Origin of the sequence: Streptomyces canus 299MFChir4.1, assembly GCF_000383615.1 — a bacterium.
Classification (GTDB): Bacteria; Actinomycetota; Actinomycetes; order Streptomycetales; family Streptomycetaceae; genus Streptomyces; species Streptomyces canus_C.
The window spans coordinates 574,814-630,399 of the sequence record NZ_KB911583.1 but is presented as its reverse complement, the minus strand read 5'-3'; the positions used below and the strand labels follow the sequence as shown (position 1 = coordinate 630,399).

Genomic DNA, 55,586 nt, shown 5'->3' with positions numbered 1-55,586 from the left:
GCTGCGCTCCACCCGTACCGCGAAGCTGCGTGCCGACAGCGCCCGGCTCACCAACACGGCTTACACCGGCCTTCAGTTGATCGAGACGATGAAGGCGACCGGCGGCGAGGACGGCTACTTCCGCAAGTGGGCGGGCCAGCACGCCACCACGCTGGAGGAGCAGCAGCGGCTCGGGGTGCCGAGCGCCTGGCTGGGCGTGGTCGCGCCGATGCTGGCCACCTTCAACAGCGCGCTCATCCTGTGGATCGGCGGCATGCGGGCCATCGAGGGCGGCATCTCCGTCGGCCTGCTGGTCGCCTTCCAGGCCCTGGTCACCCGCTTCACCGCGCCGATCACCCGCCTCAACGGCGTGGCGGGCCGCATCCAGGACTTCGCGGCCGACGTGGCCCGCCTGAAGGACGTCGAGAACTTCAAGGCCGACCCCCTCTACGGCCGTCCCGGCGCCGGCGACTCGACCCGCCGCCTGCACGGCCATGTCGAGCTGCAGAACATCACCTTCGGTTACAACCCGCTCGACAAGCCGCTGCTCACCGGCTTCGACCTGACCGTGGGCCCGGGCCAGCAGGTGGCGCTGGTCGGTGGCTCGGGCAGCGGCAAGTCGACCGTGTCCCGGCTGATCTCGGGGCTCTACGCGCCCTGGGAGGGCGTGATCCGCATCGACGGACGGCGCCTGGACGACATCCCGCGCGGCGCGCTCGCCGCCTCGGTGTCCTTCGTGGACCAGGACGTCTTCCTCTTCGAGGGCTCGGTCCGCGACAACGTGGCGCTGTGGGACCCGTCGATCCCGGACGACGCCGTGGTGGACGCGCTGCGGGACGCGGCCCTGTACGACGTGGTCATGCGGCGGCCCGGCGGCATCCACAGCAGGGTCGAGCAGGACGGCCGCAACTTCTCCGGCGGTCAGCGTCAACGCCTGGAGATCGCGCGGGCGTTGGTGCGCCGGCCCAGCATCCTGGTCCTCGACGAGGTCACCAGCGCGCTGGACGCGGAGACCGAGCAGGTCGTCATGGACAACCTGCGCAAGCGCGGCTGCGCCTGTGTGGTGATCGCGCACCGGCTCAGCACCGTGCGCGACAGCGACGAGATCGTCGTGCTCCAGCACGGCACGATCGTGGAACGCGGGCGGCACGAGGAGCTGGTGGCGCGCGACGGCGCGTACGCGGCGCTGGTCAAGGAACGGTGAGATGACTACCGCATACGAAGGGGACGTGGTCCTCACCTCCCTCGGTCAGATGGGCACGCGCATCGACTGCGCGGGGTTCAACCGCATCGACCTCGAAGGGCCGCAGGTGCTGTGGCTGGTCGTGTCGGGCGCGGTGGACCTGTTCGCGGTGGACGCCGAACAGCAGGGCCACTGGCACCACCTCGGCCGCCTGGAGCCTGGCGCGCTGCTGCTCGGCCCGGTACCCGGCCCGCAACACACCTTGGTGGCACGGCCCTTGCGGGACTGCGTGATCCACCGCATCGGCCTGCGCGAACTGTACGAGCCCGCGCACACCCAGACCTGGTCGTACGACGAGTACGGCAACCCCCAGTACGTGCCGCCGACGACCAGCCCGCTGGAGTACGCCCTGGCCCTCGGTGTGGGCCGGAGTCTGTCGATCCTCTTCCAGGCGCCGATGGCCGACGAGCGGGCCGCCGCCCCGACCGATGACGACGTCTTCTGGATGCAGGTGCCGCCGGGCAGCGTGCAGTACGGCTCGCTCTACGGCGCCGAGGCGGCCGCCGACCTGCTGATGGACCCGGCGGTCTGGCAGTCCATGGTCGACCAGCAGTACCGGCTGCTCACCACGCTGGACCGCTGGATCGAGCAGTTGGAGCGCACCCACGAGACCCGGACGGCCGCCGGTATCAAGGCCGGTGAGGCGGTGCGCGCCCAGGCCGACCGGACCCTGCTGGCGTCCATCGGCAGGTCCAAGCAGCGCGCGACGGCGGCCGACGCGGACGCCAGCTACGCGGCGTGCAAGCTGGTCGCCGACGCGGCCGGGATCCCGCTCGCCGAGAACGCCCAGAGCGGCACCGAGAGCGACCGCCTCGACCCGGTCGAGCGCATCGCCCTCGCCTCCCGCGTCCGCATCAGGTCCGTACGCCTGGACGGCAGCTGGTGGCGCGACAACATCGGCCCGCTGGTGGGTCACCGGGCCCTGTCGGGCGCGCCGGTCGCGCTGCTGTGGCGGCGCGGCGGCTATGTGGCCGTCCATCCGGCGACGGGCCGTGAGACACCGATAGAGAAGGACAACGCGGAGGAGTTCGAACCGCGCGCGGTGATGTTCTACCGCCCGCTGCCCGACCGGAAGTTGAGCCCCCTCGGTCTGCTGCGGTTCAGCATGCGCGGCACCGGCGGCGATGTGACCAACCTGCTGCTCAGCGGTCTGGTCACGGTGGCGATCGGCGCGCTGGTGCCCATCGCGACCGGCAAGGTGCTCGGCGAGTTCGTGCCCAGGGCACAGACCGCTCTGATCGTGCAGGTGTGTCTGGCCGTGATGGTCAGCGGTGTGGTGACGGCGGCCTTCATGCTGCTCCAGAACCTCACGATGCTGCGCCTGGAGGGCCGTATCGAGGCGACCCTCCAGCCCGCGGTGTGGGACCGGCTGCTGAGACTGCCGACGAAGTTCTTCACCGAGCGCTCGACCGGCGAACTCGCCAGCCAGGCCATGGGGATCAGCTCGATCCGCAGGATGATGGCGGGCATCGGCCCGACGCTCGCCCAGTCGGTGACCGTCGGCGCCATGAACCTGGGCCTGCTGTTCTGGTACAGCGTGCCGATGGCGATGGCGGCGATCGGCATGCTCGTCGTCATCGCGGCCGGGTTCCTCGGCCTCGGGCTGTGGCAGGTGCGCTGGCAGCGGCGGCTGGTCGTGCTGAGCAACAAGCTGAACAACCAGGCGTTCCAGACGCTGCGCGGTCTGCCCAAGCTGCGGGTGGCGGCGGCGGAGAACTACGCGTACGCGGCGTGGGCCTCGGAGTTCGCCCGCAGCCGCGAGCTCCAGCAGAAGGTCGGCCGGATCAAGAACCTCACCTCGGTGATGGGCTCGGTCTACCTCCCGCTGTGCACCCTGCTGATGTTCATGCTGCTCGCGGGTCCGGCGCGCGGCTCGATGTCGGCGGCGGAGTTCCTCACCTTCAACACCTCGGTGACGATGCTGCTGACCGCGGTCACCCAGCTCACCGGCGCCTTCGTCTCGGCGGTGGCCGCGCTCCCGCTGTTCGAGGAGATCAAGCCGGTCCTGGAGGCACAGCCGGAGGTGCGCACGGCGAGCACCCGGCCGGGACTCCTCACCGGGGCGATGGAGGCCCGCAGGCTCTCGTTCCGCTACTCCGACGACGGCCCCCTGATCCTGGACGACGTGTCCTTCGAGATCCGGCCGGGCGAGTTCGTGGCGATCGTCGGCCCGAGTGGCTGCGGCAAGTCGACCCTGCTCAGGCTGCTGATCGGCTTCGACCGGCCGGTCTCCGGGAGTGTCCTGTACGACGGCCAGGACCTGGCCGCCCTCGACCAGTCGGCGGTGCGCCGGCAGTGCGGTGTCGTCCTCCAGCACGCGCAGCCCTTCACGGGCTCCATCCTGGACGTCATCTGCGGCACCGAGCCCTACACGCCCGAGGAGGCGATGGCGGCGGCCGCGATGGCGGGGCTCGCGGAGGACATCCAGCGGATGCCGATGGGGCTGCACACCATCGTCTCGGGCAGCGGGGCGATCTCCGGCGGCCAGCGTCAACGGCTGATGATCGCCCAGGCGTTGATCCGCCGGCCGCGGATCCTCTTCTTCGACGAGGCGACCAGCGCCCTGGACAACGACACCCAGCGCACGGTCATCGAGTCCACCAAGGCCCTCAACGCCACCCGGATCGTCATCGCCCACCGGCTGTCCACGGTGCTGGACGCCGACCGTGTGATCGTGATGGAGAACGGCAAGGTCGCCCAGCAGGGGCCGCCCGCGCAGCTTCTCGCGGACACGGGCGGGCGGCTGCACGAGCTGGTGCGGCGGCAGATGGCGTGAGGGGTCAGTCCATGCCGGGGACCGGCGCCCCCGAGGGCACTCCCGCGTCGACGTACGCCTGGTAGAGCTCCTTCCACTGGGGCCCGTCCCGGCGCTCGCCGCGGGCCCGTGCGTCGAGGCCGGTCAGGCACACCTCCCACCCGGCGCCGTTGCGGGCGGCGGTGTCGGCGGCGGTCAGGACGTTGGTGAGCGTGAAGCGCGTCCGCTTCCCGTCCAGCGGCTCCAGGTCGAAGTGCAGCTCGTCGCCGCCCCATTCGAAGGACAGATGCCGGGGTTCGTCGACGGCGAGGACCCGGCCCGTGGAGTCCTCCATGTGGGGGTCGCCGCTGAACTTGATGGTGCCCCCGGGACGCAGCTCGATCTCGGCGCGGGACGGGAACCAGTGGGCGAGTTCATCGGCGTCGGTCACGAGCTGCCAGACGCGGGCGACGGGGTGGTCGTAGGTGCGGCTGAAGCGGACGGCGGGGCGTCCGTCGTCCAGGGTCAGGTAGGTGCCGGTGAGGTCTGCGGCCATGGTGGATCAGTCCTTCGGGGCGGGCTTCTCTGAGGTGTCCGGCGCCGTCTCGTCGAGGCGGTCGCCGAGCGCGTCCAGGCTCGTGTTCCAGAGTGTGCGGTAGGGGGCCAGCCAGGCGTCCAGCTCGGCGATCGGGCCCGGGTCCAGGGCGTAGACGCGCCGCTGCGCGTCCTGCCGTACCCGGACCAGGCCCGCTTCCCTGAGCACCTTCAGATGCTTCGAGGTGCCCGGCTGGCTCAGTCCGCACGCCTCCACGATCTCCCCGACCGGCCGGGGCCGCTCCAGGAGCAGCGCGACGATGGCCCGCCGGTGCGGGTCGGCGAGGGCGGTCCAGAGCAGGGCGTCGGACATGAATCAAATATGCCTCGACAGTTATATGCTGGTCAAGACATACAGCCGGGGACCGTCCGGGCATCCACCCCTCTAGCGAAACGTTGCCGTTTCGCTCGGCGTGGTCTAGTCTCGACGCGTACGAAACCGTTTCGTTTATGAACCGGACGTGTCCGGCCGACTTTCCCTGGAGTTGTTCCCATGTCCCAGAACACACTGACCGAGAGCGGGCGGGAGGGTGCCGTCGCGGCACCGGCCGACGCCTCGGCCAAGCGGTGGTGGATCCTCGCCGTCATCGCACTCGCCCAGTTGATGGTGGTCCTCGACGCCACCATCGTGAACATCGCCCTCCCCTCGGCCCAGGCCGACCTCGGCTTCTCCGACGGCAACCGGCAGTGGATCGTCACGGCCTACGCGCTGGCGTTCGCCTCCCTGCTGCTGCTCGGCGGCCGGATCGCCGACCTCTTCGGCCGCAAGACGGCCTTCCTCGTCGGGGTCGTCGGCTTCGCGGCCGTCTCCGCGCTCGGCGGTGCCGCCACCAACTTCGAGATGCTGGTCACCGCCCGCGCTCTGCAGGGCGCCTTCGGCGCGCTCCTCGCACCGGCCGCGCTCTCCCTGCTCAACACGACGTTCACCGACGCCCGCGAGCGGGCCAGGGCGTTCAGTGTGTACGGCGCCATAGCCGGCGCCGGTGGCGCGGTGGGTCTGCTGCTCGGCGGCGTCCTGACCGACGCGCTCGACTGGCGCTGGACGCTCTACGTCAACGTCGTCATCGCCGTCGTCGCCTTCGCGGGCGGCTGGATACTGCTGCACAACCACCGTGACGCCGCGAGCTCCAAGCTGGACGTGCCCGGCACCCTGCTGGTCGCCGCCGGTCTCTTCTCCCTGGTGTACGGCTTCTCCAACGCCGAGACGCACGACTGGAGCTCCCCCGAGACCTGGGGCTTCCTGATCGCGGGCGGTCTGCTGCTGACCGCCTTCGCCTGGTGGCAGACCCGCGCCGCGCACCCGCTGCTGCCGCTGCGCATCCTGCTGGACCGCAACCGGGCGGCCTCCTTCCTGGCCGTGCTGATCTCCGGCAGCGGCATCTTCGGGGTCTTCCTCTTCCTCACCTACTACCTCCAGCTGAACCTGGGCTTCAGCCCGACCAAGACCGGTGCCGCCTTCCTGCCGATGGTCGCCGCGCTGATGGTCGCGGCCCAGGTCAGCACCACGATGCTGGTCCCGCGGATCGGACCGAAGGTGGTCATCCCGGCCGGCTTCGCGGTCGCCGCGGCCGGCATGGCCTGGCTGACCGGGATCGGCGTCGGCTCCAGCTACGTGTCCCATGTACTGCCGCAGCTGATCGTGACCGGCTTCGGCCTCGGCCTGGTCATGCCGCCGGCCATGCAGCTCGCCACCGGCGGGGTCGCGGCCGAGGACGCGGGAGTCGCCTCCGCCACCGTCAACGCCATGCAGCAGGTGGGTGGTTCGATCGGGACGGCGCTGCTGAACACGCTGGCCGCGAGCGCCGCCACGGACTACCTGGTCGGCAAGGACCCGACGAACAAGCTGGTCCAGGCCCACGCGACCATCGAGAGCTACACCACCGCCTTCTGGTGGTCGGCGGGCCTCTTCGCCGTCGGCGCGCTGATCGTCTTCCTGCTCTTCCAGCGCGGGGTGCCGGAGCAGGACGCGGACGCCGCACCCGTCATCCACATGTAGCAGCCGCCGCAGGAGCCGCCGGTACCGGAGGGCCGCCGTCCGCAGGGAGACGGCGGCCCTCCTCTCTGTCCACTGCCACCGCTGTCCGCAGCGCGTTCCCACGTACTGTCGACACGCGGTGGCCGAGAGTGACGCCCTGTCAGATCGCCTGACGTTGGAAGGGGTTCCTCGTGGGTACCCACAGAGCCATGCGGATAGGCGTGGTGGATGTGGGTTCGAACACGGTGCGACTGGTGGTGGCGGACGCCGAGGACGGGGTGCCATTGCCGGTGCACACCGCGAAGTGGCGGCTGAGACTCGCCGATCATGTGCGGCCGGGCGGCCCGGTGCCCGAGAAGGCCGTGGAACAGTTGGTGGAGGCGGTGGAAGGCGCGAGCCGGACCGCCGCGAGATGGGGCGCGGCAGGGCCGCTGGCCTTCGCGACCGCGGTGGTGCGCTCCGCGCCGAACCGCCAGGAGGTGCTGCGCACCGTGCGCACCCGGACCGGCATCGGGCTGTACACCCTGCCGGGCGAGGTGGAGGCGGAGCTCACGTTCCTGGGGGCCCGGCGCTGGATGGGCTGGCGTGCGGGGCCGCTCGCGCTGTTCGACATCGGTGGCGGATCGCTCGAAGTGGCCTTCGGACGCGGGCGGTTGCCTGACTACGTCGCCTCGCTGCCGCTGGGCGCGGGACGGCTCACCCACGAGTTCTTCGAGGGGGAGGACCCACCGCCCCCGGAGGCGATCCGGGCACTGCGCCGCAAGGTCCGCCACCAACTGCGGGACGTGGCGTCACGGATCCGCTGGGAGGGACCGCGCACCGCGGTGGCCACCTCACGCACCTTCGAGCAGTTGGGGCGGCTGTGCGGGACCCCGCCCGGGCGGCGCGGACCCTTCGTGGAACGCCGGATGCACCGCGCCGACCTGCGGGAGGCCGCCGAGCGCCTGGCCGCCCTCCCGGCCGCGCGGCGCGCCGAGCTGCCCGGCATCTCCGCCCCGCGCGCCGCACAGAGCCTGGCAGGTGCCGTGGTGGGGCACACGGCGATGAAAATCACCGGGATCAGAAGCGTCACCATCTGCCCCTGGGCGATCCGCGAGGGGGTTCTGCTGCGGCACATCGAGGACGGCCCCTCCTGGTGGGCCGAGATCGCCCGCCGCAACGAGGAGAGCGCCGTTCCCCCCGAGCCGGTGCCCCTGCGTATCGCGACCGCCACCACCTGAACGAGGAAGAAGGGAAGACGACCGTGCCGGAGAAGAAGCGGAACCCCGACACCGCCCTGGACGAGGTCCTGCACGAGGCCGAGGACGCCGAGAAGCGCGTCCGGGACTCCGACGAGGAGCGCGCACACACGGGCGAGGCCGGGGACGCGACCACCCCCAATCAGCACGCCCAGGAGGAATCCGCCGGAGAGTGACCCCTGCCCGGTCCCGGGCGGGCGGAGAGCGACCCTGGACCGGTCCCGGGCGGGCGGGGGGTGATCCGCCGACGCCCGGGTACTCGGGGCCCATGCCTCAGGACCCTCGAGAACCACAGCTGCCGCAGGCCCGGGGCCCGGTCTCCGCCGCAGTCCAGGAATATCTGCTCGGCGCCGGACCACTGCCGCCTGACGAGACCGTCGCCAGGGCGGACGTGTACGGCGACGACCTCCAGCTGGCCCTCTACATCTGCTACGAACTGCACTACCGCGGCTTCGCGGGCGTCTCCAGCGACCTTGAGTGGGACCCCGGCCTGCTGCGCACCAGGGCCGCCCTGGAACACCGCTTCCTCTCCGCCCTGCGCACGGACACCCCGGGCCACGACAGCGTCGAGGACGCGCTCGCCGGGCTCCTCGTGGAGCCGGTCGACGGCACGGGAGTCAGTCACTTCCTGAGCAAGGAGGGCGAGCTGTGGCACGTGCGCGAGTACGCGGCCCAGCGCTCGCTCTATCACCTCAAGGAGGCCGACCCGCACGCATGGGTGCTGCCGCGGCTGTGGGGCAGGGCAAAGGCGGGCATGGCCGCGGTGGAGTTCGACGAGTTCGGCGGCGGCCGCGCCGACCGCGTCCACGCCCTACTCTTCGCGAACCTGATGACGGACCTGGGCCTGGACACGACGTACGGGCACTACCTGGACGCGGCCTGCGCGGAGATGCTCGCGACGGTGAACCTCATGTCCCTGCTGGGCCTGCACCGCAGCCTGCGAGGAGCCCTCGTGGGCCATTTCGCGGCGGTGGAGATCACCTCCTCCCCCGGCTCCCGGCGACTGGCCGAGGCGATGCGCCACACCGGCGCGGGAGCGGCCGCCGAGCACTTCTACGACGAGCACGTCGAGGCCGACGCCGTCCATGAACAGGTCGTACGCCACGAGGTGATCGGCGGCCTGCTGGCCGAGGAACCGCACCTCGCCGCCGATGTCGCCTTCGGCATCGACGTCACCGGACATGTCGAGGACCGGCTCGCCGACCGCCTGCTGCGCGACTGGGCGCAGGGACGCTCGTCCCTCCGCACTCCCCTGCCTTCCGAAATCCACCATATTTCCTGAATGTCGGGGTACTGGAGCAAGGTGAGATCACTGAACCCCCCACTGGTCCTCCCCGGCGTCTACGGCCCTCAGGAGGACACCGCGCTGCTGGCCGGAGCCCTGTCCGAAGAACCGCTGCCGCCCGGCGCGGACGTCCTGGACGTGGGCACCGGGACGGGTGCGCTCGCTCTCCAGGCGGCACACCGGGGCAGCCGGGTGACCGCGGTCGACGTGTCGTGGCGCGCGGTGTGCACGGCCCGGGCGAACGCCTGGCTGACCGGTGCGTCCATCCGCGTCCGTCGCGGAAACCTCTTCCACCCCGTGCGGGGTCAGTCGTTCGACCTCATTCTGAGCAATCCGCCGTATGTGCCGGCGCCGACGGGCGTCCGGCCGCCCCGCGGAAAGGCCCGGGCCTGGGACGCGGGCCACGACGGGCGTTTCGTGCTGGACCGCGTCTGCCGGGAGGCTCCCGCCCTGCTGCGTCCCGGCGGAGTGCTGCTGATCGTGCACTCCGAACTGAGCGACTCCGGACGGACGGTGGGGCATCTGCGCGAGGCCGGCCTCAAAGCCGCCGTGACCCGCCGTCACCGCATCGCGTTCGGGCCGGTGCTGCGCACGCGGAAGGACTGGCTGCGGGAGCGCGGTCTGCTCTCCGCCGCCGACGAGAAGGAAGAGCTGGTGGTCGTCCGTGCCGAACTCCCCCTCTGACTCCGGCCAGCCGTGCCGCATCCGGGTCCAGCACCGCGGCCCGCTGCTCGTGGAGGGCCCTGTGGAAGTGGAGCTGGAGGACGGCTCCACGGTCGCCTCCGACCGCTTCCGGGTGGCCCTGTGCACCTGTCGGCGCAGTCGTCGCTACCCGTGGTGCGACACCAGCCACCGGGAACGGACCCGTTCATAGACCGCGCGCGACCGGGCTGCGGCGCCGCTTCCCACCGCAAGCAGTGACCGAAGGTCCGGCGGACGGCCCCACTCCGTCCGCCGGCCCTCGGTGCGGGATCACGGGGGTTCCGTGAGAGGGGCGGCACTCCCCAACTGCGGGCCCCTCGGGCAGATCACGGGCACCACGCGACCCCGGTCCCTCAGAACGCGAAGAGACTCCCGTAGGAGCTCTTCACGCACTCGTTGGCGAAGGTCCGTTCGTAGGAGACGCGCTGGCCCCGCCAGACGCCGTCGACCGTGACCACCACGGGGTGGTACTCCCTGGTGCACAGGGCGTCGGAACCGGCTCCGAGAGCGTCGAAGTCCCCTCCGGCCGCGCGCAGTTCGGCGCAGGCCGGAGCCGCGGCCGGATGGGTGCCCGAGGAGGTCGGGGCACAGGTCAGGGTCACGGCACGTTCCGGGGTGACGGTGGCGGCGCTCTCGCCGTGGCCGAGGGTGAGCACGAGGGCCGACGGAGCGTAGAGGCCCGAGGCGGCGGCCGGTTCGGCGAGAGCGGCTCCGGTCAGGGGTCCGCAGACGGCGGTGGCCGTGAGGCCGAGGGTCGCTGCCCAGCGCGCGGTGTTCCGCATTGTGTGCATCCTTCCGCTGGATTCGAGGGTGTGCCCTCCGACTCGGTCGGTGGCGGAGCGGCGACGGTGAGTCTGCCGACTCCTGGCTCCGACTTCACATCGACCCCACAGCTTTCAGTAACCTTGCGTGTTGAATCAGTGGCGTGAAGTCACATCATCCGAACAGCTGAGCCCTTTGACTGGGCGGTTCTTGATCGCCCGATCCGGCCGTATGGCCTGAACACCCCGCCTCGGCAATAGGCCTGAAACATTCCGCTTCAGCCGTCAGCGCACACCTTCACGACCCCTTGCGTTCATGGAGCGGCGGAGTAATCGTCATTACATGATTACCGACGAACAGCGAGAGAAGCTGCGCGGCTGGTTCACCGGCCGCTTGCCCGACGACCTCTTCGAGGCCCTGGTCGAGGTGGTGGTCGACCGCGAGGAGATCACCGTGATCGGCCGCATCCCCGGCCCTCGGCTCGCCGAGGGCGTCTCGGCCGCCGAGCGGGAGGCGGCCGTGCAGGGCCGGATCCAGGAGTTCCGGGAGCGCACCCGGGAGGACCGCGTCGAGGTCGCCCGCGAGGCCGAGCACAAGTTCCGCCGCAAGGTGTCCTGGGGCGTGGAGTGCGACGGCGACCGTGCCCTGTTCACGCATGTGGCCGCGCCCGTGATGACCCGGCTGCGCCAGCCCGAGCGCCAGGTCCTGGACACCCTGATCGCCGGCGGGGTCGCCCGCAGCCGCAGCGACGCGCTCGCCTGGTGCGTCCGGCTGGTCCAGCGGCACACCGACGACTGGCTCGCAGAGCTGCGGGAGTCCCTGGAGCACGTCCAGCGGGTGCGGGAGCGGGGTCCGGACTCCGAGGGGGTGGCCGATTCCTCCGCCGGTGACCCGGAAGACGGATAGGGCATACGGTTCCCCACGCTGCCGCGGGTCTGCGCCCGTCCGTCCTGGTGCACTGCGACCCCCTGGCGGCGCGGGGCACGGCGCGAGCAGCCACATCGGACCCGCACCCGCCCGACAACCGAACCAGGCACCCCCACAGGCGCCCGGGGAGTCGTCAGTGCCGTCGACTACGTTGCGGACATGACTCACTTCGTACTGGTGGCAGGAGCAAGGCTCGGGGCATCCGCGTGGGACGAGGTCGGGGCCGAGCTGCGCGCGGCCGGGCACCAGCCCCATCCGCTGACCTTGTCGGGCCTCGCCGAGAAGCGGGGTGTCCCGGTGGGCCGGCAGACCCATGTGCGGGACATCGTCGACGAGGTCGAGCGCCTGGACCTGCGCGAGGTGGTCCTGGTCGGGCACAGCTACGCGGGCGTACCCGTGGGCCAGGCGGCCGAGCGGATAGGTGACCGGCTCGCGCGGGTGGTGTTCGTGGACTCCAGCGTGCCCGTGGACGGGGAGTCGTTCCTGTCGGGGTGGCCGAGCGACCACGTACGCGAGGAGATCGAGGAGCACGACGGCTATTGGCCGCCGGCGGGCGCGGACCACTACGCCGACCAGGGGCTGACGGACGAGCAGATCGCCCGGATCATCCAGTGCTCGTCCCCGCACCCGGGCGCGACGCTCACCGAGCCAGCGGTCCTCACCCGTCCGCTGGGCGAGCTTCCGGCGACCTACGTCAAGTGCCTGATCGACGACGAGGAACCGATGCCCGTCGTGGCCGAGCTGCTGAAGAGCGAGCAGTGGGAGCTGGTCGAGATGGACACCGGCCACTGGCCGATGTTCTCCCAGCCGGTCGAACTGGCCCGGATCCTCGCCGAAGTCGGCGCGGCCTCCTGAGCCGAGGCGAGCGCCGCCTCCTGACCTGCGCCTGCTCCCGGATATCGTCGGCGCACCCGACGAGGAGAGGCGGTTCGGACGGATGGCCAAGCACTGGGCGGACTTCCAGTACGAGATCTATCTGAGCGGGATGTCGGGCGCGGTGCCCCGGCTGCCCACCGACCTGACCCGGCTGGAGGAGCTCACGGAGCAGCGGCTCGGCCCCGGGCCGGTGGGCTATGTGGCGGGCAGTGCGGGGGACGGCAGTACGGCGCGGGCGAACCGGGCGGCGCTGGAGCGGCGCCGGATCGTCCCACGCATGCTGCGGGACGTCCACGAACGCGACCTGTCGGTGGAGGTGCTGGGCCGCCCGCTGCCCGCCCCGCTGGCCCTCGCGCCGGTCGGCGTCCTGTCGATCATGCATCCCGACGCGGAGCCGGCGGCGGCCCGGGCGGCCGCGGCGCAGGGCGTGCCGTACATCCTGTCGTCCGCCTCCAGTACACCGATGGAACAGGTCGCCGAGGCGATGGGAGACGCCGAACGCTGGTTCCAGCTGTACTGGCCGAAGGACCCGCAGGTGGCCCTGAGCTTCCTGAACCGGGCGAAGACGGCCGGGTTCACGGCCCTGGTGGTCACCCTGGACACCCCGTTGCTGTCCTGGCGGCCCCGCGATCTCGACCAGGCGTACCTGCCGTTCCTACGGGGCGTGGGCACCGCCAACTACTTCTCCGACCCGGCCTTCCAGGCGGGTCTGGCCAAGCCCGTGCACGAGGATCCCGACGCGGCCGTGCTGCACTTCGTCGGCATGTTCGCGGACCCCGGCAAGACCTGGCCCGACCTCGGGCTGCTCAGGGAGAACTGGGAAGGGCCGATCGTCCTCAAGGGCGTCCTGCACCCGGACGACGCCCGCCTCGCCGCCGACGCCGGGATGGACGGGGTCGTGGACTCCAACCACGGCGGTCGGCAGGTCGCCGGGGCCGTCGCGGCGGCCGACGCGCTGCCGCGGGTGGTGGAGGCGGTCGGCGACCGGCTGACCGTGCTCTTCGACAGCGGTGTCCGCACCGGCGACGACGTCTTCAAGGCCCTCGCGCTCGGCGCCCGCGCGGTGCTCCTCGGACGGCCCTACGTATACGGCCTCGGACTTGACGGGCAGGCGGGCGTCGAGCACGTGATCCGCTCTCTGCTCGCGGAGTTGGACCTCACGCTCGCCCTCTCGGGTCACGCGAGCCCGGCCACGGTCGGACCCGACGACCTCGTGGAGGGCCACGCCTGAGAGGAGGACCCCGCCCGAGGAGAGGGCCCGCCCGAGGAGAGCCCTCCGAGGAAGGGAGGCCTCCGTCAAGAGGCCTCCCCGCCCTCGGCGGACCTGGGACGGAACCGACCCTAGACCGGGTCCGTGAGCTGCGCGGGCCGGGCCTGCGGGGCCTCGGTCCCGGTGACCGACAGCGAGCCGGGGTTGGCGCCGGAGGCCGCGTCGGTCAGCCACCGCTGCTGGTCCGAGCGGTCGCGGACCTTGACCACGACATCGGCGCCCGGGTCCGCGCCGGTGGAGGCGAGGGCGAGTCGCTCGTCCCAGCGGGGCAGTAACTCCCCCTGCACCGTGAGGTCGTAGCGCACGTCGCCGGCCCGCTTCGCCTTGGCGTCGGCGCACGTGCCGAGGATGACCACGCCCGCGTCCGCGTGCGAGTCGAGGCACAGCTCGGGATCCGCCTCGCTGCGCAGCAGACCGTCCTCCTCGTACGACCACTGCTGGGTCCGCTCGGTCGAGCAGGCCGCGAGTTCGGTGCCCGCGCCCGCCTTCACCGCGCCCCGGATGTCGAGGCAGAGGTCGGCGGCGGCGTTGCGCAGCCGGGTCACCGCCGGTGCGGTGGGCAGCTGGGCGGTGCCCGGGGTTCCGGTGCCGGCGCCCGGGACCGTGCCGCTTCCACTGGCGCTGGTGGAGGCGGCCGGGTCGGCGCCGCCGTCGTGCGACCACAGGCCGGCGGCGAGCATGGCCGCGAGGAGACCGGCGGAGGTGAGGCCCACTCCGGTGAGCAGCGTCCGTGAGGACCGCAGGCCGCCGCTCTCCCCGGGAGCGCGGCGGCCGGGAGTCGGGATGCGGTCGAGGAGACGACGGCGTTCCGCGCCGTGCCGGCCGGCGCCTCGGCCGCGGGCCGGCGTCTGGGGCGTACGCCCGGCGCGCAGTTCGAGATAGCGGCGGGCACCCCAGCCCAGCACCGCCTCGGCGATCAGGATGCCCAAGCCGCCCTCGAAATGGCTCAGTTGTTCCGCGGCGGATCGGCAGTAGCGGCACTCCGCGAGATGCTGCTGGACATCCGGCAGCAGGGCTCCACCGCGGCGAATCGGAACATCGAGGAGGCGGTTGTAGAAGCGGCAATCCTTCGTGGGCGCGAGTTCCCGATGGGCATGTACACATCCTTCGCGGAATTTTTCACGCGCCTGTTCGAGCGCTGCCGACGCCGTGTCGGTATCCATGCCGAGGAGCGCGGCGGGCACGGCAATCGAGTCCGCCTCCACCTCGGTGTGCCACAGCAGGCAGCGGGCGAGTCCGGGAAGTGACTGGAATGACCGTTCGACGAGCTTGCGATTTTCGGGGGTCATGGACTTCGCGGCCCGCATACCGCGGCCGCCGTTCGGTTTCACCAGGTCCGGCAGAACAGCGGTCGTCCGGTCCTCGGCCGCCCACTCCTTGACCGTGTCCCGCACGGCCACGAGGGTTCTGGGGCGCAGCGCGAGGGCCGGTTCGCCGAGCGCGAGCCGGTCCAGGACCTGGTGAAAAGCGGCAGCGGCCACCATGGAGGCGGTCTCTGAGGGAGAGGCGAGGCAGATGACCGCGTAGTCGTGCGCCGGCTTCCAGTGGCGCGCCATGAGCAGCGCGACGGCCTGGGCCGCCTCACCGTCGGGGCGGCCCCTGAGCCGGGCGGCGAGATCCTCGTCGGATTCCCCGGAGGCGCCGCCGGGCGGAGGGTAAGGAGGGAGCGGTGGGTGGGGGGTTGGCACTGAGCGGGTTTCCTTCCCACAGACATGGGACTCACAGAAGTTCTCCTGCCGAAAAGGAGTGCCGAAGACGCATCCCTTTTGGGCGAGGGAGTGGGAAGCACGAATTCGCCGACGCCCCTCCGCCCCGGTTCCCCACGGGACGAATGCGACCCGGCCCTTGCCCCCCACACAGGTGGTTCACCTTTGCACAAGTCACTCACGGCCAACAAGGCACCTGGGCAACATCCACGTCAATTGAAAGATAGTCAGACAGCGTCGCAACTGCGTGCCTTCGCACCGGCTTTCGACATTTCATGCGCCCCGTGTGAAACCCGCGCACGCGCCGGAGCGCCACGCACGCTCCCCCCGCGCGGTGACCGGTAGTCCACTGGAAGCGGCCCTTCTCGGAGGCCCCGCGCGGGACGGCGGCTCTCCCGCGCGAAACCCCGGCCGCCGACCCCGTTCCTCCCGCCCTCGGTCGGCGGCCCCGGGGGCGAGGTGGTCGGCGTCCGGCCGGGGCACCCCGCTCCGGCCGCGGCTCGCTGCCCGTGCGGACGGGCGGACGGCCGGACGGCCCGACGGGGGGACGGGCGGCTCAGATCTGCCAGGAGCGCAGCCGGTCGGCCGCGCCGTACACGTCGGTCTTGCCGGAGATCAGGTCGCGGGCGAGGTCGACGAGGGCGCCGTAGGGCGGGTCGATGCCGACGCCACTGACGAACATGTAGGCCACGGCGGTGGCGCAGGCGAAGCGGGCGTTGGCCGACGGTAACGGCTTGAGCAGGGCCAGGGTGTGCAGCAGGGCGGCGGCGCGCCAGGCCGGGTCGGAGTCGACGCCGAGGCGGGGCGGGTCGACGCGGTGCCGGGCGACGGCGGCGACGAGGGCCGAGAAGTCGTTGATCGTGGGCTGGTCGGGCAGGACCTCTTCGTGCCGCTGGAGCAGCCAGGGCACGTCGATGTGAACCACGGAAGCCATCGGTCAGCCGACCCGCCCCGCACCCCTGGCGGCCGGTTCGTCCTCGGGGAAGGCGGCGGCGAACTCGTCGGCATGGGCGGAGAAGAACCGCCGGAACGCCTCCGCGCCTTCCTGCAGGGCCCGGTGCCGGGCGATGTCGGCCGCGGCGGCCTCCCGTACCAGGGCCTTCATCGACGTACCGCGCTCCTTGGCGATCTGCCGCAGGTCCTCTAGCTCGCGATCGCTGAACTCCACGTTGAGAGCTGGCATGCCTTCACGGTACCTCGCGGGTACTTACCCGTAAATACCCGCAGGTCAAGATGGTCTTTGCGCGGTACCGGAGGGTCCGAGCGCGGTGTCCGATTCCCGCCGGACAGGCACAGGGCGGGGGCCCACACTCGAAGGGGAGGAGGAAACGACATGACCGTCACCCCCGACCTGGCCACCGCCCGGGTCGCCGAGACCGACTGGGCCGCCCTCGGCGCCGAGTTGGACGTCCACGGCTGCGCGCCCACGGCACCGCTGCTGACGCCCGCCGAGTGCCGGGACCTGACGGCGCTGTACGAGAAACCGGAGCTGTTCCGGACCACGGTGGACATGGCACGCCACCGCTTCGGATCGGGCGAGTACCGCTACTTCACCCACGAGCTGCCCGCCCCGGTCGCCGCCCTGCGCGCCGCGCTCTACCCCCGTCTGCTGCCCGTCGCCCGCGACTGGGCGGCCCGTCTCGGACGCCCTGCCCCCTGGCCGGACTCCCTGGAGGAGTGGCTGGAGCGCTGTCATGCGGCCGGGCAGGACCGCTCGGCGCAGATCCTGCTGCGCTACGGCGAGGGCGACTGGAACGCGCTGCACCGGGACGTCTTCGGCGACCTCGTCTTCCCGCTCCAGGTGGTGGTGGGGCTGGACGAGTACGGCACCGACTACACCGGCGGCGAGTTCCTGATGGTCGAGCAGCGGCCCCGCGCCCAGTCCCGCGGCACGGCGACCGTGCTCCCCCGAGGCCGTGGCGTGGTCTTCACGACCCGTGAACGGCCGGTGCGTACGCAGCGCGGCTGGTCGGCCGGCGCGCTGCGGCACGGGGTGAGCGTCGTGCGCTCCGGCCGGCGGCACGCGCTCGGGATCGTGTTCCACGACGCGTCCTAGCCGCCCGCCGCCCCGGTGTGGCGTGGGTCACATTCCGGCCCGGGGATGTCACATTCCGGGGCCTCAAGGCCTCGCAGTAGTGAGCGCGCTACTGGGAGGCCACACGAGATGTCCGAGATCCCCGTTCCCGACGCCGAGGCGGCGACCGGTGTCTTCGTCGAACACCGGGAGCTGTTGTTCGGTGTCGTCTACAACATGCTGGGCAGCGTCGCCGACACCGAGGACGTGCTCCAGGACACCTGGCTGTCGTGGTCGCGCCGGGGGGCGGACGGGATCGACAACCCCCGTGCCTATCTGGTCCGGATCGCCGTCAACCACGCGCTCCAGCGGCGGGCCGTGGTCAGCCGTCGCAGGGAGACCTATGTCGGCCCCTGGCTGCCCGAGCCCCTGGTCGCCGATGAGGACGGGGCCGACGACCCCGCGCTGCGGACCGAGTCCGTGTCGCTGGCGATGCTGGTGGTCCTGGAGTCGCTGTCCCCGCTGGAACGCGCGGTGTTCGTGCTGCACGAGGTGTTCGGGTACGCCCACACCGAGATCGCCGGGATCCTGGACCGCACTCCGGCCGCCGTACGGCAGCTGGCGCACCGCGCGCGGGCCCATGTGCATGCCCGCCGTCCGCTGTACGAGGCGCACCCCCGGGTCCGCCGGGAGGCGACGGAACGTTTCGTGCGGGCCGCCCTCGGCGGGAACATCGCGGAGTTGATGGAGATCCTCGCGCCGGACGTGACGGTGTGGACGGACGGCGGCGGCAACCGCAAACCCTCGGCGCTGCGCCCGGTGCACGGCCGCGACAAGGCCGTACGGCTGCTCACCGGTTACGCGAAGCGGGGCGCGAGGCAGGGCGGGGCCGGGGCGCAGGCGCCCGCTCTGGAGCTGCGCTACCGCCGGGTCAACGGCGACGACGCGGCCGTGCTGTTCCAGGACGACGCGCCGTACGCGGTGATCGTCCTGGACCTCACGCCGGAGGGCGACCAGGTCTCGGCCCTCTTCGTCGTGAGCAATCCCGACAAGCTCACCCATGTGCAGAAGGAGGAGGCGTGACTGCCACGGAACGCCCGGCGGAGCCGGGGAAGGGCGAGCGGCTGTCCGGCTGGCTCGACGGACGGCTCGGCAGCCGCACGCTGGGCGCGAAGTACCTGCGCAAGGTCTTCCCGGACCACTGGTCCTTCCTGCTCGGCGAGATCTGCCTGTACAGCTTCGTCGTGCTGATCCTGACCGGGGTGTGGCTGACGCTGTTCTTCCACCCATCGATGAACGAGGTGACGTACCACGGCAGTTACACCCCCCTGAACGGTGTGCGCATGTCGGAGGCCTACGCCTCGACGCTGGACATCAGCTTCGACGTGCGCGGCGGGCTGCTGATCCGGCAGCTGCACCACTGGTCGGCTCTGATCTTCGTCGCCGCGATGCTCACGCACATGATGCGGCACTTCTTCACCGGGTCGTTCCGCAGGCCGCGCGAGGTCAACTGGCTGTTCGGCTGGCTGCTGCTGTTCCTGGGCCTGTTCGAGGGCCTCTTCGGCTACTCGCTGCCGGACGACCTGCTGTCGGGCACGGGCATGCGGTTCGTCTACGGCGCCACCGTGTCGATACCGGTCGTCGGGACGTATCTCGCGCTGTTCCTGTTCGGCGGCGAGTTCCCCGGCCACGACATCGTGGCCCGCTTCTACTCGCTGCACATCCTGGTGATCCCCGGCATCATGGCGGCACTCGCGGTGGCCCACCTGATCCTGGTCGTCTATCACAAGCACACCCAGTTCGCGGGCCCCGGAAAGACCGAACGCAACGTGGTCGGGACGCCGTTCTTCCCGGTGTACCTGGCGAAGGCGGGCGGCTTCTTCTTCCTGGTGTTCGGAGCACTGACCCTGATCGCGGCCGTGGCGTCCATCAACCCCGTCTGGTCGTACGGCCCCTACCGCGCCGACCAGGTCTCCACGGGTGCCCAGCCGGACTGGTATCTGGGGTTCGCGGAGGGACTGGTGCGGGTGATGCCGGGCTGGGAGGTCACCCTGTGGGGCCACACACTGATCCTCGGGGTACTGATCCCGGTCGTGGTCTTCCCGCTCCTGCTGGTCTTCATCGGGGTCTATCCGTTCCTGGAAGCCCGGTTCACCAAGGACCGGAGCGAGCACCACCTCCTGGACCGCCCGCGCAACCGTCCGGTGCGTACGGCGATCGGCGCGTCCTGGATCAGCCTGTATCTGATTCTGCTCGCGGGCGGCGGCAACGACATCGTGGCGACCCGGCTGCACCTGTCGATCAACACCGTCACCTGGGCGGTCCGGATCGGGATGTTCCTCGTCCCGGCGGTCGTCTTCGTCGTCACCCGGCGGATCTGTCTGGGTCTCCAACTCCGAGACCGGGAGCTGGTGTTGCACGGCCGGGAGACCGGCGTGATCAAGCGGCTGCCGCACGGTGAGTACGTCGAGGTGCACCAGCCGCTCGATCAGGCCCGGCTCCACACGCTCACCGCGCACGAGCGGCCCGGTGAGCTGGTGGAGCATGCTCAGGTCAGTCTTGATCCGCCACGAAGGACGCCATCCGGGTCAGAGCGGAGTTCCAGTTGATGGTGTGCTCGTTGGTCGACCAGGACTGGATGTCGTCGATGTAGCAGAACTGGCCGACGCAGCCCTGGAGTTTGCTCTGTGCGTAGGGGTCCTGGATGCCCGAGTTCGGCCCGCCCGCGAGGGTGCCCTTCGGCGGGTTCGGCATGTTCGGGTCGAGCTGATGGGCGTACCAACGGGCGTGCTGGTTGTGGGAGTTGACCTCGCCGTAGCCGGTCACGTACGAGATGTTCAGCGCGTTGCGGCCGAAGATGTAGTCGATGCCCTGGAGAGCGCCGTCCCGGTACTTCGAGGCGCCGGTGATGTCGTAGGCGGTGGCGATGACGATCCCGTTGTGCAGGATCTGGTGGTTGGAGCCCCAGTCGTAGAGGTTGCCCTCCGGGGCGTACGGCATGCCGTACGGGTGGGCCTTCAGGGTGGCCAGGTAGCGGTCGGCGCCCTGGACGACCGACTGGCGGACCTTGTCACGGCCGGGCAGCTTGCTCGGCACGGTCGCCAGGTCCAGCCGGGCCGCCGCGGCCGTGCGGGCCCAGTCGTAGCCGACGGGGCTGAAGATGTCGGCGGTGTGGACGGGTGAGGCGAGCACGTGGTCCTGGAACGCATTCTCGCCCGTGGTGAGGTACAGCTCGGCGGCTGCCCAGTAGAACTCGTCGCTGACGTTGTTGTCGGCGTAGGTGCCGCCTCCGGTGCCGTCGCTCTCCGAGGCGTACAGGTCGGGGTGGGCGAGCGCCGCGCTCCAGGCCTTGCGGGCGGCCGCCAGGGCCTTGGCCGCGAACGCCTTGTCATACGGCTTGTACAGACGGGCGGCCTGCGCGGCCGTCGCGGCCAGGTTCAGGGTGGCCGCGGTGGACGGCGGGTGCAGTTCGCGCTTCTGCGGGTCGTCGCTCGGCAGGAGCGGCAGACCGGTCCACTGCTCGTCGTGGATCTTGTGATGGGCCATCCCGGCCAGCGGCTGCCCGTCCGGCACCTGCATCTTCAGCAGGAAGTCCAGCTCCCAGCGGGCCTCGTCGAGGATGTCGGGCACCTTGTTGCCGCTCTCGGGGATGGCGAGGGTGCCGTCGCCGAGCTTGGCGGGCTGCCCGGTGCGGGCCAGCAGTTCGCGTTCGTACGTGCTCAGCAGCTCCCAGGTGGAGATGCCGCCGTTGACGACGTACTTGCCGTGGTCGCCGGCGTCGTACCAGCCGCCGGAGACGTCGAGGGTGTAGTCGCACACGCCGGGCTGGCAGGGCACGTTCTTGTCGCCCTGGTTGGGGGCCGCGTTCACGTGCCCGGCGGCGCGGCCGTAGCCCGGGCGCAGGTCGTCGCGGATCGCGATGCCGCTGCGCTGCGTGTAGTAGTACTTCGCCGCGTCGAGGCGGAGCTATTCGTAGGCGCGTGTGCCGATGTCGAAGGGCCGGCTGGTCTCGCCGTCCGCGACCAGGGTGAGGCCCGTGCCGCGCTTCTTGTAGGCGCCGAAGTCGATGGAGTGGACGTTCTGCCCGGAGGAGGCGTCGATGCCGCGCGGCAGGGTCCACCCGTGGGCGACGACGGCGCCGGAGGTGCTCTTCAGCTGCCAGGGCAGCTTCGTCGTGGCGTCGGTGACCAAGGTGGCGTTCTTCGGCCCGGCGGGCAGATAGGCGACCTGGTTGACCCGCACCCGCGGTCCGGTGTCGGGCTCGTACACCTCGGGCGGGACCCCGCCCAGCAAGGAGGCGTCGTCCATGCAGAAGCGGAACGGGTCGGCGCTGCCCCCGAGTTGGAAACCGACCTGGCCCTGGGCGGTGTCGACCGGCGAGGTGAACGTGTAGGAGTAGGAGTTCCCGGAGACGCTCAGTTGCGGGCTCACCTCGAAGTAGGTGTCGTAGGGCGCCACTTGCAGCCCCACGATCGCCCGCACGACGTGTCCTTCGGGCGAACCCTTCGCGGTGAAGGAGAACTTGTACGACTGGCCCTTCACCAGGGTGACGTCGTTCTGGCCGACGGCGGCGTCCCAGCGGTTGGCGGTGCCGCCCGGCACGTCCGCGCAGAGCTGTCCGTCGGACAGGCCCGCGGTGACGTTGCTGGTCGTCCACCAGGGCTCGGTGGTGGTGTCGAAGGTGCCGTTCTTGAGCTGCTCGACCTCGTCGGCCATGGCCGGGGAGGCAGGCGAGGCCACAAGTGCCGCTCCCAGCAAGGCGGTCAAGGTCAGCAGGGCGGTTCTGCGTCTGTTCACGTCCGGGCTCCTCGGGGGGAGTTACGGGCGGCGCCCAGCATGGGAGCGCTCCCAATCGACGGTCGCAGGCCATGCTTGTTGCAGGCATGACACCTCGTCAACGGTCCGGACGGGACTGATTTCCCGTCCGGACCGCCCGTGGCGGGATCAGCTCCCCGGCACCTCCAGCTTCGTGATGCGCACCGCGCCCCGGGTCTCCCCCGGATACCCGCTGGTCAGCGTGAGCCGGAGCCGGGAGCCGCGCACGGCGTCGAAGGTGATCACCGTGGGTTCGTCGGAAGCGGTGGCCCAGGTGACGGAGACGCCCTCGACCGGCACGTACCGCGTCCCGTCCCACACCGCGGCCTCGACGGAGGCGGGCAGGCTGTGGATCGTGCTCAGGGTGAAGGAGATCTCCGCCCGGTCGAAGGTCCTGGTCCGTCCGTAGTCCACCGAGACCCAGTCCTCGGCCCGCGCGCCGCTGAAAGCGGGCAGCAGGGCGGTGGCGGCCTTGCTGAAGGCGTTGGACCAGCCGGTGGCGGGGTCGTCGTCGAGCATCGCGGCCGGGAGGGTGTCCGGGCGGCCGGAGTAACTGGCGTCCGCAAGGGGGTGGTTCGGAGGGGCCGGGTGATCGGGGGTGAAGGCGGCCGGCTCGGTGAGGGCCATCGAGCGGGACGGAGTGGTGCGCGCCTTCGCGGTACCCGCTCGCAGCCCGTCCGCGCGCGCCGTCACCTTCAGGACGCCCGCCTCGGTGCCGGCCCGCACGATCGCGAGGGCCTTGCCGTGGAACGCGGTAGTCGTAACGGGTCTTGGGGGTCTTCCAGCAGTCGAAGGCCTCCACCAGCATCACGATGCCCAGTTCCTCGCAGATCTGGATCATCTCCGGGGAGGGCGGGTTGTGGGAGGTGCGGAAGGCGTTGACGCCCATCGACTGTGGTACGTGCCGTTGAGGTGGAAACCCTCGTCCACGTCGAAGCGGAAGGCGCGGAAGCCGAAAGGGGTGTTGTACGTGTCCGTCGTGGTGCCGCCGACCCGCAGCTCGGTCCGCACGGTGTAGCGGTGCCGCGGTGTCCCGAGGTCCCACACCTTCGGTTCGGGGACCGTGAGTTCGTGGGTCTCGGTGACCCTGCCGGTAACGGCGACCGTGGAGGAGACACGGGCGACGGTGCGGCCGCGGGGATCGACGATCCGGGTGACCACCTCGACGCCGGTGCCGGTGCCGGACGCGTTCACCACGGACGTCGCCACCCGGACCAGGCCCCGCTCCTCGGTGAGCTCCAGGGTGGTGACGCGGGTGCCCCAGCGTTCCACGTGCACCGGGTCGGTGACCACCAGGCGGGCCTCGCGGTAGATGCCGCTGCCCGAGTACCAGCGACTGCTGGGGAGCCGGTTCCGCACCTTGACCGCGATCACGTTCTCGGTGGTGCCGTCGGTGTGGAGCAGGTCGGTCAGGTCGAGGGCGAAGCCGGTGCAGCCGTAGGGGTGGCGGCCGGCCTCGGTGCCGTTGCAGTAGACGTACGCGTCCATGGACACGCCGTCGAACTCCACCGAGATCCGCTTGCCGGCGAGGGCGGCCGGCAGGGTGAAGGCGAGGCGGTACCAGCCCAGGCCGCCGGGGAAGAAGCCGGTGCCGCTGGTGGTGCCGTTCTGCGGGGTCGGGGCGAGTTCGATGCTCCAGTCGTGCGGGACGGCGATCTCACGCCACTCAGAGTCGTCGTAGCCGGGGGCGGCGGCCTCCGCGTACTCCCCCGTCGGGTCCGTGATCCCGCCCGGATTGACCAGCGCGAAGCGCCAGCCGTCGCGCAGCGCGACCGTACGGCGGCCGGACCCGCGCCCGGACGACTCGGCCGCACCGGCCGCGGGAGGGGGGCCAGGAGCACGCCCGCGGCCGGTGCGGCCGTGGAAGCGAGCAAAACCGTTCTGCGCGTGACCGTGATGGCGGCTCTCTCTCATCGGGCCCAGAAGTACTCACAACTGATCGTGAACAAACGCGATCTGACGGTGAGCCACTTGTGGCGGTCAAGGGTGCGGTGAGCCGCCTGCGCCCCAGGCGTCACCTAGGCCGGATTTCCCTCTTGACGGCGCCCCGGCCAGGGGTGGGGCGTACACAGGGGTTCACCGTCCGCGGGTGAGCGCGACCCACTACGCTGGAACCCAAGTGACCTGTTTGTTCACTGAGAGTGCGCGCAATGGAGTGGCGGCGATGACCCTCGTGTACCCGTTCGACGACGCGGCGACAGCTCGGGCCGTCGTCGGTGAGGACGGCACGCTGGTCGCGTGGAACGCCGGGGCGCAGCGGCTGCTGGGCTGGTCGCCCGCCGAGGTCGTGGGCAGACCGGCGGTGAACCTCCTGGTCAGCGGGGGCGAGGAGACACCCGACGGGCCCGTGGGCGGCCGCTGGGACGGCACCCTCACCCTGTGCCACCGCGACGGCACCGCCGTGTCGGTGTGGCTGCTCGCCCACCACCAGCGCTCCTCCGACGGCGGCCCCGGGCACTGGCTCGTGGTCACCCCGCTGGACCCCGGCGGCCCCCGCTCCCCCGACGACCCGCTGGGCACGGCCGCACTGACCCAGTCGCCCTGTGCCCTCGCCGTCTACGACGAAGAGCTGCGGTTGCGCCGGGTCAACGACGCCATGGCCGACGTGATCGGGCTGCCCGAGAAGCGCATCCAGGGGCTCAGACTCTCCGAGATCGGCGGCAAGGGGCAGAGCGAGGAACTGGAGGAGCACCTGCTGGAGGTGCTCACCACCGGCCGGGCCAAGGACGTGCAGACGTACATGCGGACCGGGGGCGAGGACGGCGCGCACGCCTGGCTGGCCCGGATGGCGCCCGTCACCGACGCGGCGGGCCGGGTGCGGGGCGTGTGTCTGGCCGCCCACGACTTCTCCGACAACTTCCTCGCCCGGGAGCGGCTCCAGCTGGTCAACGAGGCGAGTGTGCGCATCGGCACCACCCTCGACGTCACCCGCACGGCCCAGGAGCTGGCGGATGTCTGCATTCCGGCTCTCGCCGACTTCGTCAGCGTCGACCTGCTGGACCCGCAGGAGAACGGCGAGACACCGGCGACGCTCACCGCGCCGGTGGAGCTGCGCCGCGCCGCCCACCAGTCGGTGGACCCCGGCAATCCCCTGGCCGTGGTCAAGCCGGGGCACTCGGAGGTGTATCCGGCCACCTCGCCGCAGGCGGACTCGCTGACGGCGGGCCGCACCATCTCCGCCACGATCGCCTCCGGGCGCCTGGACCGGTGGCTCAACTGGAACAGGACACGCGGCGAGCGGGTCAAGGAGTACGGCGTCCACTCCACGATGTCCGTGCCGATCCAGGCCCGCGGCCAGACCCTCGGAGTCGCGGTCCTCACCCGCTACCGCCGGCCCGACCCCTTCACCCCGGACGACGTGCTGCTGGCCGAGGAGATCACCGCGCGCGCCGGCATCTGCATCGACAACGCCCGCCGCTTCTCCCGCGAGCGCGAGACCGCCCTCGCCCTCCAGCGCAGCCTGCTGCCCCGCTCCCTGCCGCGCACGGCCGCCGTGGAGGCGGCCTCCCGCTATCTCCCGGCCGCGCGCGCCGGAGTGGGCGGCGACTGGTTCGACGTGATCCCGCTGTCGGGCATGCGGGTCGCGATGGTCGTCGGGGACGTGGTCGGGCACGGCATCCAGGCCTCGGCGACGATGGGCCGGCTGCGCACCGCCGTCCGCACGCTCGCCGACATCGACCTGGCCCCGGACGAGCTGCTCACCCACCTCGACGACCTCGTCGTACGGCTGTCCGCGGAGGCCGGCGGTGAGGGCAGTCCCGGTGAGGTCGGGGCCACCTGTCTCTACGCGGTGTACGACCCGGTGTCGCGGCGCTGCACGCTGGCCCGGGCCGGGCATCCGGCGCCTGTGATGCTGATGCCGGGCGGGGACGCACGCCAGGTGGACCTTCCGGCGGGGCCGCCGCTGGGCCTGGGCGGGCTGCCGTTCGAGTCCGCCGAGCTGGCGCTGCCCGAGGGGACCGTGCTGTCCCTGTTCACGGACGGGCTGATCGAGTCCCGGGAGCGGGACGTGGACGCCAGTCACGCGCTGCTGTGCGAGGCCCTGGCCGCGCCCTCCGACTCCCTGGAGGAGAGCTGCGACCGCATGCTGCACGCGATGCTCCCGGCGGGCGGCTCCACGGACGACGTGGCCCTGCTGCTGGCCCGCACCCTGGGGCTGCCCGCCTCTCAGGTGGCGACCTGGGACATCCCCGCCGACCCGTCGCTGGTGGCGCCCGTCCGCAAGCAGGTCGTGGAGCAGCTGGGCCGCTGGGACCTGAGCGAGGCGTCGTTCACGGCCGAACTGGTGACGAGCGAGCTGGTGACGAACGCGATCCGGTACGGCGCCCGTCCCATCCGGCTGCGGCTCATCCATGACGCGACCACGCTGATCTGCGAGGTCTCCGACACCAACCACACCGCACCGCATCTGCGGCGCGCCAAGACGTGGGACGAGGGCGGCCGGGGACTGCTCCTGGTCGCTCAGCTCACCCAGCGCTGGGGCAGCCGGCACACGCCCGACGGCAAGACGATCTGGGCCGAGATCGGGCTCCTCGACCTGGAGTAGAGCCTCGCGCGGGCCGCCGGGCCCGACACCCGGACGGCGGCGCTTCGGTGGCCGGCCGGCTCCCGGCGGCCGTACACGTCCGGAAGTGAGCGAACTTTTCCGGGCCGTCCCGCATCGGAGCTTGGTGACAGGGCATGCGCGCTACGCGCGCGTGCGTGGATTCTCCGGGAGTGTGGAGACATGATGAACAGGTTCCTGGGTGTGCGGCGGGCGGCACTGCTCGCGAGTGCGGTCGCGATGCTCGGCCTCCTGGCGGGTTGCGGCGACGGCGACGGCGACGGCTCGGCGAACGCCCCGGCCACGGAGTCCGGCACGGCGGCCTCCGCGACCGGCACCGCGACGCCGTCCGACTCCGGCACGGGCAGCGGGGTGCCGACCGACGCGGTGAGCAACTCCCTCACCCCGTCCGCATCGCCCTCCCCCGCCGGTGGAACCCGCTGCCACACCTCCGAGCTGAGCGCCTCGGTGGGCCGCAACGACCCGGGTGCCGGGCAGGAGAACTTCCCGGTCGTGCTGACGAACGAGTCGAGCCGCACCTGCACCCTGCACGGCTATCCGGGCACCGCGTTCGTCGACGCGTCCGGCAAGCAGCTGGGCCCGGACCCCAAGCGCTCCGCCACCGAGCCGGAGACCGTGAAGCTGGCGCCGGGCCAGAGCGCCTGGGCCGGGCTGTCCTTCGCGAACCCGGAGGTCAGCGGGGCGGGCACGGCCACCCCTGCCGCCCTGCTGGTGACCCCGCCGGACGAGGAGGACCCGCTGAAGGTGACGTGGAAGTCCGGGCAGGTCCCGGTGTCCGGCAACGAGTCGTCGGTGCGGCTGATCCCCTTCAGTCCCGGCACCGGGGCCTGAGCGGCCGCGGTCGGGGTATTGGCAGGTTTCTTACTTCCGCCTGGTTTCATGACCGGGCACGACCTGCACACGTACCGAAGGATCTGCCCTGAACACCCCGCTCGCCGAAGCCCTGTCCGTCGCCCTGCTCGCCGCCGTCCTCGTATGGGCGGTTCTGCGTCCCTTCGGCCTCCCGGAAGCGGTGGTCGCCGTCCCGGCGGCCGGGCTCGCGGTCGTGACCGGGGCGATCTCCCCGGAACACGCGTGGGCGGAGGCCGAACGCCTCGGACCGGTGGTCGGATTCCTGGCCGCGGTCCTGGTGCTCGCCCACTTCTGTGACGTCGAGGGGCTGTTCCAGGCGTGTGGCGCCTGGCTGGCGCGGCGGTCCGCCGGCTCTCCGGGGCGGCTGCTGACCGGTGTGTTCGGGCTGGCCTCGGTGATCACGGCGGTGCTCAGTCTGGACGCCACCGTGGTGCTGCTGACGCCGGTGGTGCTGGTCACCGCGTCCCGGATGGGGGCCCGTGCGAAGCCGCACGTCTACGCGTGCGCGCATCTGTCGAACACGGCCTCGCTGCTGCTGCCGGTGTCGAACCTCACCAACCTGCTGGCCTTCGAGGCGAGCGGGGTGAGCTTCACCCGGTTCGCGCTGCTGATGACGCTGCCCTGGCTGGCGGCGATCGCCGTCGAGTACGCGGTCTTCCGGCGCTTCTTCGATACCGACCTCACCGTCGTCGACCACTCCCCCGAGCCGTCCGAGGAGCCCGCGCTGCCGCTGTTCGCGCTGATCACCGTCGGCTGCACACTGGCCGGGTTCGTGGTCGCCTCCGCGTTCGGCGTCGATCCCGCCTGGGTCGCCTGCGCGGGGGCGCTCGTGCTGGCGGGCCGCGCTCTCGTCCGGAAGCAGGCCACCCCCGCCTCGGTGGTGCGGTCGGCGGCCCCGGCCTTCCTGGCGTTCGTGCTCGCCCTCGGCGTCGTGGTGCGTGCGGTCGTCGACAACGGGCTCGCCGACGCCCTGGGCCGCGTCCTGCCCGAGGGCACGGGGCTCGTCGCGCTGCTGGGGACAGCCGCGCTGGCCGCCGTCCTGGCGAACCTGATCAACAATCTGCCCGCGGTGCTGGTCCTGCTGCCGCTCACCGCCGCGGCCGGGCCCGGCGCGGTCCTCGCCGTGCTGCTCGGCGTGAACATCGGCCCGAACCTGACCTACGCCGGGTCCCTGGCCACGCTGCTGTGGCGGCGCATCCTGCACCGCGACGACCACGAGGTCGGGCTCGGGGAGTTCACCCGGCTCGGCCTGCTGACCGTACCGACCGCGCTCGCCGCCGCGGTGGTGGCCCTGTGGGGCTCGCTCCAGCTCGTCGGGGCCTGAGCGGGCTCAGCGCCCGCCTCCGTAGCCGCCGCCGTAACCTGGGCCACCGGGATAGCCGTAGCCGCCGGGGTAGCCGTACCCGCCGCCGGGTCCGCCGTTCTGGCCGCCCCAGTTGCAGTAGTACGGGTTGGTGGCGCAGTTGCCGCCGGGGGACGCGCTGCTCGACGGGGTCGTCGTGGCCGTCGGTGTGGCGGACGCCTTCGGGGTCGGTGGGGTCGTCCTGGAGGGCGCGGGGGCGGACTTCGGGGTCGGCGTGGGGCTGCTGTCCGCGTCCCAGTTGACCGCTTCCATCTGGGGGTCGGGCTTCGAGGTGTCGAACACCCAGCGCTGGGCGGGGCCGTCGTCGCGGTTCTTCACGACCAGCGCGCCGGATCCGTCGGTGGCGGCGGGGGTCAGGGCGAGGTCCTGGCCCCAGCGCGGTACGAGGGTGCCCTGGAGGGTGAAGTCGTAGCGGATGTTCTTGGCGTCGGGCGCGGTGACGCCCGTACAGGTCGCGAGCCGCACCGAGAAGCCGAGGTGGGAGTCCAGGCACAGGTCGGGGTCGGCGCCGCTGCGCAGGAGTCCGTCGGCCTCGTACGTCCACTGCTGGCCCTCGTCCGCGGAGCACTCGGCGAGTTCGGTCTCGGCGCCCTGGGCGATCTTCTTGCCGACGACGCCGACGCACAGCCCGGACTCGACGTTGTGCAGGCGGCCGCGCAGGTCGCCCTGGCGTGCCTCGCCCGCTCCGGCCCGGGACGGGTCCGTGGTCGAGGAGGCCGTGTCCGAGCCGGGCGCCTCGGAGGGGGCCGCCTCGGCCGGGCCGCTGCCGTTCGAGTGGAACGAGGACCACATGACCAGGGGGAGGACGACGAGTCCGCTCACCGTCAGGACGGCCGCGGTGAGGTTGCGGCGGGAGGTGCGGCGGGCGGCCTTGTGGGCCGAGCGGCGGGCGGCCGAGCGCGTACGGGCACGGGAGCCGGGGGCCGCGGACGCCGCGTCGGCGGATCCGGAAGCGGCTGCCGCGCCCCCGCCCGGGGCGGGGAAGGGCATCGGAGCGCCGAAGGCCTCGGCCACGAACGGCCGCTCCGGCGCGTGCTGTCGGGCCTCCCGCGCCGCTCCCGCGTCGTCGACGCTCAGTCGTGCCTGCACATAAGCGGCGGCCCCCCAGCCGAGTACGGCCTCGGCGAGGGCGAGGCCGAGCTGCCCGTTGAACTGGTGCAGTTGGTCGGCGGTGTGCAGGCAGTGCCGGCATCGCTCCAGGTGCTCGCGCAGATCGGGGTCGAGTTCGACACCGCCGCGCCGGTAGGTCACGTCGAGCAGCCGCAGATAGTGCCGGCACTCCTGCTCGGGGGCGAGTTCGCGGTGGACCTGGAGGCATTCCTCGCGCAACCGCTCGCGGGCCCGGCGGAGTTCGACGCGGGCGTCCTCCTCGTCCAGACCGAGGAGGGCCGCGGGGACGCCGATCGGCTCGGCCTCGACCTCGGTGTGCCACAGCAGGCAGCGGGCGGACTGCTGCAGGCGCTGGAAGGCGCCGGACAGCAGACGCCGCTCGGCGGGGGGCAGCAGGCGGGCCGCGGCTCTGTCGCCGCCCGCCTCGGTTCTCAGCGCGGGGTGGAGCATCTCCCGCCGGCCGTCGGAGTCCCACTCGGCCGCGATCCGGCGGACGGTGACGAGCAGATGGGGCCGCCACGCGGCGGTCGGCCCGGTGTGCCGCAGGGATTCGCCGAAGAGGCGGGTGAACGCTGCCGTGGTGAGCATGCCCGCGGGGCGGGGACCGTCGGTGCACAGCCGCGCGTAGGCGAAGGCGGCTTCCCAGTGCCGGTCGAGAAGTTCACCGACGGGCTGCAGGGCCGGCGTCGTGCCGCTCCACTTCTTGAGCTCTGCGCTCAGCTGCTCGTCCGTGACGTCGTACGGGCGAACCGGAGACGGGGAATTCGACAGTCCTGCGTCATTCACGGCGGCATTTCCTCCCGAGGGCATGCTGCATTGCTTAAAGTCCATACCAATGGGTGCGTCCGCCTGGGACAGCTCTTTTGGAGCATGAAGGGCGTACGGAGGGGGTCATGAGCACACAGGGGGAATAAGCATTGTCTGTGTGCTGACAAGGCACACCTTTGCACAGGTCAGGGACGCCCAACAAGTGATCCCACCGTTTTGCGCATCCTGTCGGCCCGCTGCAGATAGACAATTCGTCAACACCGACGGCTCGACGATTGCCGCTCTCCTGAGGGCGTAAAGGGAAACGGGATTCAGTCAACTCCGCGAAGAGTTCCAGCCAACCATTGAACATCCACTACACAGCCCATCCGGTGGCCCCACTGGTTCATGCCTCAACCATTGAGCCGGCTGACCCGGTAGGCCCCGGGCGGCGTCCCGTAGCGGTCGCGGAAGACGCGGTTGAAGTGGAAGGGGCTGGCGAAGCCCGAGGCGGCGGCGACGCGTTCCACGGACAGGTCGGTGCTTTCCAGCAGCCGGGCGGCGTGCTGAAGGCGTGCCTCACGCAGTGCCCGCATCGGCGAGCGACCCACCTGCCGGGTGAAGAGGTGGGCGAACCGGGACGGGGACAGCGACACCTGGACGGCGAGCGACCGGACCGTGTGCGGGGCGCCGGGGTCGGCCGCGATCAACTCCTGGGCGCGCTGAACCCGGTGGTCGACGCCGGTCCCGGTCCGGGCCCCGCGCGCGGCGCCGGCGGTGAGCAGGACGACCTCCTCCAGTGCGCCCAGGGCGAGTTCGCGGGCGGTGGTGCCGTGGGCCACGGCGACGGCGACCCGGCCGTCGGGCGGGGCGGTGTCGGGCGGAGTGCCGGTGCCGGTCCAGCGGGCGTCGGCGAGCATCCGGCGAAAGGCCGCCTCGATGCGGGCGTGCGGGCCGCCGTCCGCGGGGTCCGGGGTGACGACGTACAGGCCGTCCCCCCTGCGGTACGGCCCCAGCCAGGCGGTCCAGGACGGTCTGGCTCCGCAGTGCGCCCACCAGAACTCCCAGTGGGCGGCGCCCTGTTGGACGCCGTAGCGGTGCGGGGTGCCGGGGGCGAGCACCACCAGGTCCCCGGTGCCGGCGCTGGTCTCGGCCCGTCCCTGGCGCAGGGTGCCCCGGCCGCCCACCGTCCAGGTGAACAGCCAGCTGTCGGCGCCGCGCGGTCGCTGGACGGCGTAGCCCGGGAGTTCGTCGTAGCGGCCGACGACCACGAGGCCCGGCGGTGGGCCGGGGTCGACGGACGCAGCCGTCTCGGGCAATCCGTCGGCGGTCACGGGCATCCTCCTGGCACCGGCTGCGGCCTAGCGTGACGAGTGGAACACATCCGAACGGGGACGAGCAGCTACGAGCAGGGAGCGCCCATATGACAGTCACGGGCATCGAGACAGGGTTCCGGCAGTTCCAGGAGGACGGCTTCATGGTCGTCCGCGGGCTGTTCGCACGCGACGAGATCGACCGGCTGTGCGGGCAGTTCACGGCACTGCATGCCGGCGGGCCGGTGCCGGGGCACTTCGAGCCGCGTGCGCCGAGCGGGTCGACGGACCCGCTGCGCAGGTATCCGCGGGTGATGCAGCCGCACGAGATCAACGAGCTCGCGCTGCGGTTCCTGTTGGACGCCCGGCTGCGGGAGGTGCTGGAGACGCTGCTCGGGGAGGAGGTACTGGCGGCGCAGAGCATGTTCTACTTCAAGCCGCCGGGGGCGCGGGGGCAGGCGCTGCACCAGGACAACTTCTATCTGCGGGTCGAGCCGGGCACATGTGTCGCGGCCTGGGTGGCCTGCGACGAGATCGACCGGGACAACGGCGGCCTCGAAGTCGTCCCGGGCACGCACCGGATGGACCTGTTCTGCCCCGAACTCGCGGACTCCGAGGTGTCGTTCGCCCGGGAGTACGTGGCACCGCCGCCGGGGCTCACCCCGGTTCCCGTCGACATGGCGCCCGGGGACGTCCTGTTCTTCAACGGCAGCCTGGTGCACGGGTCGCAGCCGAACCGTACGGCCGAGCGGTTCCGGCGGTCGTTCATCGGGCACTACGTGGGAGCTTCCACCGAGCGGATCGGGCACTACTACCGGACGTTGTCGATGAGCGGTGCGCGGGTGCCGTTGGCGGAGAGTGAGGGGGCGGGTCCGTGCGGTACGGAGTTCGCACCGCAGGGACCGCACTAGCCGGGCTCGACTCCGTTCAGCTGTGACCGACGATGGGGCGGGCCGTGTATGGCCCCTCCAGCTCCTCGATCTCCTTGTCGCTGAGCTCCAGTTCGACCGCCGCCACCGCGTCCTCGATGTGGTGCGGCTTGCCCGCGCCCACGATCGGGGCCGCCACCGTGTCCTGGGCCAGCAGCCAGGCCAGGGCCACCTGGGCGCGGGGAACGCCCCGCTCACCGGCGATACGGGTGACGGCCTCGACGATGGTGCGGTCGCCCTCCCGGTAGAGACGGCTGCCGAAGTCGTCGGCGGAGCTGCGGTCGGTGACCGTGCCCCAGTCCCGGGTCAGGCGGCCGCGGGCCAGCGGGCTCCACGGCAGGGCGCTGACCCCCTGGTCGGCACAGAGCGGCAGCATCTCGCGCTCCTCCTCGCGGTAAAGGAGGTTGTAGTGGTTCTGCATGGAGACGAACTTCGTCCAGCCGTGCCGCTCCGCCGTGTACTGCATCTTGGAGAACTGCCAGGCGTACATCGAACTCGCCCCGATGTAGCGCACCTTGCCCGCCTTCACCAGGTCGTGCAGCGCCTCCATCGTCTCCTCGACCGGGGTGTGCGGGTCGAAGCGGTGGATCTGGTACAGGTCGACGTAGTCGGTGCCGAGGCGCCTGAGGCTGTGGTCGATCTCCGTCATGATCGCCTTGCGGGACAGCCCGGCGGCGTTCTGTCCGGAGCGCATCCGGCCGTGCACCTTGGTCGCGAGCACGATCTCGTCGCGGTTGGCGAAGTCCGCGAGGGCCTTGCCGACGATCTCCTCGCTGGTGCCGTCGGAGTAGACGTTGGCGGTGTCGAAGAAGGTGATCCCGGCGTCCAGGGCCTGCCGTATCAGGGGCCGCGACGCCGCCTCGTCGAGGGTCCACTCGTGCACGCCGCGGTCCGGCAGGCCGTAGGACATGCAGCCCAGACAGATCCGCGAGACGTCCAGGCCTGTCGAACCGAGCTTCACGTACTGCATCGTTGCTGCTCCTGCCTTCGAGAGGGGTCCGAAGGGGAGCCTACGACTTCGGGTGCGCCCGGTGTCCCCGAGTCGCGGACCCGCGGTCACCGGCCTTGCGGCTCGACCAGGTCCAGCGCCCGCTCCCACTCGAACTCCTCGCCCTCGGCGCCCTGGTAGGGGTACCCGAACCGCACGCCCATCCCCCGCAGCCGGATCAGACTGTCCTGGTAGGCGGGGTGGCGGGCGAGGTCGTCGGAGACACAGGTCAGGACGCCGACCGGGACGCCGCGGCCGACCACCTCGCACAGCGTGCCCACGGCGAGGGTGTCGGCGATTCCGGCCGCCCACTTGTTGATCGTGTTGAAGGTGGCCGGGGCTACCACGACGGCGGCCGTGTCGAAGAAGCCGTTCATGGCGGTGGGCGTGGCGATGACGCCGACGTGCCACTCGCGCTCCTGCGCGGCGGTGATCAGCTTGCCGACGCCCGCCGCGATGCCGGCGGCGCAGACGACGACGTACAAGAAGGGCGGTATCTGGTCCCGTTCGGTCACGCCGGAACCCTACTGAAGCGGGAACGACAGCCCTCGCTCGCTCTCGGGTCGCGGCCCGTGGATCCGGCGATCCTTCTCCTCGATGGGCACGTCGTTGATGCTCGCCTCGCGCCGGGTCATCAGGCCGTGCTCGTCGAACTCCCACAGCTCGTTGCCGTACGACCGCCACGACTGCCCTTCGGCGTCCCGGCACTCGTACTGGAAACGGACCGCGATGCGGTTGCCGTCGAACGCCCACAGGTCCTTGCGCAGCGCGTACTCCCGCTCGCGCGCCCACTTCGCGGTGAGGAACGCGACGATCTCGGCGCGGCCCGTGACGAAGGTGCCGCGGTTGCGCCACACGGAGTCCTCGGAGTAGGCGAGTGCCACCCGCTGCGGATCGCGGGTGTTCCAGGCGTCCTCGGCGGCCTGCACCTTCTGGGCGGCGCTCTCGCGGGTGAAGGGGGGCAGGGGCGGGCGGTCGGTCATGTCGTCCTCCGTGGCCGAGGCGGCCGGAACGGGAGAGAACGTACGTTCTCCAGGTGCCTGCTACCGTAGGAGAACGCACGTTCTCGCGTCAAGGAGGGGTCGTCCATGGACAGCGCAGTGGCCCGTGAGCGGGTGCTGGACGCCGCCGAGGAGCTGTTCTACGGGCGGGGCATCCAGTCCGTCGGCATGGACGACATACGGGGCGCGTCCGGCGTCTCCCTCAAGCGGCTCTACCAGCTGTTCCCGGCGAAGGAGCAGCTGGTGGAGGCCTATCTGGAGCGGCGGGACGGACGGTGGCGGGGCCGGCTGGCCGAGTTCGTGGACCTCCGCCCGGCGCCTGAGGAGCGGCTCCTCGCGGTCTTCGACTGGCTGGAGGAGTGGTTCGGCGAGGAGGGCTTCCGCGGGTGCGCGTGGATCAACTCGTACGGCGAACTGGGCGCGACCTCGGACCGGGTGGCGACCCAGGTCCGGGCGCACAAGAAGGCGTTCGGGGACTACCTCGCCTCCCTCGTGACCGCGGCGGGACGGCCCGCGGCGCTGGCCGGGCCGCTCTTCCTGCTCGCCGAGGGGGCCATGGTGACGGCGGGGATCACACGGAGCACCCGCCCGGCCGCCGAGGCGCGCGAGGCGGCCGGGCTGCTGCTGGACTCCCGCTGAGATCAGCCGGCGGCGGTGCCATGAGGCGGTCACGGGCCTGCGCGAAGGAGTCGGCCTCGGCCTGGCTCCCCGCAGGACGCGGCCGTGCTCGCCTAAGAGGCTCGCAGGCCGGGCCCGGCTGAAGGCCCGGGGCACTCCCGCCGTCCCGAGGGCCGAGCTCGACCGGCATGGACGGCCGGTGGAGGCCTTCCTGTCCGCCGCGCGGGGCGCCGATCCGGGCTGCTGGACGTACCGGCACCTGATGTGGTGCGCCGGGCCGGGACGGGCGCGCTGCCGCCCGGAGTGCCGGTGGAGCTGTGGGACGCATGGGCGGTGGCCGAGGGGACCATGGCCCTGCGTGGGGGTCCCGGCTCGCGGCCGTCGGCGGAGACGTCGGCCCCGTCGTCGCCCCCGGCCGGCGGCTGCTGCGCGCACTCACCCCTCACGGTCGCGGACGGGCGCATCACCACCTACGACATGATCACCGAACCGGACAGGCCGCGGCGGGCCGAACTCCGGGTGCTCAACCCGCCTCGCCGGGACAGCTCACCGGGCCCTGCGTAAGCGGTCCCGGCTCGCGGCCCTCGGCGGGGACGTCGGCCCCGTCGTCGCCCCCGGCCGGCAGCTGCTGCGCGCTCACCCTCACGGTCGCGGACGGCCCGATCACCACCTACGACATGATCACCGAACCAGACAGGCCGCGGCGGGCCGAACTCCGGGTGCTCGACCCGCCTCGCCGGGTCAGCTCATCGTCTCCGACACGGTGATGGCGCCCACGGGACAGGCCCGGGCGGCCTCCCGGACCCTGGGGTCGCCGCCGCCGTCCTCCCTGCCGGGCAGGAGCGTGCTGAAGCCGTCGTCGTCCTGGGTGAAGACGCCCGGGGCGGCCAGGGCGCACTGGCCCGCCCCGATGCAGACGTCCTTGTCGATGTCGATGTCGTCGATGTCCATGTGCATCGTCGGAGCCTCTTACCAGGTCACGGGGAGTTCCAGCATCCCCTGGATCGTGTCGCCGGGTTTGAAGGGGATCTCCTCGGCGGGGGCGGCGAGGCGCAGGGTGGGCAGCCGCTCGAAGAGGGTGTGCAGGGCGATCTCCAGTTCGGCGCGGGCGAGGTTCTGGCCGAGGCACTGGTGGATGCCGAAGCCGAACGCGATGTGGTGGCGGGCGGACCGGTGCCAGTCGAGGGTGTCGGGGTCGGTGTAGACGTCCTCGTCGCGGTTGACGACCGACGTCGAGAAGAGGACCCCCTCGCCCGCGCGGATCGTCGTGCCGGCCACCTCGATGTCCTCCAGGGCCATCCGCAGAAGTCCGTCGGCGATCGACAGCATCCGCATGAGTTCCTCTACCGCGTTCGGGATCAGCGCGGGGTCGGTGCGCAGCTCGGCCAGCCGGTCGGGGTGCTGCAGGAGGGTGAAGGTGCCGAGCGAGATCATGTTGGCGGTCGTCTCGTGGCCGGCGACCAGCAGGATGATCGCCAGGGCGATCAGCTCCTCACGGTTCACCTCGCCGTCCCGCAGCTGCCGGTGGACGAGTTCGTCGAGCACGCCGTCGCCCGGCTCCGGCTGTTTCTGTTTGCGGTCGATCAACTCGTCGAAGTACGCCTCGAGCTGGTCACGGGCGTCCATGACGTCATCGGCCGTGGGGCCGCGCAGCAGGCGCCGGGACTGTCCTTCGAAGAAGTCGTGGTCGGTGTAGGGGACGCCGAGCAGGGCGCAGATCACGGTCGAGGGGACGGGCAGGGCGAAGGCGCTCACCAGCTCGGCGGGCGGCCCCTGGGCGATCATCGCGTCGATGCGTTCGTCGACGATCTCCTGGATGCGGGGGCGCAGTTCGGTGGCCCGGCGGAGCGTGAAAGCGGGCACCATCATGCGCCGCTGGACGCGGTGTTCGGGGTCGTCGACGCCGAGCAGCGCGGTCCTCCGGTTCCTGACCGCCGCGAAGCGTGCCGTGGGCGCGGGAAAGCCGTCACGGGTGCGGTCGGTGGACAGCCGGGGGTCGGCGAGCAGGGCGCGGGCGGTGCCGTGTCCGGTGACCAGCCAGGCCGGACGGCCGTCGAAGAGGGTGATCCGGGACAGCGGGCGGTCGGCGCGCAGGGCGTCGTAGCCGGTGGGCGGGTGGTAGGGGCAGGTCCGGTCCTGGGGGAAGGCGACGGGTTCCGTTTCCGTCATGAAAAACCTCGCAGACGAAGGGTGCGTCGTGCAGATCTTCATTAGATGCCCAGGGCATCTATAGGGCGACGATAAGTTCGGCCAGATCGGTGGCGGGGCAATCTGGCCGGAGATCGTCGCCGTGGGGCGGGCTGCGGAGGGGCGGTCTGCACGGCGGGGCGGCCGTGGGCCGGTCTGCTCCCGCACCTGGCGGGTACGGAGCTTGCCGTCTCGGCCGCCGTGGTGCGTCCGCCGCCCTCGCAATCCGGCCACTCCCCGTTCGCCCGGCCCACGCCCGGGTGGCCATGATCCGCCGTCCCCGAAGGCCGGTAGGTCGAACCCGGAGTCCCAGGGAACCCGGAGGGGATGATTCCCGTTCCGAACGGTGTTGAAGTTCTGTGCGGGAGCCCCGTAGCAGACAGCGAGGAGACGGAAACCATGCCTCTTGAGGGCGAGTACGAGCCCAGCCCGACCCAGTGGGTGCGTGAGCAGGTGGAGTTGTACGAGAGCTCCGGCGGCACCAAGGGGAACACGCTCATGGACACGGGGATGCCGGTCATCGTGCTGACGACCCGCGGCGCGAAGAGCGGCAGCCTCCGCAAGACGCCGTTGATGCGGGTCGAGCACGACGGGCGGTACGCGGCGGTCGCCTCGCTGGGCGGCGCGCCCAAGCACCCGGTCTGGTACCACAACGTCAAGGCCGACCCGCATGTCGAACTCCAGGACGGCACGGGCAAGCGGGACTTCGTCGCCCGCGAGATCACCGGCGCCGAGAAGGACGAGTGGTGGGGGCGCGCCGTCGCCGCGTTCCCGCCGTACGCCGACTACCAGAAGAAGACGGACCGGGTGATACCCGTCTTCGTTCTGGAGCCCGTCGACGGGGACTGACCGCCCTCGGAAAAATTCTTCGGCACAGGACGCATGAACCGGCTTCGGCCGGGCAGCCGAGCGTCAGGCCCCGCCGCGTTCCCCCGTCGCGGCGGGGCTTTCCCGTGCCTCCTCGGCCGGCCGGTCGGTCACGTCGAGGAAGATCTGGTCCGCCTCGGGCACGGTCCGGGAGATGGACCGCTTGATCCGTACGGCGACCTCCTCGACCCGCTCGCTGTCCAGGCCCGGCACCAGGTCGACCCGGGCGGCCACCAGGACCGAGTCCAGCCCCATCTTCATGGTGAAAAGCGCCTCCACACTGTCGATCTCGGGCTGCGCGTCCAGCACGGCCCGGATCCTGGCACTGGTCTCCGGGTCGGCGGCCTCGCCGATGAGCTGTCCCTTGGCCTCGCGGCCCAGCCGGTAGGCCACGTAGACCAGCAGCACACCGATGGCCAGGGAGGCCGACGCCTCCCACACCACCTGCCCGGTGACCATGTGCAAGGCCATGCCGGCCATGGCCAGGGTCACGCCGAGCACCGCCGTGCCGTCCTCCGCGACGACCGTGCGCAGGGCCGGGTCGCGCATCCCCTGGGCGGCCCCGCCCTGCTTGTGCACCTGGTGCAGCGCCCGCAGCAGCGAGATCCCCTCGGCGACGAAGGCCACGCCCAGCACGATCAGGCCGGCCACATAGCCGCTGAGCTTCTCCTCGGCGCCGTTGCGCAGTGCCTCGACCCCCTGGAAGACGGAGAAGCAGCCGCCCATCACGAAGATCCCGACGGCGGCGAGCAGCGACCAGAAGAACCGCTCCTTGCCGTAGCCGAAGGGATGGCGCCGGTCGGCGGGGCGGCGGCTGCGGCGCAGCGCGGCCAGCAGAAAGACCTCGTTGAGGCTGTCCGCGACGGAGTGCGCCGCTTCCGACAGCAGCGCGGGCGAGCCCGCCAGGAGGCCGCCGACGGCCTTGGCGACCGCGATCACCAGGTTCGCAGCGAGCGCCACCAGTACGGTGACGCGTGTTTTCCGGTCCGCTTTGTCGTTCGTCGATGTCCCGCTCACCCACGCCGACTGCCCGCCTCCGGGGCCCTCACACCGTGCCGATCGCCGAAAACGGGGAACGCGTCCACCAGGACAGGCACAGACAGGAGGAAGCATGGGCAGCGCCGACGACGGCAACAGCGCGTACGGCCACAAGGCGTTCAAGCGGTCCAAGAGCCATTTCGCGGACCGGGTCACCGCCGACGGCCGGGACGGCTGGCCGGTGGAGGCCGGCCGGTACCGCCTGGTGGTCAGCCGCGCGTGTCCCTGGGCGAGCCGGGCCGTGATCTCGCGGCGGCTGCTCGGGCTGGAGGACGCGCTCTCGATGGCGATCGCCGACCCGATCCAGGACGACCGCAGCTGGCGCTTCACCCTGGACCCGGACGGCCGCGACCCGGTCCTCGGAATCCGCTACCTCAGCGAGGCCTACGACAAGCGGGAGAGCGACTATCCGGGCGGGGTGAGCGTGCCCGCGCTCGTGGACATTCCCAGCGGGAAGCTCGTCACCAACGACTACCAGCAGCTCACCCTGGATCTCGCCACCGAGTGGACCGCCCTGCACCGGGAGGGAGCGCCCGACCTGTATCCGCGGGCCCTGCGCGACGAGATCGACACGGTGATGGCGGACGTCTACGAGGACGTCAACAACGGTGTGTACCGGGCGGGTTTCGCCTCCGGCCAGGAGGAGTACGAGGAGGCCTGCGCGGGCGTGTTCCACCGGCTCGACCTGCTGACACCGCGGCTGGCGCGGCAGCGGTATCTCGTCGGGGACACCATCACCGAGGCGGACATCCGCCTGTTCACCACACTGGTACGTTTCGACGCCGTCTACCACGGTCACTTCAAGTGCAACCGCTGGAAGCTGGCGGAGAACGAGGTGCTGTGGGCGTACGTCCGCGACCTCTACCAGACGCCGGGCTTCGGTGACACGGTCGACTTCGACCACATCAAGCGGCACTACTACCAGGTGCACACCGGTATCAACCCGACGGGCATCGTGCCGCTCGGGCCTGACCTGGCGGGCTGGCTGACGCCGCATCACCGTGAGGGGCTCGGCGGCCGTCCTTTCGGCGACGGGACCCCGCCGGGGCCGGCGCCGACGGCCGAGACGGTCCCGGCGCACCACCGACCCACCACTGACCAAGGAGACTGACGTGGCAAAGAAGAAGAAACTGCCCCTCGCCTACAAGCCCCTCGGCTTCGTACTGGGCTGGACGAGCGGAACGCTTGCGGGACTGGCCTTCCAGAAGACCTGGAAGGCGATCCGGCACGAGGACGACGCGCCCGACGCCCTGGACCGTGACCGCGGCTGGGGAGAGATCCTGCTGGCCGCGGCGGTCCAGGGCGCCATCTTCGCCGTGGTCCGCAGCGCGGTGGACCGCGCGGGCGCCACAGCCATCGAACGCTCCACCGGAGTCTGGCCGACCGACGAGAAGGGCGGCCGCGACTGACTCAGCCCTGCACTGACTCAGCCCTGCTTGGGCGCGGTCGGGGTGACCAGGCGCAGCGTGAAGGAGTGTCCGGCGGGGTCGGCGTACCCGCGTTCCTCGAACGGCCCCGCCGCGTCCTTCGTCTCCAGTGGGCGTCCGCCGAGCTCCACCACCTTGCGCTCGACCTCGTCCAGGTCCTCCACCACGAAGTCGATGTGGGCCTGGAGGGAGTTCTCGGGGCGGGGCCAGCTCGGCGGTGTGGCGTTCACGTCACGGCGGAACGCGAGCCGGAAGCCGTCCGCTCCCCTGATCTCCACGCGGTTCGCGGTCGCGTCGGTCTCCTCGGCCGCCAGCAGCTCCTTGTAGAACACGGCGAGCTTCTCGGGCTCGGCACAATCGAGCACGACGACCCCCGCTTTCACCAGTGCCATGTCTCCTCCGAAGGGTCCGGCCACGGGGCGTTGGCGCCCCGCGGCCCTGTACCTTGCGGATATCCCGGCACGGCCGATTCAGTCGGCGACCAGCCACTGTCCGTCCCGCATGAGCACACGCCCCGTGAGTTCGTTCTCCTCCCGCCAGGCCTGGACGCGCCGCGGATGGACACGGAAGTACAGGTAGGGCGTGGTGAGTTGCCGGGGGTCGAACCCGGTCCGCTCGGCGAACCGGTCCCCCTCCTCCGCGGTCAGTTCGGCCTGGGTGATGGTGTCGACGGTCCCGTCGATCATCACTACGTCCCGGGTGGGCCCGAGGCCGATCCGCACTCTGCCGGTCGATCTGAGGTTCCGTCCGGTGGGGCTGCCGGCAGGGGTGGCGAGGAGAAGGGCGGAGCCGTCCCAGAGGAACGAGAGCGGGACCAGATACGGCACACCCGAGCCGTCGTCCGGGGCGGTGGCGACCCAGACGTCCTCGTCGTGCTCCAGTCGGTGCAGGGTGTCCTGCTTGCGCTTCTCGGCGGGGCGTGGCGGCTGCGGGGCCATCGGCGTGCGTCCTCCTGCTGGATCATCGGCTGACGGCATCAGTCTGGCCGTTCGGACCGGGTTCCACCTCCCACTTTCGACCTGAGACGTGCCGACGCGGCACGGCGGGCACCTGAGCGGCGGCCGTCCAGCGGCGTACGACACGGGCGGGCGCCCCCGTCACCACGGCATGGCCGGGCACGGCACATCGGACTCTGCGCGCGGGGCGTGTGGAAGCTGTGATCCTCACCCCGACCGAGCGTGCGCGAATCACCCGCCACGGATGAGGCGAAGGCGCCGGAGCCGTGCTGCGATGGTGGGATGACCTGGCGCAGCTTGGTGGATCCCTTCGACGTCACCGGACGGCTGACGCGCTACGCGCTGGGCACCGCCGGCCCGGTCGTCGACCGTCTCGTCCGCGCGGGCACGGCCGCCGTCGTGGACCGGCTCGACCTCGACGGCCTGGCCGCCCGTCTCGATGTCGACCGGATCGCCGACCGGATCGACGTGATGCGCGTCGCGCGGCGCGTCGACATCGACCTGATCGCGGACCGGGTCGACGTGGACCGCATCGCCGACCGCGTGGACGTGAGCCGGGTGACGGCCCGGGTGGATGCGGACGAGATCGCGGCCCGGCTGGACGTGGACCGGATCGCGGCGCGCATCGACGTCGACCGGATCGCCGCCCGGCTTGACCTCGACGCCGTGATCGACAGGATCGACCTGGTCTCGCTCACCAGGGCGGTCCTGGAGGAGATCGACCTGGGCCGGATCGTCCGGGACACCAGCGGCGGGATGGCCGAGGAGACGGTCGACGCGCTCCGGCTGCGCAGCATGCGGGCCGACCGGGTGGTGAACCGCGTCACCGACCGGCTCCTGCACAGACCCGGCGTGGCCCCGGCACACTCCGACGGGCACGGGCAGCCACCGTGACGCAGGGGGACCGGGACTCTGGGGCCGACACCGCGGGAGTGGTGTCGCGGTGCCTCGCGGCGCTGGTCGACGTGATCGTGGTGGCCGCCATCGGGCTCGCCGTGCAGTTCGCGTACGGCGGTCTCCGGCTGCTCGTCGCCGGGCCCCCGTTCCGTATGCCGGACCCGTCCGCCTGGCTGACGGGTGTGCTCGGCTGGGCCGTCGCCGTGCTCTATCTGAGCGTGAGCTGGGCGTCGACCGGCGGCACCCTCGGCGACTGGCTGCTGGGCCTGCGGGTCACCGGCCGCGCCGGGCGGCTGCTGGGCGCCCCCCGAGCGCTGCTGCGGGCCGTGCTGTGTGTCGCCTTCCCCGTGGGCCTGCTCTGGATACCCTTCAGCCGGCGCCACGCCTCGGTCCAGGACGTGGTCATGGCCAGTGCTGTGCGGTACCACCGGTTCTGACGAGAGGCCCGCACGGTGGCGTCCGGCGAGGGTCCGCGGCGCGGCGGCCGGCGCGAGGAGCAGGGCCGGTTCCCGTGGTCACCCTTGCGAGGTGACGACGGGCTCGTGCGGGACGTGTAGGAGTCGGAGGAAGCATCGCACCGGCCATGACCGTGACCTGGGCTCGGGTGCTCGGCCGACACGTCCGAAGGAGGTCAGCGATGGCAGACACCGGAGGCCGTCACGTCCCGCCAGGGCTGCGCACGCTGTCGGTGTACCGGCGCGAGTGGCTGGTCAAGGACGTCGTGGCGGGCGTCGTCCTCACCACGCTGCTGGTCCCGCAGGGCATGGCCTACGCGGAACTGGCCGGGCTGCCCGCGATCACCGGGCTGTACACGTCGGTGCTCTGCCTTCTGGCGTACGCGGTCTTCGGGCCGTCGCGGATCCTGGTGCTCGGCCCCGACTCCTCGCTCGGCCCGATGATCGCGGCGACGATCCTGCCGCTGATCGCCTCCGACGGGGACAGCGGGCGGGCGGTGGCGCTCGCCTCGATGCTCTCCCTGATGGTCGGCGCCATCACGATTCTGGCCGGGGTGTGCCGGCTGGGCTTCATCGCCGACCTCATCTCCAAGCCCACCATGATCGGCTACATGAACGGGCTGGCGCTGACCATCCTGATCGGGCAGCTGCCGAAGCTGTTCGGCTTCAAGACGGACGCCGACGGCCTCGTCGCCGAGGTGCGCGCCTTCGTCCGGGGGCTGGCCGACGGCAAGGCGGTGGGGGCCTCGGTGGCGGTCGGGGTGGCGGGGATCGTCCTGATCCTGGTGCTTCAGCGGTGGCTGCCCAAGGTGCCCGCGGTCCTGGTCATGGTGGTGCTCGCGATCGCCGCGACCTCGGCCTTCGACCTGGGCCGGCACGGGGTCAGCCTGGTCGGCGAACTGCCTCGGGGATTCCCGCCGTTGAGCCTGCCCCACGTGCACTGGGGCGACTTCGGGCCGCTGTGCGCCGGAGCGCTCGGCATCGCCCTGGTGTCCCTCGCCGACACCATCTCCAACGCCTCCGCTTTCGCCGCACGCACCGGCCAGGAGGTGCGCGGCAACGAGGAGATGACGGCGATCGGAGCGGCCAACGTGGCGGCCGGGCTGTTCCAGGGGTTCCCCGTGAGCACCAGCGGCTCACGGACGGCGGTGGCCGAACGGGCGGGCGCCAAGAGCCAGTTGACGGGAATCGTCGGCGCGGGCCTGATCGTGCTGATGCTCGTTCTGCTGCCCGGGCTCTTCCGCAACCTGCCACAACCGGCCCTCGCGGCCGTCGTCATCACGGCCTCGCTCTCACTGGCCGACATCGCAGGCACGGGACGCCTGTGGCACCAGCGCAAGGCGGAGTTCCTGCTGTCGGTCACAGCCTTCCTCGGGGTGGCTCTGCTCGGCGTGCTGCCGGGCATCGCGGTCGCCGTCGGCCTGTCGATCCTGAACGTCTTCCGGCGGGCCTGGTGGCCGTACAACACCGTGCTGGGCCGGGTGCCGGGGCTGCCCGGCTATCACGACGTCCGCTCCTACCCCGAGGCCGAGCAGCTGCCGGGCCTGGTGATCCACCGCTTCGACGGACCCCTGTTCTTCGCCAACGCCAAGGCCTTCCGCACCCACATCATGCGGCTGACCCGCTGCGAGCCGCCGCCGGTGTGGGTGCTGCTGGCGGCCGAGCCGATGACGGACGTGGACACCACGGCGGCCGACGAGCTCGAGGAGCTCGACGAGGCACTGAACGAGCGAGGGATGAGCCTGGTGTTCGCCGAACTGAAGGATCCGGTGCGGCGCAAGATCGAGCGCTATGAACTGACCCGCACCATCGATCCGGCCCACTTCTACCCGACGCTGGAGGCCGCGGTCGCCGCATACCGCGCGCAGACCGGCGCTCGGTGGACACCGGCCGCGGACGGGCGGTCCCCGGCGGAGACCGCCCTGGAGAAACCGCCGAGCGGTTAGGGCGTCTCGGAGGGGCCCGGCCGGCGAGCCCGCCGACGGTCGGCACCGACAGTGGACTTCCTGGACATGTGTCCCGCTATAGTGGACACACGTCCAAGAAGTGAGGGAAGCTGATGGAGATCCTGGCCAATGTCCTGGTCGGCCTGGTGGCGGCGCTGCACGTGTACATCCTGGTGATGGAGATGTTCCTGTGGCAGAAGAAGCCGGGGATGTCCTTCCACGGGTTCGACCGGGAGATGGCCAAGGCGACCGCCCCGATGGCCGCCAATCAGGGCCTGTACAACGGCTTCCTCGCGGCCGGGCTGGTGTGGGGGCTCGTCGCCGGGGACCCGACCGGGTTCCGGGCTCAGGTGTTCTTCCTGGTGTGCGTGATCGTCGCCGGTGTGTACGGCGCCGTGACCGCCAACGTCCGGATCCTCGTTGCTCAGGCCCTGCCGGGCGCGCTCGCCCTGGCCGCCGTCCTCGCCGCGCAGTGAACCGCCCCGCACCCGAGGACCCGCGGACGGCCCGCACCCGGGCGCGGCTGCGGGAGGCCCTGCTCGCGGAGTGCGCCGAACGGCCGCTGGAGGAGGTCGGCGTGGCCGCCCTCGTGCGACGGGCCGGGGTCGGCCGGGCCACCTTCTACGTGCACTACGACGGCCTGGAGGCGCTCGCGGTCGACGCCTGCGCGGACGTCGTACGGGACGCCGTGGAGGCGCTGCACGCCTGGCGCGGGCGGCCCGACCCGGTGCACGCGCCGCCCGCGCTCGCGGAGTTCTTCGCCTCGCTCACCCCGCACGCCGCCCTGTACCGGTCCCTGCTCGCCCCGGGTGGCGGTGGACCGTTGGGCAGGGTGCTGCACCGGGATCTGCGGGCCTACAGTCTGCGGGAGCGCGAGCTCGCGGGTGCCGCCGACGCCCCCCTGGTCGCCTCCGCGGTCGCGGCCACCTTCGCCGGCGTCCTCGCCGACTGGCTGCACGGCCTGCTCGACGCCTCCGCGGCCGACATCTCCGACCAGGTCTGGCAGTTGCTGGTCGCCCTGCACGCCAGCCGGTGAACTCGCCTCACTTGCAGGCCACGTATTCCTTGAGCAGGGGCCATGCCTCGAACCCGTCTGGGGTGCGGACGTAGGCCGTCGAGCGGTCGCCGGTCAGCCACAACTCCCGGTCCTCGTAGCGGTATCCGGTGTCGTGGGCGTCCGCCGGCAGGGTCACCGAGTCGTCGTAGGGCGCGGTGAGCAGGCCGGGTTCGAGCAGGCCCTCCGGGTCGCGGGCGTATCTGCGCCCGCCGAGGTCGAGGAAGTGCACCTGCCACTGGCCGCAGTGGTCGTCCCCCGCGCCGCTGCTCACCTCGGTGGTCGGCACCCGTCGGCCCGCCCGGTCGGTCCAGATCTCGTAGCCGTGGGAGGCGGTCCACGCGGCCGGGAGTTCGGAGGGGTCGCAGGACGCGCTGGTCTCCGGGCCCCAACCGGGCCTGCCCTGCTGGTCCTTGGCGACCACGACCGCCACCTTGGTCCGGCCGCCGACGTCGTAGGAGTACAGCACGCGGTCCGCCTCCCGGCGCTCCACGCGGTAGCCGGAGCGGGGGTCCCCCGGGTCGAACAGGTCGAAGTACAGCTGAAGTCCCTCCTCCGGGCTCGCCCCGCCGTCTGCCGTGCTCCACCCGTCGGGGCCGTTGCCGTTGTACATCTCCCCCGCGCACTCCAGAGCCCGGCCGGCCGCACCCGAGGCGAGCCGCAGCGCCCGCGGTGTGTGCTCGCCCAGTTCCTTCGTGGGCACGTGCATCGGTCCGTCGTAGACCGTGGCCGGTGCGTCGCCCTCGATCACCAGCCCCTCCCCCGACTCGCACCCCACCACCGTCATGGCAACCGCCGCCAGCACCACCCACGGCCCTCTGCGCATTCACGCCCCCTGTACACCGTCCGGCTTCGTGATCCTTCGACGCCCCGGAGGCCGGGAACGTTCAGCGCGCCGCCGTCTGGAACGTGCGCCGGTACACCTGCGGTGACACCCCGATCGCCGCGTGCAGGTGCTGGCGCAGGGACGCGCCGGTGGCGAAGCCGACGCGGCCGGCGATCTGGTCGACCGACAGATCGCTGGACTCCAGGAGGTGCCGGGCCCGGGCCACGCGCTGCTGGATCAGCCAGCGGCCGGGGCTGAGGCCGACCTCCTCGTTGAAGCGGCGGGCGAAGGTGCGCAGGCTCATCCTGGCGTGCGCGGCCAGGTCGCCGAGGGTCAGGGGCTCGTCGAGGCGCTCCAGCGCCCAGGCGCGGGTTCCGGCCGTGCTCGCGGCGCCCTGCTCCGGGACGGGCTGCTCGATGTACTGGGCCTGGCCGCCGTCCCGGAACGGCGGGACCACACAGCGGCGGGCGACCTTGTTGGCGAGTTCGCTGCCGTGGTCCTTGCGGACGAGGTGCAGGCAGATGTCCACGCCGGAGGCGGCTCCGGCCGAGGTGAGGATGCGGCCGTCGTCCACGAAGAGCACATCGGGGTCGAGGTCGACGTGCGGGTACATGATCCGGAACATGTCCGCGAGCTGCCAGTGGGTGGTCGCGCGGCGGCCTTCCAGGAGACCGGCGGCGGCGAGGACGAAGGCGCCGGTGCAGATGGAGACGATCCGGGCGTCGGGGCGGATGTGGGCGAGGGCCCGGCGCACCTCCTCGGGGAGTTCGGCGGGCATCCGCTCCGCTGAGACGGGGGTGATCACCACCGTGTCGGCCGTGGCGATGATCTCGGGCCCGTGTTCGACGCCGATGGTGAAGTCGGCGTTGCTGCGCACCGGCCGGCCGTCCACGCTGCAGGTCATCACCTCGTACCGGCCGTCGGCGGCGCCGAGGATCCGGCTGGGGATGCCCAGCTCGAAGGGGTACACGCCGTCCAGGGCCAGCACCACGACCCGCTCGGTCCGCTCCACATGTCGCATGGCACGATCCTATCGAAGCTTGGCAATCGTGCCATTTCCCGGACGGGCGCGGCCGGGCAGGCTGGACGACCATGAGCACTGTGAACACCATGCGAGTCATCAGCCAGGACACCCTCGGCGGTCCCGAGGTCCTCAAGGAGATCGAGGTCGAGCGCCCCGCGCCGCGTTCCAACCAGGTACTGGTCCGGGTGCGGGCGGCCGGACTGAACCCGACCGACTGGAAGCACCGCGCCACCGGGGGCTTCCTCGGAGAGCCGCCGTTCGTCCTCGGCTGGGACGTCTCCGGCGTGGTCGAGGCGGTCGGCATCGGCGTCGCCACCTTCAAACCGGGCGACGAGGTGTTCGGCATGCTGCCGTACCCGTGGGGCCACGGCTCGCACGCCGAGTACGTGATCGCGCCGGTACGGGCCCTCACGCACAAGCCGGCCTCGATCGACCACGTCCAGGCGGGCGCACTGCCGCTCGTGTCGCTGACCGCGTGGCAGGCGCTGGTCGAGAACGCCGAACTGCGGCCTGGACAGCGGGTGTTGATCCACGCGGCGGCCGGCGGGGTGGGTCACGTGGCCGTGCAGATCGCCAAGGCCCGGGGCGCCTACGTGATCGGCACCGCGAGCGCGGGCAAGCACGACTTCCTGCGCGAACTGGGCGCGGACGAGGTGATCGACTACCGGGAGACGGACTTCACCGAGGCGGTGAAGGACGTCGACGTGGTGCTGGACACGCTCGGCGGCGACACGTCCGTGGACTCGCTGCGGGTGCTGCGGCCGGGCGGGATCGTGGTGTCGATCCTGCCGGTCGGCTCGGACGAGTTCGACACGGAGGCCGAGCGGCTCGGAGTGCGGGCCGTACGCATGCTCGTGGACGCCGACCGGGCCGGGATGCGGGCGATCGCCGACCTGGTCGAGAAGGGCGAGCTGCGGCCGACGATCGCGGGGACGTTCCCGCTGGCCGATGCCGCGAAGGCGCATGCGCTGGGCGACACCGGCCGGACGACGGGGAAGCTGGTCCTCGTGACGGACTGACCCGGGCTCAGAACGTCAGCACGGGTTTGATCGCCTTGCCCGCGCCCATGTCCCGTACCGCCTGATCGATGTCCGCGAACGGATAGGTGCTGATCAGGCGGTGCAGCGGGAGCCGTCCTTCCTTCACCAGACGGACCAGGGCGGGGATGAAGCTCTGCGTCTCGGCGTCACCGAGGGTGAGTCCGACCACCCGCTTGCCGCCGAGCAGCCCGTTGACGTCGAGGGAGACCTCGGTGCCGAACGGCGGGGCGCCGACGACGACCAGGGTGCCGCGCGCGCCGAGCGCGTCGACGCCCTGGCGCAGGACGGCCACGTTGCCCGTGGTCTCCACGATGCCGTCCGCGCCCTGGCCGCCGGTGATCGCGGCGAGCGCCTCACCGAGGTCCTCCGCGCCCGCGTCGACGGTGCGGGTGGCGCCCAACTCCTTTGCCAGGGTGAGGCGTTCGCCGACGCGGTCGACAGCGACGATCGTCGTGGCGGGGGTGAGGGCGGCGGCCATGACCGCGGACAGACCGACCGCTCCGGCGCCGAGCACGACGATCGTGGAGCCGGTGACCGGCTTCAGTACGTTCCACACGGCGCCGACGCCCGTCTGCACCCCGCAGCCGAGCGGAGCGATGGACTCCAGCGGCACGTCCGGATCGACCTTGACGAGGCTGCGCTCGTCGACCAGGGCGCGCTCGGCGAAGGAGGACTGCCCGAAGAAGTGTCCGCCGAGGGGTTCGCCGTCCCGGCTGATGGTGCTGGTGCCGTCGGCGCGGCGGCCGCCGAGAAGGTTCAGCGGCAGCCAGCCGGCGCAGTAGGCGGGGTGGCCGCCGTCGCAGTTGCGGCAGTCGCCGCAGGAGGTGAACGACAGCACGACGTGGTCGCCGGGAGCAACGCCGGTGACGGCCGGGCCGACGGCCTCGACGATTCCCGCGCCCTCGTGCCCGAGGACTCCGGGCAGCGGGAAGGGCAGTCCGCCGCTCGCCACGCCGAGGTCGGTGTGGCACAGGCCGGTCGCGACCATCCGGACGAGGGCCTCACGGGGTCCGGGCTCGTCGAGGGTGACGTCGGAGAGGGTGAAGGGCGCGCCGCCGGACTCGACGACCGCGGCACGGGTGGTGAGGGACATCGCGGGAACTCCTTGGAAGGCGCTCAGTCGAGCGAGACGACGACGGACTTGACCTTGGTGTAGGCGTCGAGCGCCTCGGGACCGTACTCGCGCCCGTAGCCGGAGTCCTTGACCCCGCCGAAGGGCACCGCGGGGTCGAGCATCGCCCAGTCGTTGACCCAGACGATGCCCGCCTGGAGGCGGTCGGCGACCCGGTGCGCGCGGGCGAGGTTGGTCGTCTGGACGCCCGAAGCCAGGCCGTAGGGCGTGGAGTTGGCGAGCGCGACGGCCTCGTCCTCGGTGTCGAAGGGCTGCACGGTCAGGACCGGACCGAAGATCTCCTCCTGCACGACCCGGGAGTCGTTGGAGAGGTCGGCGATCACCGTGGGCCGGTAGTAGAAGCCGCCGTCGAGGTCCAGGCGTTCACCGCCGCAGACGATCCGGCCGCCCTCCTTGCGCGCCAGGTCGACGTACTCCTCGACCTTCTTCAGGTGCTTCTCCCCCGCCATCGGACCGACGACGGTCCCGGGGTCGCGCGGGTCGCCGACCGGTACGCCGGGCACGGCGTCGGCGAGGATGCCGAGCAGGGTGCTGTGGACCGAGCGGGCCACGAGCAGGCGCGGGCCGCCCATGCAGAACTGGCCGGTGTTGAAGACGAACGCCTTGATGATCGCGCCGACCGCCTTCTCCAGGTCGGCGTCCTCGAAGACGATGTTGGCCGCGTTGCCGCCGAGCTCCATGGTGACGGGTTTGAGGGCCTCGCCCGCGGTGGCAGCCACGTGCCGGCCGATCGCGGTGGAGCCGGTGAAGGCGACCTTGTCGACTCCGCGGTGGCGCAGCAGGGCCTCGCCGGCCACCGGTCCGGTGCCGGTGACCACGTTGACGACCCCGTCCGGGACGCCGGCCCGCTGGAGCAGTGCGGCCATGTAGAGGGCGCTGAGCGGGGTCTCGTCGGCCGGCTTGTGCACGACCGTGTTGCCGGCGGCGAGCGCGGGGCCGATCTTGGAACCGGCGAGGATCAGCGGGAAGTTGAACGGGGTGATCGCGGCGACCACGCCGAGCGGCTCGCGCTTGGTGTAGGCGAGGGCGTTCATGGGGGTGTTGCGGACGGCGCCGTCCAGGGAGTGGGCGAGGGCCGCGAAGTGCTCGTAGTCGTTGGCCGCGTTGGTCACGTCCACGGCGTGGCACAGCGAGATCGGCTTGCCGACGTCCAGGCTCTCCAACTGGGCGAGTTCGTCGGCGTTCTCCCGGATCAGCTCGGCGACCCGGTGCAGGATCCGGCCCCGCTCGCGACCGCTGAGGCCTGACCAGGCGCCGCCGTCGAAGGCCTCCCGTGCGGCGCGGACGGCCGCGTCCACGTCGGTGGCGCCGGCCTCCGCGACGGTGGTGACGACCGCACCCCGGGACGGGTCGACCACCTCGGTGCGCGCTCCGTCGGCGGCCTCGCGCCACTGGCCGCCCACAAACAGCCGTCCGGGTTCGATCTCGATGGAGGACATCGCCGCTCCTCAGCTTCGTCGCCAAGATTTCAACAAACAGGATTCCTGTCGGTTCGCAGTCTCTTTACAGACAGGTTTCCTGTCAATGGTCTAGCCTGAACCCATGCTCGACACACAGGTGACCAAGGCGCCCCCGTCGCTCCTCTACATGGTGAAACAGGTGGAGCTAGTCGTCCGTTCCCATCTGGACGAGCTGGTCAGGCCGTCAGGGATCACCGCTCTGCAGTACACGGCCCTCACCGTCCTCGAGCGGCACGACGGGCTGTCGGCGGCGCAGCTGGCGCGGGACTCCTTCGTCACCGCCCAGTCGATCGCCGACCTGGTGCGCTCCCTGGAGACCCGCGGGCTGGTGCGCCGGGAGCGCAATCCGAGGAACCGCCGGGAGCTGCTGATCCTGCTGACCGAGGAGGGACGCGCACTGCTCGCCCAGCACGCGGGGCCCGTGCGGGAACTGGAGGAACGGATGGTGCGGGACCTCACCGCGCACCAGACCGAGCAGTTCCGTCAAGCGCTGACCAGGGCCTGGCACGCCCTGTCGTGAGCCGGGCGCGAGCCCCGCGTGAACCCAGCGCGAACCGACGGTCGCAATTCGAAGACATATGTCAATCGAACATGCTCAAATTCACTCTATCGAGGGTAACTTGCAGAGCGGGGAACGGATTTGCATGCCCCCGGGGCACGGTGACCTGCACCCCGTGCCGCCCGTGCAGTCGGTTGGAGGCGATGTCGTCGTGCAGCAGGAACCTGCGCCGCTGTCCCGGCATCTGCGGGTCCACGAGGAGCGCGGTCACACCGTGCTGGAGTTCCACGGGGAGATCGACATCGCCGCTGCCGTCGAGCTCCTGCCCGTCCTGGACCGGGTCACGGGGCATCCCGACGCGCGGCTGGTGATCGACCTCAGCGCCGTGGAGTTCTTCGACTGCTCCGGGCTGCGGCTGCTGTACCGGGCCCGCTCGCGGGTGCTCGCCAACAACGGACGGCTGCTCCTGGTCTGCACCCACCCGCTCACCCTGCGGATCATCCGGGCGACCGGCCTTGCCCGGCTGCTGCCCCCGCTGCCGTCGCTGGACGCGGCCCTGAGCCGGCCCGAGGCCACGTCCGAGACGTTATGACCGTCCGCCGCTTCGCACTTCTCGCCGGGCTACTCGTTCCGCGGCGCGTCGAACAGGGCGCTGACGGACTCGCCGTTGTGGATGCGGCGTACGGCCTCGGCGAGCGCGGGCGCGATGGACAGGATCCGCAGCTTGTCGGTGCGTTCCTCGACCGGGACCGGCACGGTGTTGGTGCACACGATCTCCAGGACGTCGGGCTGCTCGCCGATCCTCTTGAGGGCACCGTCGGCGAACAGCCCGTGCGTACAGGCGACCCGGATGGAACGCGGGCCCAACTCCCGTAGCCGGTCCAGCAGTTCCAGGACCGTGCTGCCCTTGGCGATCTCGTCGTCCAACACGATGACGTCCCGGCCTGCGACCTCGCCGATGACGTCGCTGATGCTGACCCGGTCGTCGGCGAAGCGCTGCTTCGCGCCCGCGGCCACCTGGGCGCCGATCAGCCGGGCGAAGGCGGCCGCCTCCTTGGCGTTGCCGAGGTCCGGGGAGACGACAGTGGTGCGCGAGAGGTCGTACTGCCGGAAGTGCGCGGCGAGCTCGCGCAGGGCGTGCAGGTGGTCGACGGGCACCGAGAAGAAGCCGTGCACCTGCGGGGAGTGCAGGGTCATGGCGAGGACGCGGCCGGCTCCGGCCGACACCATCAGGTCGGCGACGAGCCGCCCGCCGAGGGAGATACGGGGCTCGTCCTTCTTGTCGGAGCGGGCGTAGGAGTAGTGCGGCATCACGACGGTGATCCGGCGCGCGGAGGCCCCGCGGGCCGCGTCGCACATCAGCAGCAGCTCCACCAGGTGCTCCTGCACGGGCCTGACCAGCGGCTGGACGAGGAAGACGTCCCGCTCCCGGCAATTGGCCTGGAGCTGTACCTCCAGGCAGTCGTTGGCGAACCGGCTGACCCGGGTGGGGCTGAGCGGCACACCGAGATGCGCGCAGACCTCCGCCGCCAGCTCGGGGTGGGCGCTACCGCTGAACACGGCGATGTCTCGCACGGACCTGCTCCTAGGATGATCATCTCGGGTTGCCCGGCTCATGCTACTGGCCCGCCCGCCGGCCGCCCGGCATCAGAAATCCGGTTGCGGTGGCCGGGCCTGCGCACGCCATCATGGCCACGTCCGCGTTCCCTCCTGTCAGGATCCCTCGCATGCGCCGACTCCTCGAATCGACCCAGCGCCCCCTTCGGCCCACGGTTCTCGAGGACTCGACCCCGTATGCACACCCTGAACATCGGAATTCTGGCCCACGTCGACGCCGGTAAGACCAGTCTCACCGAGCGGCTCCTGTTCGACCACGGCGCGATCGACCGGCTCGGCAGCGTCGACACCGGCGACACCCGCACCGACGACGGCGCGATCGAGCGGCAGCGCGGCATCACCATCCGCTCCGCGGTCGCCTCGTTCACCGTGGGTGACACCCGGATCAACCTCATCGACACCCCCGGCCACTCGGACTTCGTCGCCGAGGTCGAGCGCGCCCTGGAGGTCCTCGACGGTGCGGTGCTGCTGCTGTCCGCCGTGGAGGGCGTCCAGGCGCAGACCCGTGTGCTGATGCGGACCCTGCGCAGGCTGCGGCTGCCCACACTGATCTTCGTCAACAAGATCGACCGGGCCGGTGCTCGGGACGAGAGCCTGCTCACCGACGTCCGGCGCAGGCTGACGCCGTACGTCGCCCCGCTCACGGAGGTCACGGGCATCGGCACCACCGCCGCCGGGGTGACCGCCCTGCCCGAGGACGGCCGGCTGGCCGACGCCCTGGCCGAGGTCGACCAGGACATCCTGGCCGCGCTCGTGGACGGCCCCGAGCCCACCCCGGACGACCTGCGCACGAGCCTCGCCGCCCGCACCGCCGACGGCTCCTTCCACCCGGTGTTCTTCGGCTCGGCTCTGGGCGGCCAGGGTGTGAGCCACCTGGTGGAGGGCGTGACCCGGCTGATCCCGGGCGGGGCCACCACACCGGAGGGCGAACCGCGCGGCACGGTGTTCGCCGTACGTCCCGGACCCGGCGGGGAGCGCACGGCGTATCTGCGGCTGTACGGCGGCCAGGTGACCGAGCGCCAGCGGCTGACGTTCCTGCGCCGCGAGGCCGACGGCGCGACGAGCCGGGTCCGCGGGCGGGTGACCCATCTGAGCGGACCGCTCACCGCCGGCACCATCGCGGCACTGACGTTCTCCCCCGGCCTCCGCGTGGGCGACCGCCTCGGCGAACTGGCGGACCGCGCACCGCAGTTCTCGCCCCCGACCCTGCAGACCCTGGTCACCGCCCGCCGCCCCGAGCAGGCGGCCCGGCTGCGCTCGGCCCTGCTGACCCTCGCCGATCAGGACCCCCTGATCCACGCGCGCCCCGCGCCCGGAGGCGGCACCTCGCTGCTCCTCTACGGCGAGGTCCAGATGGAGGTGCTCGCGGCGACCCTCGCCCAGGACTTCGGTGTGGAGGCGGACTTCGAGCCCGGCCGGGTGCGGTACCTGGAGCGTCCGCGCGGCATGGGGGAAGCGTGCGAGGAGAACCCCTGGCATCTCGGGAACCGTTACTGGGCGACGATCGGACTGCGGGTCGAGCCGGGCGAGCGTGGCTCCGGTGGTGTCTTCGGGTA

General features: G+C 71.6%; 53 protein-coding genes and 2 pseudogenes (2 of these 55 running past the window's edge). 32 read left to right on the top strand and 23 right to left on the bottom strand.

The annotated features are described in order from the left end of the window. Nucleotides 1-1,183: the 3' portion of an NHLP family bacteriocin export ABC transporter peptidase/permease/ATPase subunit gene (locus tag H293_RS0106975; RefSeq protein WP_020117165.1), read on the top strand. Its footprint begins 1,040 nt before the window's first position; the window shows 1,183 of its 2,223 coding nt (coding positions 1,041-2,223); its start codon lies beyond the left edge, outside the window; it ends in the stop codon at nt 1,181-1,183. Nucleotide 1,184: 1 nt separating this feature from the next. Further along, complete coding sequence (locus H293_RS0106970; protein WP_020117164.1) at nt 1,185-3,998, top strand: NHLP bacteriocin export ABC transporter permease/ATPase subunit; 2,814 nt, start codon at nt 1,185-1,187, stop codon at nt 3,996-3,998. 4 nt (nt 3,999-4,002) lie between these two features. On the opposite strand, the gene H293_RS0106965 is transcribed toward H293_RS0106970, so the two are convergent. Together H293_RS0106965 and H293_RS0106960 are read right to left on the bottom strand one after the other, a co-directional pair. Beyond that, nucleotides 4,003-4,512, bottom strand: coding sequence for an SRPBCC family protein (locus H293_RS0106965; protein WP_020117163.1), 510 nt, complete (start codon nt 4,510-4,512; stop codon nt 4,003-4,005). A gap of 6 nt (nt 4,513-4,518) precedes the next feature. After that, nucleotides 4,519-4,863 carry an ArsR/SmtB family transcription factor gene (locus H293_RS0106960; RefSeq protein ID WP_020117162.1) on the bottom strand — a complete coding sequence of 115 codons (345 nt, stop codon included), beginning with the start codon at nt 4,861-4,863 and terminating at the stop codon, nt 4,519-4,521. A 180-nt stretch (nt 4,864-5,043) separates the two neighbouring features. Here H293_RS0106960 and H293_RS0106955 point away from each other — a divergent pair, with 180 nt between their 5' ends. From H293_RS0106955 to H293_RS0106930, 6 genes are all read left to right on the top strand, one after another. Beyond that, nucleotides 5,044-6,546, top strand: a complete 1,503-nt coding sequence (locus H293_RS0106955; RefSeq protein WP_020117161.1) for an MFS transporter — start codon at nt 5,044-5,046, stop codon at nt 6,544-6,546. A 188-nt stretch (nt 6,547-6,734) separates the two neighbouring features. Further along, the gene (locus tag H293_RS0106950; RefSeq protein ID WP_028807622.1) at nt 6,735-7,745 is read left to right on the top strand and encodes a Ppx/GppA family phosphatase; all 1,011 of its coding nucleotides are present in this window, start codon (nt 6,735-6,737) and stop codon (nt 7,743-7,745) included. A gap of 23 nt (nt 7,746-7,768) precedes the next feature. After that, on the top strand, nt 7,769-7,939 hold the full coding sequence (locus H293_RS59095) for a hypothetical protein (protein WP_020117159.1): 171 nt from the start codon (nt 7,769-7,771) through the stop codon (nt 7,937-7,939). Between the two features lie 92 nt (nt 7,940-8,031). Next, on the top strand, nt 8,032-9,045 hold the full coding sequence (locus tag H293_RS0106940) for an iron-containing redox enzyme family protein (protein WP_020117158.1): 1,014 nt from the start codon (nt 8,032-8,034) through the stop codon (nt 9,043-9,045). Continuing rightward, nucleotides 9,046-9,732 carry a HemK2/MTQ2 family protein methyltransferase gene (locus tag H293_RS0106935; RefSeq protein WP_020117157.1) on the top strand — a complete coding sequence of 229 codons (687 nt, stop codon included), beginning with the start codon at nt 9,046-9,048 and terminating at the stop codon, nt 9,730-9,732. Next, nucleotides 9,713-9,922, top strand: coding sequence for a CDGSH iron-sulfur domain-containing protein (locus H293_RS0106930; protein ID WP_020117156.1), 210 nt, complete (start codon nt 9,713-9,715; stop codon nt 9,920-9,922). The genes H293_RS0106935 and H293_RS0106930 overlap by 20 nt, the downstream gene beginning before the upstream one ends. 181 nt (nt 9,923-10,103) lie before the next feature. Here the strand turns inward: H293_RS0106930 and H293_RS0106925 are convergent, their stop codons facing one another. Continuing rightward, nucleotides 10,104-10,532: a protease inhibitor gene (locus tag H293_RS0106925; RefSeq protein WP_020117155.1), complete on the bottom strand. Its 429-nt coding sequence runs from the start codon at nt 10,530-10,532 to the stop codon at nt 10,104-10,106. Nucleotides 10,533-10,854: 322 nt separating this feature from the next. On the opposite strand from H293_RS0106925, the gene H293_RS0106920 reads away from it, so the two are divergent. The 3 genes from H293_RS0106920 (at nt 10,855) to H293_RS0106910 (ending at nt 13,546) form a co-directional block, all read left to right on the top strand. Further along, nucleotides 10,855-11,418, top strand: coding sequence for a hypothetical protein (locus tag H293_RS0106920; protein WP_020117154.1), 564 nt, complete (start codon nt 10,855-10,857; stop codon nt 11,416-11,418). Nucleotides 11,419-11,598: 180 nt separating this feature from the next. Next, a complete protein-coding gene (locus tag H293_RS0106915; RefSeq protein WP_020117153.1) occupies nt 11,599-12,294 on the top strand; it encodes an alpha/beta fold hydrolase in 696 nt (231 codons plus the stop codon). 82 nt (nt 12,295-12,376) lie between these two features. Then, nucleotides 12,377-13,546: a lactate 2-monooxygenase gene (locus H293_RS0106910; protein WP_020117152.1), complete on the top strand. Its 1,170-nt coding sequence runs from the start codon at nt 12,377-12,379 to the stop codon at nt 13,544-13,546. 110 nt (nt 13,547-13,656) lie between these two features. Here the strand turns inward: H293_RS0106910 and H293_RS0106905 are convergent, their stop codons facing one another. The 3 genes from H293_RS0106905 to H293_RS0106895 form a co-directional block, all read right to left on the bottom strand. Then, nucleotides 13,657-15,273: an RICIN domain-containing protein gene (locus tag H293_RS0106905; RefSeq protein WP_020117151.1), complete on the bottom strand. Its 1,617-nt coding sequence runs from the start codon at nt 15,271-15,273 to the stop codon at nt 13,657-13,659. A gap of 574 nt (nt 15,274-15,847) precedes the next feature. Then, nucleotides 15,848-16,225: a hypothetical protein gene (locus tag H293_RS0106900; protein WP_007386606.1), complete on the bottom strand. Its 378-nt coding sequence runs from the start codon at nt 16,223-16,225 to the stop codon at nt 15,848-15,850. A 3-nt stretch (nt 16,226-16,228) separates the two neighbouring features. Further along, on the bottom strand, nt 16,229-16,474 hold the full coding sequence (locus tag H293_RS0106895) for a hypothetical protein (protein ID WP_020117150.1): 246 nt from the start codon (nt 16,472-16,474) through the stop codon (nt 16,229-16,231). Between the two features lie 150 nt (nt 16,475-16,624). On the opposite strand from H293_RS0106895, the gene H293_RS0106890 reads away from it, so the two are divergent. From H293_RS0106890 to qcrB, 3 genes are all read left to right on the top strand, one after another. Beyond that, nucleotides 16,625-17,347, top strand: a complete 723-nt coding sequence (locus H293_RS0106890) for a 2OG-Fe(II) oxygenase (protein WP_020117149.1) — start codon at nt 16,625-16,627, stop codon at nt 17,345-17,347. Nucleotides 17,348-17,455: 108 nt separating this feature from the next. Then, nucleotides 17,456-18,388, top strand: a complete 933-nt coding sequence (gene sigJ / locus H293_RS0106885) for an RNA polymerase sigma factor SigJ (protein ID WP_020117148.1) — start codon at nt 17,456-17,458, stop codon at nt 18,386-18,388. Beyond that, nucleotides 18,385-19,914 (top strand): cytochrome bc1 complex cytochrome b subunit, encoded by a 1,530-nt coding sequence (gene qcrB, locus H293_RS0106880; RefSeq protein ID WP_020117147.1) that lies wholly within the window; start codon nt 18,385-18,387, stop codon nt 19,912-19,914. Before sigJ ends, qcrB begins: the two co-directional genes overlap by 4 nt. On the opposite strand, the pseudogene H293_RS52570 reads toward qcrB, so the two are convergent. After that, a pseudogene (locus H293_RS52570) lies at nt 19,859-22,102 on the bottom strand (glycoside hydrolase family 9 protein). The gene qcrB and the pseudogene H293_RS52570 overlap by 56 nt on opposite strands. A 273-nt stretch (nt 22,103-22,375) precedes the next feature. Next, nucleotides 22,376-23,994: pseudogene (locus H293_RS54265) on the bottom strand (sugar-binding domain-containing protein); the annotation flags it as partial. Nucleotides 23,995-24,284: 290 nt separating this feature from the next. Here H293_RS54265 and H293_RS0106860 point away from each other — a divergent pair. From H293_RS0106860 to H293_RS0106850, 3 genes are all read left to right on the top strand, one after another. Beyond that, nucleotides 24,285-26,666 carry an ATP-binding SpoIIE family protein phosphatase gene (locus H293_RS0106860; RefSeq protein WP_020117144.1) on the top strand — a complete coding sequence of 794 codons (2,382 nt, stop codon included), beginning with the start codon at nt 24,285-24,287 and terminating at the stop codon, nt 26,664-26,666. Between the two features lie 180 nt (nt 26,667-26,846). After that, on the top strand, nt 26,847-27,515 hold the full coding sequence (locus tag H293_RS0106855; protein WP_020117143.1) for a DUF4232 domain-containing protein: 669 nt from the start codon (nt 26,847-26,849) through the stop codon (nt 27,513-27,515). A gap of 88 nt (nt 27,516-27,603) precedes the next feature. Continuing rightward, nucleotides 27,604-28,860, top strand: a complete 1,257-nt coding sequence (locus tag H293_RS0106850; protein WP_028807618.1) for an SLC13 family permease — start codon at nt 27,604-27,606, stop codon at nt 28,858-28,860. Between the two features lie 6 nt (nt 28,861-28,866). On the opposite strand, the gene H293_RS0106845 is transcribed toward H293_RS0106850, so the two are convergent. Together H293_RS0106845 and H293_RS0106840 are read right to left on the bottom strand one after the other, a co-directional pair. After that, on the bottom strand, nt 28,867-30,795 hold the full coding sequence (locus H293_RS0106845; RefSeq protein WP_033415244.1) for an RICIN domain-containing protein: 1,929 nt from the start codon (nt 30,793-30,795) through the stop codon (nt 28,867-28,869). A gap of 374 nt (nt 30,796-31,169) precedes the next feature. Continuing rightward, complete coding sequence (locus H293_RS0106840; RefSeq protein ID WP_020117141.1) at nt 31,170-32,090, bottom strand: helix-turn-helix domain-containing protein; 921 nt, start codon at nt 32,088-32,090, stop codon at nt 31,170-31,172. Nucleotides 32,091-32,179: 89 nt separating this feature from the next. On the opposite strand from H293_RS0106840, the gene H293_RS0106835 reads away from it, so the two are divergent. After that, nucleotides 32,180-32,980 carry a phytanoyl-CoA dioxygenase family protein gene (locus tag H293_RS0106835; protein WP_020117140.1) on the top strand — a complete coding sequence of 267 codons (801 nt, stop codon included), beginning with the start codon at nt 32,180-32,182 and terminating at the stop codon, nt 32,978-32,980. Between the two features lie 16 nt (nt 32,981-32,996). Here the strand turns inward: H293_RS0106835 and H293_RS0106830 are convergent, their stop codons facing one another. From H293_RS0106830 to H293_RS0106820, 3 genes are all read right to left on the bottom strand, one after another. Beyond that, a complete protein-coding gene (locus H293_RS0106830) occupies nt 32,997-33,968 on the bottom strand; it encodes an aldo/keto reductase (RefSeq protein WP_020117139.1) in 972 nt (323 codons plus the stop codon). Nucleotides 33,969-34,054: 86 nt separating this feature from the next. Next, nucleotides 34,055-34,501, bottom strand: a complete 447-nt coding sequence (locus H293_RS0106825) for a flavoprotein (RefSeq protein ID WP_020117138.1) — start codon at nt 34,499-34,501, stop codon at nt 34,055-34,057. A 9-nt stretch (nt 34,502-34,510) separates the two neighbouring features. Further along, complete coding sequence (locus tag H293_RS0106820; protein WP_020117137.1) at nt 34,511-34,969, bottom strand: nuclear transport factor 2 family protein; 459 nt, start codon at nt 34,967-34,969, stop codon at nt 34,511-34,513. Nucleotides 34,970-35,074: 105 nt separating this feature from the next. Here H293_RS0106820 and H293_RS0106815 point away from each other — a divergent pair, with 105 nt between their 5' ends. Together H293_RS0106815 and H293_RS0106810 are read left to right on the top strand one after the other, a co-directional pair. After that, nucleotides 35,075-35,626: a TetR/AcrR family transcriptional regulator gene (locus tag H293_RS0106815; protein ID WP_020117136.1), complete on the top strand. Its 552-nt coding sequence runs from the start codon at nt 35,075-35,077 to the stop codon at nt 35,624-35,626. Between the two features lie 243 nt (nt 35,627-35,869). After that, a complete protein-coding gene (locus tag H293_RS0106810; RefSeq protein WP_158694404.1) occupies nt 35,870-36,169 on the top strand; it encodes a hypothetical protein in 300 nt (99 codons plus the stop codon). Between the two features lie 177 nt (nt 36,170-36,346). On the opposite strand, the gene H293_RS0106805 is transcribed toward H293_RS0106810, so the two are convergent. Both H293_RS0106805 and H293_RS0106800 read right to left on the bottom strand, forming a co-directional pair. Then, nucleotides 36,347-36,562, bottom strand: a complete 216-nt coding sequence (locus H293_RS0106805) for a ferredoxin (protein WP_020117134.1) — start codon at nt 36,560-36,562, stop codon at nt 36,347-36,349. 12 nt (nt 36,563-36,574) lie between these two features. Continuing rightward, complete coding sequence (locus H293_RS0106800; protein ID WP_020117133.1) at nt 36,575-37,774, bottom strand: cytochrome P450; 1,200 nt, start codon at nt 37,772-37,774, stop codon at nt 36,575-36,577. A gap of 417 nt (nt 37,775-38,191) precedes the next feature. Here H293_RS0106800 and H293_RS0106795 point away from each other — a divergent pair, with 417 nt between their 5' ends. Next, nucleotides 38,192-38,641, top strand: coding sequence for a nitroreductase family deazaflavin-dependent oxidoreductase (locus tag H293_RS0106795; protein WP_020117132.1), 450 nt, complete (start codon nt 38,192-38,194; stop codon nt 38,639-38,641). 63 nt (nt 38,642-38,704) lie between these two features. Here the strand turns inward: H293_RS0106795 and H293_RS0106790 are convergent, their stop codons facing one another. Further along, nucleotides 38,705-39,772, bottom strand: coding sequence for a cation diffusion facilitator family transporter (locus tag H293_RS0106790; protein WP_397895337.1), 1,068 nt, complete (start codon nt 39,770-39,772; stop codon nt 38,705-38,707). On the opposite strand from H293_RS0106790, the gene H293_RS0106785 reads away from it, so the two are divergent. Beyond that, the gene (locus tag H293_RS0106785) at nt 39,771-40,808 is read left to right on the top strand and encodes a glutathione S-transferase family protein (RefSeq protein WP_020117130.1); all 1,038 of its coding nucleotides are present in this window, start codon (nt 39,771-39,773) and stop codon (nt 40,806-40,808) included. The two genes, H293_RS0106790 and H293_RS0106785, sit on opposite strands and share 2 nt — an antisense overlap. 1 nt (nt 40,809) lies before the next feature. After that, entirely contained in the window at nt 40,810-41,106 is a 297-nt protein-coding gene (locus tag H293_RS0106780) for a DUF4235 domain-containing protein (RefSeq protein WP_020117129.1), read from the top strand. A gap of 17 nt (nt 41,107-41,123) precedes the next feature. Here the strand turns inward: H293_RS0106780 and H293_RS0106775 are convergent, their stop codons facing one another. Together H293_RS0106775 and H293_RS0106770 are read right to left on the bottom strand one after the other, a co-directional pair. Continuing rightward, entirely contained in the window at nt 41,124-41,516 is a 393-nt protein-coding gene (locus tag H293_RS0106775; protein WP_020117128.1) for a VOC family protein, read from the bottom strand. 78 nt (nt 41,517-41,594) lie between these two features. Beyond that, nucleotides 41,595-42,062 carry a pyridoxamine 5'-phosphate oxidase family protein gene (locus H293_RS0106770; protein WP_020117127.1) on the bottom strand — a complete coding sequence of 156 codons (468 nt, stop codon included), beginning with the start codon at nt 42,060-42,062 and terminating at the stop codon, nt 41,595-41,597. A 300-nt stretch (nt 42,063-42,362) separates the two neighbouring features. Here H293_RS0106770 and H293_RS0106765 point away from each other — a divergent pair, with 300 nt between their 5' ends. The 5 genes from H293_RS0106765 to H293_RS0106745 all read left to right on the top strand — a co-directional run bounded on the left by H293_RS0106765 (nt 42,363) and on the right by H293_RS0106745 (nt 46,414). Then, nucleotides 42,363-42,974 carry a hypothetical protein gene (locus H293_RS0106765; RefSeq protein ID WP_020117126.1) on the top strand — a complete coding sequence of 204 codons (612 nt, stop codon included), beginning with the start codon at nt 42,363-42,365 and terminating at the stop codon, nt 42,972-42,974. Then, the gene (locus H293_RS0106760; RefSeq protein WP_028807614.1) at nt 42,971-43,414 is read left to right on the top strand and encodes an RDD family protein; all 444 of its coding nucleotides are present in this window, start codon (nt 42,971-42,973) and stop codon (nt 43,412-43,414) included. Before H293_RS0106765 ends, H293_RS0106760 begins: the two co-directional genes overlap by 4 nt. Nucleotides 43,415-43,614: 200 nt before the next feature. Beyond that, complete coding sequence (locus H293_RS0106755) at nt 43,615-45,378, top strand: SulP family inorganic anion transporter (RefSeq protein WP_020117124.1); 1,764 nt, start codon at nt 43,615-43,617, stop codon at nt 45,376-45,378. Nucleotides 45,379-45,491: 113 nt separating this feature from the next. Beyond that, entirely contained in the window at nt 45,492-45,854 is a 363-nt protein-coding gene (locus tag H293_RS0106750) for a DUF1304 domain-containing protein (RefSeq protein WP_020117123.1), read from the top strand. Next, nucleotides 45,851-46,414: a TetR/AcrR family transcriptional regulator gene (locus H293_RS0106745; protein WP_020117122.1), complete on the top strand. Its 564-nt coding sequence runs from the start codon at nt 45,851-45,853 to the stop codon at nt 46,412-46,414. The genes H293_RS0106750 and H293_RS0106745 overlap by 4 nt, the downstream gene beginning before the upstream one ends. 7 nt (nt 46,415-46,421) lie before the next feature. Here the strand turns inward: H293_RS0106745 and H293_RS0106740 are convergent, their stop codons facing one another. Beyond that, the gene (locus H293_RS0106740) at nt 46,422-47,258 is read right to left on the bottom strand and encodes a hypothetical protein (RefSeq protein ID WP_020117121.1); all 837 of its coding nucleotides are present in this window, start codon (nt 47,256-47,258) and stop codon (nt 46,422-46,424) included. A 61-nt stretch (nt 47,259-47,319) separates the two neighbouring features. Beyond that, nucleotides 47,320-48,279, bottom strand: a complete 960-nt coding sequence (locus H293_RS0106735; RefSeq protein ID WP_020117120.1) for a GlxA family transcriptional regulator — start codon at nt 48,277-48,279, stop codon at nt 47,320-47,322. 71 nt (nt 48,280-48,350) lie between these two features. Between H293_RS0106735 and H293_RS0106730 the strand changes: the two genes are divergently transcribed. After that, entirely contained in the window at nt 48,351-49,301 is a 951-nt protein-coding gene (locus tag H293_RS0106730) for an NADP-dependent oxidoreductase (RefSeq protein WP_033415243.1), read from the top strand. 7 nt (nt 49,302-49,308) lie between these two features. Here H293_RS0106730 and H293_RS0106725 read toward each other — a convergent pair whose 3' ends face one another. Further along, complete coding sequence (locus H293_RS0106725; protein ID WP_020117118.1) at nt 49,309-50,415, bottom strand: NAD(P)-dependent alcohol dehydrogenase; 1,107 nt, start codon at nt 50,413-50,415, stop codon at nt 49,309-49,311. Nucleotides 50,416-50,438: 23 nt separating this feature from the next. Further along, complete coding sequence (locus H293_RS0106720) at nt 50,439-51,893, bottom strand: aldehyde dehydrogenase family protein (protein WP_020117117.1); 1,455 nt, start codon at nt 51,891-51,893, stop codon at nt 50,439-50,441. A gap of 103 nt (nt 51,894-51,996) precedes the next feature. Between H293_RS0106720 and H293_RS0106715 the strand changes: the two genes are divergently transcribed. Next, nucleotides 51,997-52,434 carry a MarR family winged helix-turn-helix transcriptional regulator gene (locus H293_RS0106715; RefSeq protein ID WP_007386573.1) on the top strand — a complete coding sequence of 146 codons (438 nt, stop codon included), beginning with the start codon at nt 51,997-51,999 and terminating at the stop codon, nt 52,432-52,434. Nucleotides 52,435-52,558: 124 nt separating this feature from the next. Next, nucleotides 52,559-53,005: an anti-sigma factor antagonist gene (locus H293_RS0106710; RefSeq protein WP_020117116.1), complete on the top strand. Its 447-nt coding sequence runs from the start codon at nt 52,559-52,561 to the stop codon at nt 53,003-53,005. 29 nt (nt 53,006-53,034) lie between these two features. Here the strand turns inward: H293_RS0106710 and H293_RS0106705 are convergent, their stop codons facing one another. Then, nucleotides 53,035-53,988: a ribose-phosphate diphosphokinase gene (locus tag H293_RS0106705; RefSeq protein ID WP_020117115.1), complete on the bottom strand. Its 954-nt coding sequence runs from the start codon at nt 53,986-53,988 to the stop codon at nt 53,035-53,037. 219 nt (nt 53,989-54,207) lie between these two features. Here H293_RS0106705 and otr(A) point away from each other — a divergent pair, with 219 nt between their 5' ends. Then, a protein-coding gene (gene otr(A), locus H293_RS0106700) for a tetracycline resistance ribosomal protection protein Otr(A) (RefSeq protein WP_020117114.1) crosses the window boundary here: on the top strand, nt 54,208-55,586 show its 5' portion. Its footprint extends 463 nt past the window's final position; only the first 1,379 of its 1,842 coding nucleotides appear in the window; its start codon is at nt 54,208-54,210; the stop codon falls past the right edge of the window.

Excerpts from the sequence above, each read along its gene's own strand:
- H293_RS0106970 (WP_020117164.1), top strand. The coding sequence starts at position 1,185 with ATGACTACCGCATACGAAGGGGACGTGGTCCTCACCTCCCTCGGTCAG.
- H293_RS0106965 (WP_020117163.1), bottom strand. The coding sequence starts at position 4,512 with ATGGCCGCAGACCTCACCGGCACCTACCTGACCCTGGACGACGGACGC.
- H293_RS0106960 (WP_020117162.1), bottom strand. The coding sequence starts at position 4,863 with ATGTCCGACGCCCTGCTCTGGACCGCCCTCGCCGACCCGCACCGGCGG.
- H293_RS0106955 (WP_020117161.1), top strand. The coding sequence starts at position 5,044 with ATGTCCCAGAACACACTGACCGAGAGCGGGCGGGAGGGTGCCGTCGCG.
- H293_RS0106950 (WP_028807622.1), top strand. The coding sequence starts at position 6,735 with ATGCGGATAGGCGTGGTGGATGTGGGTTCGAACACGGTGCGACTGGTG.
- H293_RS0106940 (WP_020117158.1), top strand. The coding sequence starts at position 8,032 with ATGCCTCAGGACCCTCGAGAACCACAGCTGCCGCAGGCCCGGGGCCCG.
- H293_RS0106935 (WP_020117157.1), top strand. The coding sequence starts at position 9,046 with ATGTCGGGGTACTGGAGCAAGGTGAGATCACTGAACCCCCCACTGGTC.
- H293_RS0106925 (WP_020117155.1), bottom strand. The coding sequence starts at position 10,532 with ATGCGGAACACCGCGCGCTGGGCAGCGACCCTCGGCCTCACGGCCACC.
- H293_RS0106920 (WP_020117154.1), top strand. The coding sequence starts at position 10,855 with ATGATTACCGACGAACAGCGAGAGAAGCTGCGCGGCTGGTTCACCGGC.
- H293_RS0106915 (WP_020117153.1), top strand. The coding sequence starts at position 11,599 with ATGACTCACTTCGTACTGGTGGCAGGAGCAAGGCTCGGGGCATCCGCG.
- H293_RS0106910 (WP_020117152.1), top strand. The coding sequence starts at position 12,377 with ATGGCCAAGCACTGGGCGGACTTCCAGTACGAGATCTATCTGAGCGGG.
- H293_RS0106900 (WP_007386606.1), bottom strand. The coding sequence starts at position 16,225 with ATGGCTTCCGTGGTTCACATCGACGTGCCCTGGCTGCTCCAGCGGCAC.
- H293_RS0106895 (WP_020117150.1), bottom strand. The coding sequence starts at position 16,474 with ATGCCAGCTCTCAACGTGGAGTTCAGCGATCGCGAGCTAGAGGACCTG.
- H293_RS0106890 (WP_020117149.1), top strand. The coding sequence starts at position 16,625 with ATGACCGTCACCCCCGACCTGGCCACCGCCCGGGTCGCCGAGACCGAC.
- sigJ (WP_020117148.1), top strand. The coding sequence starts at position 17,456 with ATGTCCGAGATCCCCGTTCCCGACGCCGAGGCGGCGACCGGTGTCTTC.
- H293_RS0106860 (WP_020117144.1), top strand. The coding sequence starts at position 24,285 with ATGACCCTCGTGTACCCGTTCGACGACGCGGCGACAGCTCGGGCCGTC.
- H293_RS0106855 (WP_020117143.1), top strand. The coding sequence starts at position 26,847 with ATGATGAACAGGTTCCTGGGTGTGCGGCGGGCGGCACTGCTCGCGAGT.
- H293_RS0106835 (WP_020117140.1), top strand. The coding sequence starts at position 32,180 with ATGACAGTCACGGGCATCGAGACAGGGTTCCGGCAGTTCCAGGAGGAC.
- H293_RS0106830 (WP_020117139.1), bottom strand. The coding sequence starts at position 33,968 with ATGCAGTACGTGAAGCTCGGTTCGACAGGCCTGGACGTCTCGCGGATC.
- H293_RS0106820 (WP_020117137.1), bottom strand. The coding sequence starts at position 34,969 with ATGACCGACCGCCCGCCCCTGCCCCCCTTCACCCGCGAGAGCGCCGCC.
- H293_RS0106815 (WP_020117136.1), top strand. The coding sequence starts at position 35,075 with ATGGACAGCGCAGTGGCCCGTGAGCGGGTGCTGGACGCCGCCGAGGAG.
- H293_RS0106805 (WP_020117134.1), bottom strand. The coding sequence starts at position 36,562 with ATGCACATGGACATCGACGACATCGACATCGACAAGGACGTCTGCATC.
- H293_RS0106800 (WP_020117133.1), bottom strand. The coding sequence starts at position 37,774 with ATGACGGAAACGGAACCCGTCGCCTTCCCCCAGGACCGGACCTGCCCC.
- H293_RS0106795 (WP_020117132.1), top strand. The coding sequence starts at position 38,192 with ATGCCTCTTGAGGGCGAGTACGAGCCCAGCCCGACCCAGTGGGTGCGT.
- H293_RS0106785 (WP_020117130.1), top strand. The coding sequence starts at position 39,771 with ATGGGCAGCGCCGACGACGGCAACAGCGCGTACGGCCACAAGGCGTTC.
- H293_RS0106790 (WP_397895337.1), bottom strand. The coding sequence starts at position 39,772 with ATGCTTCCTCCTGTCTGTGCCTGTCCTGGTGGACGCGTTCCCCGTTTT.
- H293_RS0106775 (WP_020117128.1), bottom strand. The coding sequence starts at position 41,516 with ATGGCACTGGTGAAAGCGGGGGTCGTCGTGCTCGATTGTGCCGAGCCC.
- H293_RS0106770 (WP_020117127.1), bottom strand. The coding sequence starts at position 42,062 with ATGGCCCCGCAGCCGCCACGCCCCGCCGAGAAGCGCAAGCAGGACACC.
- H293_RS0106765 (WP_020117126.1), top strand. The coding sequence starts at position 42,363 with ATGACCTGGCGCAGCTTGGTGGATCCCTTCGACGTCACCGGACGGCTG.
- H293_RS0106755 (WP_020117124.1), top strand. The coding sequence starts at position 43,615 with ATGGCAGACACCGGAGGCCGTCACGTCCCGCCAGGGCTGCGCACGCTG.
- H293_RS0106750 (WP_020117123.1), top strand. The coding sequence starts at position 45,492 with ATGGAGATCCTGGCCAATGTCCTGGTCGGCCTGGTGGCGGCGCTGCAC.
- H293_RS0106740 (WP_020117121.1), bottom strand. The coding sequence starts at position 47,258 with ATGCGCAGAGGGCCGTGGGTGGTGCTGGCGGCGGTTGCCATGACGGTG.
- H293_RS0106735 (WP_020117120.1), bottom strand. The coding sequence starts at position 48,279 with ATGCGACATGTGGAGCGGACCGAGCGGGTCGTGGTGCTGGCCCTGGAC.
- H293_RS0106730 (WP_033415243.1), top strand. The coding sequence starts at position 48,351 with ATGAGCACTGTGAACACCATGCGAGTCATCAGCCAGGACACCCTCGGC.
- H293_RS0106725 (WP_020117118.1), bottom strand. The coding sequence starts at position 50,415 with ATGTCCCTCACCACCCGTGCCGCGGTCGTCGAGTCCGGCGGCGCGCCC.
- H293_RS0106720 (WP_020117117.1), bottom strand. The coding sequence starts at position 51,893 with ATGTCCTCCATCGAGATCGAACCCGGACGGCTGTTTGTGGGCGGCCAG.
- H293_RS0106715 (WP_007386573.1), top strand. The coding sequence starts at position 51,997 with ATGCTCGACACACAGGTGACCAAGGCGCCCCCGTCGCTCCTCTACATG.
- H293_RS0106710 (WP_020117116.1), top strand. The coding sequence starts at position 52,559 with ATGCCCCCGGGGCACGGTGACCTGCACCCCGTGCCGCCCGTGCAGTCG.